Consider the following 57671-nt stretch of genomic DNA (forward strand, 5'->3'; position numbering starts at 1 on the left):
CCCGCGACGAACAGGGCCTCCGAGCCCACCGGCCGGTAGCCCGCCGCCTGGAACGTCCGCACACTGCGGGCGTTCCCCGGCGACTGCTGGGCCCACACCACCGAGTCCGGCACCAGATGCCGGGCTGCCCGCGCCAGCCGTTCGCCCAGCCGCCGGCCGCGCGCCTCCTCGACCACCTCGATCGCCGTCTCCCAGCGTCCCGCGACTCCCCGGCCCAGGATCACCACTCCGCCGGCGGCGGACCAGACCCGCACCTCGTCGCGGTACTTCATCGCCCGCGCCACCCGGGGATGCTCCGGGTCCTCGATCTCCCGCAGCGCGATCTCCGGCTCGCCCGGCAGCGCGTCCGCGACCGTCAGCAGATCGATGGTGTTCATGTGCCGGCCGCTCCGGGCCAGCAGCGCGCCCAGGAAGTACGGATTCATCGTCGCGGCGAGCGCGTCGCCGGGGGTGGCGGCCAGCAGGGCCCGCACCCGGTCGGGATCCTCGTCGGTGAACACCACCGAGTGCGCGGTGAACGCCAGCACCCCCGCGTCCCGGACATTGGGCTGCCCCACCACGGTCGTTGCCCCGTCCGGCGGGGGAAACCTTCCGTGCGCGGCGGCCGTCAGGATCCGTGCCAGTGCGTCATCCATCGGTGTCCCGTCCCCGGTCCGGACCGTGGGCCCGCCGGACGACGGACCCCCACCCATGATCGGCGACCGGCCGCCGCGACCGCCAGCCGTCCCGCCCGTTAGTCCGACCCCCGTCAGTCGGAAACTGACACTGGCCAGGCTCTGATCAGGCAGTGGTGTGGCTCACGGGCGGCCGGTCAAGACGACCTGCCGGGGCGATCTGTCAGGCGGCGAAGTACCGTGACAGCGAGTCCCGTTCGTCGACCTCCACCAGATCGGGGCGGGTGTAGCGCTCCGCGCGGGCGTGGTAGTCGAAGTCGCCCCGCACCAGCCCGCGGTAGTCCTGCACGCATCGCTCCAGTGCGGCCCGGGTACGGCCGTGGATCCCGGCCGCCTCAATCTCCTCGATCAGTTCCTTCTCGGCGCGTTGCACCCGTTCCGCTATATCCGCGAGCTGTGCCCCGGCCTCCTCGACGGCCTCCTGGAGGGTGAATCCGTGGTCGCGCTGAATGAGCCGTACCGCATTGTGCTCGTAACCGAGCAGTGCCTCCTTCTCGAAGGAGCAGATATCGTTGCAGAGCCCCGAGTGATCGGTGACGGCGTTGCGCAGAGCGATGTACGCGGGAAGGCTGCGGGCCGATTCCGGGAGGTCGATTCCGGCGGTGATCTCATGCAGATCCAGGAAGGGCTGCATGGCCACCGATTCCCGGCGGTGCTTCACGAATTCGGCCCTGGTCGGCACCTGCCCGGCGGCCCGCTCCACGGCCTCGGCGTAGTACGTCCACAGCCAGGCGACCGTGTCCCGCCGGAACTGCCGGATCCAGCGCGGCGAGCGGTCCCGGTACGTCCGGGCTCGCAGACCCACGAGCGCGTCCTCCATGGCGCCGCGCGGCTGTTCGCCGTCGAGCACTGCCACCAGCCGTTCGATCGCCGCCTCGCACATGCGGGGATCGCGTCCGGCGGGTCCGTCGTCGAACTCGTCGTCGACGAGGAAGGCCCAGAAGAGCCACTGGCAGAAGAGATCGAGATGCTGCTGCGAAGCAGCGGGAAATATGAGGGATATCCAGAGTTCGGGCCGGGTCCGGATCATCTTCTTCCGCGCCATGGGGGAGAGCGCGAGACCATTGGATTCGGCCCAGTCCCAGGCGGCCTTCCTGGTCTCCTCGATGCCCGGATTGCATCCGGCGCTCTGGAACGGCATATGAAACTCTGGCAGCGCGATCTGGCTCATTGGTGCCCCTCGTCGAGACGATGCGGATGAACGATACGAACGGGGATCTGATCGAATTCACGCGTCGGCGCCGTTACACACAAGGGGACGCGCCGCCCGTTTCCGCCCGACGTCGGCCGAAGGGGAACCGTACGAGGTAACACGGTCACCCCTGCTCACTCTCCTCTGCCGGGCATCGGGGCATCGGGCCGGGCTCGCGGGCCCGCGGTGGCAATCGCCCTTGGCTCAGGACGGCGGCATCACCATGCGTGACCCCCAGTCAACCGCCTGTGGGCGAGGGAGGGAGGTCGCTTGTGGCCGAAATTGTGTGATCGTCAGGAACGAGTGAATATCTCAGGCCGACCGCGTCGTCGGCGCCGCGCGACGCGCAGGCCGTCCTCGCGGGGGCCGATGATGCCGATGTTGCCGACCCGGTCGAGAGGGATGGTGAGCGGGAGCTCGGTGCCGGCACGCTCGCGGACCGGCGCCGCCGGCCCACCGCCGCCCGGAGCCCGACGTACGCGCCGCCGAACCGCGCGTTCCGCCCGGTGGGTGCCCGGCGAAGTGACCGGCCGAGGTCAGCGGCGGGCGGCGGTGTGGTGGTCGGCCACGATGCGGCCCCACTGCTCGGCGAAGCCGCCCCAGAGCGTACGCAGGCGTGTCTCTTCCTGGGCTACCTCGGCGACGACGACGGCGGGGTCGAGACCGAGGGCGTGCAGCGGACCGACGTCCGACGTCCCCCAGGTGGAGATGTCGTCGGCCAGCACCTCGGGGTGGAACTGCACGCCCCAGACAGCTGTGCCGATGCGATACGCCTGGTGGGCGCAGCGCTCACTGGCGAGCAGCGGAACGGCGCCCTCGGGCAGGGTGCCGGTCTCTTCCCAGTGCCACTGCACCGCGCACAACCGCATGCCCGGGTTCGCGAGGAAGCCGAACAACCGGTCTCCGGCGGCCTCTTGAAGCGGTGCCAGGTCACAGAGGCCGACTTCGGGTCGTGCGGCGTGCCGGACCTCGCCGCCGCAGGCTACCGTGAGCAGTTCCATACCCAGGCAGATCCCCAGGGTGGGGAGGTCCCGGTCCACGGCCTGCCGCAGCAGTTCCCGCACCGCCGGCAGCCAGGGCGCCTGCTCCTCGTCGTACGGACCCATGGATCCGCCGAGGACCAGCAGCGCGTCGTGGCCGTCCAGGGTCCGAGGCAGCGCGTCACCCGCCCAGGGGCGGCGCAAGTCGATCGCCAGCTCCAGCCCGGCGAGGCGTTCACCGACCTGAGCCGGGCCCGTACCGTCCTCGTGCTCGACAACGAGCACCCGCGCGCCACTCACAGTCGCCCCGCCTCGACGATGCGGCGCAGGAAGGCACGGGTGCGTTCCTGTTGCGGGTCGCCGAATATCTGCTGCGGCGGCCCTTCCTCCAGCAGTACGCCCTGATGCAGGAAGCACACCTTGTTCGACACCTCCCGGGCAAAGCCCATTTCGTGGGTGGCCAGCAGCATGGTCATGCCGTCTTCGGCCAGTTCTCGGACGATGGCCAGCACTTCGGCGACGAGTTCGGGGTCGAGGGCCGAGGTGATCTCGTCGAGCAGCAGGGCGCGCGGGCCGGTGGCCAGAGCGCGCACGATGGCCACCCGCTGCTGCTGCCCGCCGGAGAGCTGGTCGGGCATGCTGTCGGCCTTGTCGGCGAGGCCGACCCGCTTGAGCAGGATGCGCGCCTTCTCCTCGGCCTCGGCCCGTTCCACCCCGCCCACCCGCATCGGCGCGAGGGCAACGTTGCGCACCACGCTCATGTGCGGGAAGAGATTGAAGTGCTGGAAGACCATGCCGACATCGCGGCGCAGCCGATCCACATCGGTGCCGCGCCCGGAGGCGACATCGCCGCCGACCCGGATCTGCCCCGCGCTGATCCCCTCAAGGCCGTTGATGCATCGCAGCAGAGTGGACTTGCCGCTGCCGGAGGCGCCTATCAGGGTCACCACCTGGTGCTGTTCCACATTCAGGTCGATGCCTCGGAGTACGGGGGTCTCCCCGTAACTCTTGTGCACCGCGTCGATCTCGATGAAGGCCATGTCAGGCTCCCTTGCCGCGGCGCTGCTCACGGGCCACCAGCCGGTCGACCAGCCGGGCCTGCGGGATGGTGATGAGGATGAAGAGCGCCGCGACCACAGTCACCGAGGAGAGGTTGAAGTGGTTGGACGCGAAGATCTTCGATTGGTTGAAGGCGTCGATGGTGCCGATGACATTCACCAGCGCCGTGTCCTTCTGCAGGCTGATGAAGTCATTGAGCAGCGGCGGCAGGACGCGGCGGGTGGCCTGCGGCAGCACCACATCACGCATCGTGGCGCTCTGTGAGAGGCCGAGTGAACGGGCGGCGGCGCTCTGACCGGGCGCGATGGACTCGATGCCGGCCCGGAACACCTCGGCGACGTACGCACCGTAGGTGAGAGTGAGAGCGAGGATCGCGAACCAGACCGGGCTGAGCGAGCTGAGGAACGGCACCCCGGCGAGCGGCAGCCCGAAACCGATCAGATAGATGATGATGATCGCCGGTACGGCGCGGAAGCCGTCGATGTATGTGGTGGCGAGCAGCCGCAGAGGGCGGCCGGCCCGGCCCGGCGCCATCCGGGCGAGGGCGAGCGCCAGTCCCCAGACGAGGATCAGGACCTGGGCGACGACGGCGATGAAGAGATTGGTGCCGAAGGCAGAGACGATCTCCGAGACACTGATCCCGATCACTTCGCCGTCGAAGAAGGTGTGCTGTACGGCACGGTCGTTGGCGAACAGGAACCAGACCGCGCCGAGCAGCACGAGCACGGTCAGGCACCAGCCCAGTGCGGTCCAGGCGTCCTCGCGTGCCTCGGACGCGGCCCGCCGGGCGTCGGCCCGCCGGTCCTCGGCCCAGGCCGCGGCGGCTGTACGGCTCGAACGCACTGCCCGTAGCGCGGGCCTCAGTTGCGTGAGCGCGGCGGCGGCCACCAGGACGGCGCCGACGACCACCAGCAGGCCGGAGTCGCGCAGGGCATCGTTCACGGACAGGGCAGTCACCGCGATGAGCGCCACGGTGACCAGGACGCCCGCCGTCGCGGCGATCGCGAGCGGCAGGGCCCGCCGAGGAGGGGTGGGCGCCTGCGGCTCGGGCCGCGCGGTCGTCAACAGATGGGAATCGGCAGTCACTTGGCGCTCCACGTGGGGATCACGGAGGGGTCTCCGCCGAAGGCCTTGGCCAGATGGACGGAAGAGAGCTTGTCGAGCGTGCCGTCCTTCTTCATTGCCTCGATGGCCCCGTCGAGGGCGGAGGAGTTCTTGCTGCCCTTGGGGTAGAGCGCTCCGTAGGACTCGCCGGTGTTGTACTGGCCGATCACCTGGAGCTTGCCCTTGGACTCCTGGGCCTTGCCGAGCACGATGGCGACGTCGGTGAGCGCGGCGTCGATCTGGCCTGCCTGGAGGGCGGCTTGCAGCTCGACGTCGCCCGCGAAGACCTTCGGCCGGTCCTTCGGGCGGAGGCGGTCGCGGACGAAGTCGGCCCCGGTGGTGCCCTGCTTCACACCGAGCCGCATGCCCGAGATGTTCTCCTCGGTGACCTTGGACCCCGATGTCACCAGGACACCGATGTTGGAGGCGAAGTACGGGGCGGAGAAGTCCACCACCTTGCGGCGGGCGTCCGTGATGGAGATTTCGGCCAGCGCCATGTCGAAGTCCTGGGCCTTGCCCGCGACGAGCGCGTCGAAGGACACGTTGCGCACGGTGAGCTTGGACAGGCCGGCCCGGTAGGCGAGATTTGCGGCCATGCAGTACTCGTAGCCGTCTGCGATCTGCCGCACGGTGTCGCCGTTCCACCAGCCGGGGCTGGGGAGGTCACCGACGACGGTGAGGGTGTCCTTCTCGACCGTCTTGAGGTGGATCGAGCCGCGGGAACCGGTCGCTGTGCACTTGCCGTAGACGCGGGACCCCTTGGAGTCGGTTGTGTGGGTGGTGGAGTCGCCTCCGCCGGCCGCGGAACTGTCACAGGCGGTGAGGGATGCCAGCATCACGGCAGCGAGTGCGGGCACGACAGACATACGGAGGCTGCGCATGGAGCTCCTAGGGAAAATGCCGGGAATCGGTGATGCGCTACAGTGCCCAAAACGTTTTAGGTCCGTCAAGCCCCCCAAGCCCATCGAAACAAAAACGTTTTGGGTTGAGGAGCGGGAGCAGACTGGTCTCTGGCACGCTTGACGCCGCACGGCGGACGACACGGAGGGGCGACCGATCCATGACCAGCCGGAAATCGACACAGGCCGGGGCGGCGGGCCGTCGCATCGGAATCCGTGATGTGGCGCGTGCCACCGGACTGTCCATCACCACCGTGTCCCACGCCCTCAGCGGCAAGGGTCAGATCGCCGCGGCCACCCGTGAGCGGGTGCGTGCCGTCGCCGAGGAGCTCGGCTACCGCCCCGACCCCGTCGCCCAGGGACTGGTGTCCGGGCGTACCGGCATCGTCGGGCTGGCTGTCGGCCATATGTCGGACCGCCCGTGGGCCAGCACGTACCGCCCGTACTACGCGGCGTTCTCGGCCGGCGCCACCATGGCTGCGGTCGAGCGCGACTACGCGCTTGTCGTCGTCCCGGGCAACCCGGCCTCGGGGCTCTGGGCCCGGGTCCCCATGGACGGCCTGATCATCGTCGACCCGGTGCAGGAGGACCCGCTGCTCGCCGACTGCGCGCGCCGCGGGCTGCCGGTGGTCACCGACGGCCGCCCCATCGACCCGGGTTACGAGGACGTGCCCACCGTGGAGAGCGACTTGGAGCGCGGAATGGCGGAGGTCCTCGGCCATCTGCGGGACGCCGGCGCCACCCGGGTCGGTCTGCTCTCGGGACCCGAACCCGATGCGTACACGCAGGATTCCGAGCACCTCTATCGCCAGTGGTGCGCCGCGGCCGGACAGCCGGCGGTCGTCGAGACCCCAATAGCCTCGGAAGACGCGGTGGAGGCAGCGCTGCGACTGCTGTCACGCCCCGGACGCCCGGACGCGGTGCATGGCCTCAACGAGACCTACGGTCAGGCCTTGGTGATCGCGGCGCGGCGGCTGGGGCTCGACATCCCCGGCGATCTGTTGGTCAGCGTCATGCGCGAGGGGGATCAGTCCGGGGGCACCGGGGACTGGGAGGTGCCGCTGACCGCACTGAGCCTGGACGCTCGGCGCCTGGGCGCCGAGTCCGTCGCGATGCTCATCGATGTGCTCGACGGGAAGGCCCCGCGCAAGGTGGTGGTGCCGTGCACCGTGGTGGTACGCGGCTCCACGCGCCGCGGCTGAGCGGCGTCGGTCCGTCACGGCCTGAGCAGGTCAGGGCCAGTTCGCTCAGCACTCGATGATGTTCACCGCGAGACCGCCCCGGGCCGTCTCCTTGTACTTCACGCTCATGTCCGCGCCCGTCTCCTTCATGGTCTTGATGACCTTGTCCAGGGAGACCTTGTGGCTGCCGTCGCCGCGCAGCGCCATCTTCGCCGCGGTGACGGCCTTGACCGCGGCCATGCCGTTGCGCTCGATGCACGGGATCTGGACGAGACCGCCGACCGGGTCGCAGGTCAGGCCGAGGTTGTGCTCCATGCCGATCTCGGCGGCGTTCTCGACCTGCTCGGGGGTGCCGCCGAGGACCTCGGCGAGGGCGCCCGCGGCCATCGAGCAGGCGGAGCCGACCTCGCCCTGGCAGCCGACCTCGGCGCCGGAGATGGAGGCGTTCTCCTTGAAGAGCATGCCGATGGCTCCGGCGGCGAGGAGGAAGCGGACCACGCTGTCCTCCTTCTCCGCCTCGGTGGCGCCGCCGGCCGCGAAGTTCATGTAGTAGTGCAGCACGGCCGGGATGATGCCCGCGGCGCCGTTGGTGGGGGCGGTGACGACCCGGCCGCCCGCCGCGTTCTCCTCGTTGACCGCCATCGCGTAGAGGGTGATCCACTCCATCGCGTGGGTCTGCGGGTCGCCCTCGGCGCGCAGCTGACGGGCGGTGTTCGCGGCGCGACGGCGGACCTTGAGGCCGCCGGGCAGGATGCCCTCGCGGGACATGCCGCGCGAGACGCAGGCCTGCATGACGCGCCAGATGTCCAGCAGACCCGAGCGGATCTCGTCCTCGGTGCGCCAGGCGCGCTCGTTCTCGAGCATCAGCGAGGAGATCGACAGTCCGGTGTCCTTCGCGAGCCGCAGCAGTTCGTCGCCGGTGCGGAAGGGATGCTTCAGCACGGTGTCGTCGAGGACGATCCGGTCCTCTCCCACAGCGTCCTCGTCGACCACGAAGCCGCCGCCGACGGAGTAGTAGGTCTTCTCCAGCAGCGTGGCGCCCACATGATCGAAGGCGAAGATCGTCATGCCGTTGGCGTGGTACGGGAGAGCCTTGCGGCGGTGCAGGACCAGCTGCTCGTCGGCGTCGAAGTCGATCTCGTGCATGCCGAGCAGATTGATCCGGCCGGTGGTACGGATGCGTTCCACCCGGTCGTCGGCGGACTCCACGTCGACCGTACGGGGCGACTCGCCCTCCAGGCCGAGCAGGACCGCCTTGGGGGTGCCGTGGCCGTGACCGGTCGCACCGAGGGAGCCGTACAGCTCCGCGCGTATGGAGACGGTGTGGGCGATCAGGCCCTCGTTCTTGAGCCGGCGCGCGAACATGCGGGCGGCGCGCATCGGGCCGACCGTATGGGAGCTGGACGGGCCGATGCCGATCGAGAACAGGTCGAAGACCGAGATGGCCACGGGTGACTCCTCATAAGGGTTGGTAGACGTCGTTGTCTGCCGGGTGGTGCGGTACGGACCGGTCGGCCCGAAGAACAGCGGGGCAAGGGATGGGGCACCGCGCTCACTGCCCAGTGTGCGTGGTGCCCCGCCCGAAAGATGACGAAGTGTGTCCCGTATTACTCCGGGGACGACCCTCGTTCCGGACTACTACAGGCCGGGGTACAGCGGGAACTTCTCGGCCAGCGCGACGACACGGGCCTTCAGGGCGTCCGCGTCGTAGGACGGCTTGAGGGCCGACGCGATGATGTCCGCGACCTCGGTGAAGTCCTCGGCCTGGAAACCGCGGGTGGCCAGGGCCGGCGTACCGATCCGCAGACCCGAGGTGACCATCGGCGGTCGCGGGTCGTTCGGGATGGCGTTCCGGTTGACCGTGATGCCCAGCTCGTGCAGCCGGTCCTCGGCCTGCTGGCCGTCCAGTTCGGAGTTGCGCAGGTCGACGAGGACCAGGTGGACGTCCGTACCGCCGGACAGTACGGAGACACCGACCTCGGTGACGTCCGGCTGGACCAGGCGCTCGGCGAGGATGCGGGCGCCGTCCAGGGTGCGCTGCTGACGCTCCTTGAACTCCTCGCTCGCCGCGATCTTGAACGAGACCGCCTTGGCCGCGATCACGTGCTCCAGCGGACCACCCTGCTGACCCGGGAAGACCGCCGAGTTGATCTTCTTGGCCAGCTCCTGGGTCGACAGGATGACGCCACCGCGCGGACCGCCGAGGGTCTTGTGCGTGGTGGTCGTGACGACATGGGCGTGCGGCACCGGGTTGGGGTGCAGACCCGCGGCCACCAGGCCCGCGAAGTGCGCCATGTCGACCATCAGGTACGCGCCGACCTCGTCCGCGATGCGGCGGAAGGCGGCGAAGTCCAGCTGACGGGGGTACGCGGACCAGCCGGCGATGATCAGCTGCGGCTTGGACTCCTTGGCCAGGCGCTCGACCTCGGCCATGTCCACGACGCCGGTCTCGTCGACGTGGTACGGGACCACGTTGTAGAGCTTGCCGGAGAAGTTGATCTTCATGCCGTGGGTCAGGTGACCGCCGTGGGCCAGGCTCAGGCCCATGATCGTGTCGCCCGGCTTCAGCAGCGCGAACATCGCGGCGGCGTTGGCCTGCGCACCGGAGTGCGGCTGGACGTTCGCGGCCTCGGCGCCGAACAGCGCCTTGATGCGGTCGATGGCGATCTGCTCGACGACGTCGACGTGCTCACAGCCACCGTAGTAGCGGCGGCCGGGGTAGCCCTCCGCGTACTTGTTGGTGAGGACGGAGCCCTGGGCCTCCATGACCGCGACCGGAGCGAAGTTCTCCGAGGCGATCATTTCGAGGGTGGACTGCTGACGGTGGAGCTCGGCGTCGACAGCGGCGGCGACGTCCGGGTCCAGCTCGTGGAGGGAGGAGTTGAGAAGCGACATCAGGTGGTCCCTTGGGTCTCAGTTGCCGGAGAACTCGGTGTACTCGTCGGCGGAGAGCAAGTCCTTCGGCTCCTCCGCGACGCGTACCTTGAACAGCCAGCCGCCTTCGAACGGAGCGGAGTTCACCAGCGACGGGTCGTCCACGACGTCCTGGTTCGCGGCGGTGACCTCACCGGTCACCGGCGAGTACAGGTCGCTCACCGACTTGGTCGACTCCAGCTCGCCGCAGGTCTCGCCCGCGGTCACCGTGTCACCGACCTCGGGGAGCTGGGCGTAGACGACATCGCCGAGCGCGTTGGCGGCGAATTCGGTGATACCGATCGTGGCCACACCGTCCTCGACGGCCGACAGCCACTCGTGTTCCTTGCTGTACCGCAGCTGCTGGGGGTTGCTCATGACCTGAATTCTCCTGTACGCGGGGGAGTGCTGATGAACGGTGGTCTTACGGTGTGAGACGGGACTACGTCACTTCCGAGGTGCGCGGACGTCACTTCTGACGCTTGTAGAACGGCAGCGCCACGACCTCGTACGGCTCGTGGCTGCCCCGGATGTCCACTCCGACGCCCGCGGTGCCGGGCGTGGCGTGCGCGGCGTCCACGTACGCCATGGCGATCGGCTTGCCCAGGGTGGGCGACGGGGCGCCCGAGGTGACCTCGCCGACGACCTCGCCCCCGGCGACCACGGAAAAACCGGCGCGCGGTACGCGGCGGCCCTCGGCGATCAGGCCGACCAGCTTGCGGGGCGGGGCGGTCTCGGCGCGCTCGGCGGCGGCCCGGAGGGCTTCGCGGCCGACGAAGTCGCCCTCCTTCTCGAACTTCACGACCCGGCCGAGACCGGCGTCGAACGGGGTCAGCCCGGTGTTCAGCTCGTGCCCGTAGAGCGGCATGCCCGCCTCCAGGCGCAGCGTGTCGCGGCAGGACAGCCCGCACGGGATCAGGCCGCGGGAGGCGCCCGCCTCGGTGAGGGCCTTCCACAGCTGTTCGGCGTGCTCGGGGGCGACGAACAGCTCGAAGCCGTCCTCGCCGGTGTAGCCGGTACGGGCGATCAGCGCGGGGACACCGGCGACGGTGCCGGGCAGGCCGGCGTAGTACTTCAGGCCGTCCAGGTCGGCGTCGGTGACGGCGGCCAGGATGGCGGCGGACTCGGGGCCCTGGACGGCGAGCAGCGCGTACGCGTCGCGGTCGTCGCGCACCTCGGTGTCGAAACCGCCGGCCCGCGCGGTCAGCGCGTCCAGCACGATCTGGGCGTTGCCGGCGTTGGCGACCACCAGATATTCGGGGGCCTCGGTCTCGCCCAGCCGGTAGACGATCAGGTCGTCCAGGATGCCGCCGTCCTCGGCGCAGATCATCGTGTAGCGGGCGCGGCCCATGGCGACGGTGGCGATGTTGCCGACCAGCGCGAAGTTCAGGAAGGCCGCGGCCTCGGGGCCGGTGACGGTGATCTCGCCCATGTGCGACAGGTCGAAGAGACCGGCCCTGGTGCGGACCGCGTTGTGCTCGTCGCGCTCGCTGCCGTACCGCAGGGGCATGTCCCAGCCCGCGAAGTCGGTCATGGTCGCGCCCAGCGAACGGTGCAGGGCATCGAGGGCAGTAAGACGGGGGGCGGTGCTCATGGATGTGGCTCCCAGGGCATGACGACAGGACGATCCCTCCCCATCTGTCATCGGAACCTGAGAGGTTCGCCGAGAGCCCCATGAGGGGTTCGGCTTGCACCTTGGGTGGAGCCGCGGAGCGGCCCGCTTTTCAGATCTGCCTCATCCACGCGGTACGGGGCCTGAGAGATTCAAGGGAGGAACTTGCTCCTTCGGCGCCCGGCACATGCAGTGACCGGAGCTCTCCCGCGCGGATTCAAGCGGCCTTTATGCAGTTGGCCCGGTCATCATCGCACGCGTCGCGCCGGAGTGGATCCCCGGTCCCTCGCGGGAATCAACGGCGTGGACGGTTGTGCCGCATTACCTTTTCTTTACACTTCAGGGGCATGCGTGGGGTGACCCGACAAGGGGGAGGGGCGATGACGTTGCAGCGGTACGCGACGACCGCGGGGGGCGCGCACGGAGCGATGTCCGCACAGCCAGGGGCGGCACCTGTCACGGAAGCGCGCGGTCCGCACGCGCCCGTCGTGCGGGACCTGCGGGAGCGGGGCGGGCGCGGCCCGCGCAGCCTGCACTTCGCGGCGGGCGACGTGGTGGTGGTGTCCGGGCTGCCCGGCAGCGGCAAATCCACGCTCATCCGGCGGACGGTGACGACGGCCCACGCCATCGACTCCCAGGACACCCGGGACCGCTGGGCGGAACTCGTGCCCGGGTTATTGCCGTACGCCCTGTACCGGCCCCTCGTCCGCGCCGCCCACTACTGGGGGCTGTGGCGGGTGCTGCGCTCCGGCGAGTCCGTCGTCGTCCACGACTGCGGAACCCAGACGTGGGTACGTGGCTGGCTGGCCCGTGCCGCGCGGCGCCGGGGCCGCGTCCTGCACCTCGTCCTGCTCGACGTGGCACCGCAAACGGCGAGGGACGGCCAGCGCGAACGCGGCCGCGGCGTCTCCGGATACGCCTTCGCCCGGCACCGCAGGGCGGTGGGGAGGCTGTTGCGGGGCGCCGAGACCGGCCTGCTGCCGCCCGGGTGCGCCTCGGCGGTGCTGCTGGACCGGGAGGCGGCCGGGCTGCTGGCCCGGATCGCGTTCGCGGACGTACAGGGCCCGGGAGCCGGACGTTAACCTTCTGCCGGAAGGCTCGGGGAAGAAGGGGAAGCAGTGGACATTCCGGCACAGGGCCAGTCCCATCCGCAGAGCGGATGGCCCGCCAATGAGCTCGAAGAGGTGCTGATGGCCTCGGTGGGCAGCCCGGAGGCGGGCGGACGGCTCGTCGAGGTGCTCGGGCGCAGCCAGGTCTGGGTGCCGTTGCCGGGCGGCGGCGGACCCGACTCCGCCGACCTGGACCTGCCGACGCTGGAGATCGAGGGTGCCGCGTACGTCCCCGTATTCAGCTCCGAACAACAGTTCCTCAGCTGTGTCGGCACCGCCATGTCCTTCGCCGTCGCGCCCGCCCGCGATTTCGCCCGCGGACTGCCCCCGCAGCTCGGCATCGCGGTGAACCCGGGCGGTGCCGTCGGGATGCCGTTGCCGCCGCCCGCCGTGGCCGAGCTCTGCCGCGCCGGACGCAGCCTGCTGGACGGACCGGCCGGCGGCGGCCGGGTCCGGCTGTACGAGCCGGACTGGAAGGAGGAGCCCGTCGACTTCCTCGCCGCGGCGGCCGGTGAATTCGAGGAGAGCGGTGTCGTGCTCACCGCGCGCCGGACACTGGCCAGCGTCGAGGGGGGCGAGCCCGTCCTCTTCATAGGCGTGGAGTTCTCCACCTGGGAGGGCGCCGGGCGCAATGCCCCCATGGACGCCCTCGGCCGTGCACTCGGCCGCGTCGAGGTGCCCTGGCCGGTCAATCTGGTCCTGCTCGATGTGGCGCAGGACCCGGTCGGGGACTGGATGCGGGAGAAGGTCCGGCCGTTCTACCGGCGCGAGACCCAGTAGCACGCCGACGGCTGCGGAGTCGATTGCCGCGTCGGCCCATGGCGTCAAGTCGGTGTCAGGACCGGCGCATAAGCTGGTTTGATGGCTGGTGCCACGGCATCATGCCGCACCTGTGTGCCCCGGGAGCGGCGGGCCGACACAGTGGCACAGAGGATCGAAGAGGGGGCGGGACCAGGTGAGTGCGTCAGGCACCGCGGCGGCCGGGCAGGTCGAGCACATGCTGCGCCAAGTGACGCCCGGGCGCTATGACGCGTACGAGGCACTGCTGCAGGCCCTCGCGAACGACCGGATCTGGATGCTCCTCTGGCACGGTCAGGCGGGCTCGCCCGACGCCCAGTACGGGAACATGGAGGTCGACGGCCTCGGCTACGCCCCCTGTGTGACCTCCGCCCAGGAGCTCTCCGCCAGCGGCTGGAACCGGGCCCATGAGCTCGTCACCGGCCGCGACATCGCCCGCGCCCTCTTCCCCGACCGCTGGGGCATCTGGCTCAACCCGCACGCCCCGGGCGGCGGCGTCGGCATCCCCTGGCTGGACCTGCGCCGGATCGCCACCGGCCTCGACCGGATGCCCGCGGGCCCGCTCCGGCTCACCGAGCCGGCCATCGAGATCCCGCAGTTCTACGCCCTGCTCACGCAGAACGCCCACCACACCCCCGCGATCCGCTCGCTGCGCCGCGCCTGGGTGCAGCCCGCGCTCGGGGTCCCGTATCTCGCCATCGGCCTCGATCTCTACGACATGGGCCAGTCCTCGGTCGATGCCGTGCGCGCGATGATGCAGCAGTCGATCGGCGCGGTCCCGGACGGGCTGCCCGTCTCCACGGTCGCGATGTCCGACGAGTACGACCCGGTCGCGATGTGGCTGCGCGCCAACACCCGCCCGTTCTACGACCGCGAGGCGCACGCCCCGGCGGCCGGCTACGGCTACCCGCCGCCGCAGGGCGCGTACTGAGCCTGCCGGCGGTCCTGTGTACGTACCGGGGCACCCCGGCGCACCCGGAACGGCAGGTGTAGGTGTCGGGCGCGCCGGGAATGCATGCGTATGGTCCCTGATGGCTGGAACGTAACGTACGTATACGGCACCAACTCCCTGAATCCCGGCCCGCGTTCCCGGCCCTTCCGTACGTCCTCGTCCCGTGTGTGCCTCGCGGAACTCTCTGCGAGGTTTCCCGCCCCCATGTCCGAGATCTCCGTGATGGGGATGTCTGATGACGAAAGCGGCGTGAATCTACGCGCGTGCCCCCCTTCCGCCTCAACTGACCTGTGTTCGGCGGGCGTTCACATCCGTCCGGATAACGGAACACCCCTGACCGCATCACGGTTAGGCATCCATTCGCCTGACGGTATGGCTACCGCGCGCAACAGCAATGAAGACTCCCGCAGCAAGGGCGTCCTGCCGCCTCCGTGTACGACTGACTGATCCGTGCCGCCACAGCGGCCAGTTCGGCCCGGCCACCGCCGGTTGAGAGGGGTCCTTGCCACGATGACGGCACCACTGCATGAGCCGACCACGGAAGCGGACCCGATCGCGACCGGTGGTCCCGCAGCCGACTCCGGGGTGAAGAAGGTCGAGGGACGGTCTCTCAAGCAGATCGCCTGGAACCGACTGAAGCAGGACAAGGTCGCGCTGACGGGTGGCATCGTTGTCCTCGTCCTGATCGTGGTGGCGATCTTCGCGCCCTTCATCGTGGGGCTGCTGGGGCACCCGCCGAACGACTTCCACCAGGACAAGCTCGACCCGCTGACCAATCTCCCCACCGGTTCCCTCGGTGGTGTGAGCGGCGACTTCCTCTTCGGCGTCGAGCCCAACAAGGGGCGCGACGTCTTCAGCCGGATCGTCTACGGCGCCCGGATCTCGCTGCTCGTGGCGTTCCTCGCGGCCCTGGTCGCGGTGGCGCTCGGCACGCTCTTCGGGATCATCGCCGGTTACTTCGGCGGCTGGGTCGACGCAGTGATCAGCCGGGTCATGGACGTGCTGCTGTCGTTCCCGCAGCTCCTGTTCATCATCTCCCTCGTCTCCGTCCTCCCCGACGATCTGCTCGGCCTCACCGGCAGCGGGGTGCGCATCGCCGTACTCGTCGCCGTCATCGGCTTCTTCGGCTGGCCGTACGTGGGACGCATCGTCCGGGGCCAGACGCTCTCGCTGCGCGAGCGCGAGTACGTGGAGGCGGCGCGCAGCCTCGGCGGCGGGCGCGGGCACATCCTCTTCCGCGAGCTGCTGCCGAACCTGGTGGCGCCGATCACCGTCTACGCGACGCTCATGATCCCCACCAACATCCTCACCGAAGCGGCCCTCAGCTTCCTCGGCGCCGGTGTCCGGCCGCCCACGGCCTCCTGGGGCGGCATGCTGCGGGATGCCCTGGAGACGTACGAGCACGACCCGATGTTCATGGTCTTCCCCGGCGTGACGATCTTCATCACCGTACTGGCCTTCAACCTCTTCGGGGACGGGCTGCGCGACGCCCTGGACCCCAAGGGGACCCGATAGCCCACGACTTGCCCCTGCTGCACTGTCAGGTGGCTCTTCCCATGGTTCTCCGGCAAGCAATGGCCTGGGACCGCGATCTCGGAGGTTACGAGAAAATGTCCACAGTTACCTCGAAACGACGGCTCACCGCTGGTGCGGCCCTCGTGGTCGCGGCGCTGATGACCACCACGGCGTGCGGCGGCGGCGACGACGGCGGCGGCAGCAGCGACAGCAAGGCGAAGGGCGCCGGCTTCAACGCGGCGTTCAACAAGGTCGCCAACGCGTCCACCAAAACGGGTGGAACCCTGAAGATGGTCGGCAAGCAGGACCTCGACTCCGCCGACCCCCAGCGTGCCTACTACGGCATGGCCTGGGACTTCATGCGCTTCTACACCCGCCAGCTGGTCACGTACGACACCAAGCCGGGCGCCGCCTCCACCAAGCTGGTCGGCGACCTCGCCACCGGCCCCGGTGAGATCACGGACGGTGGCAAGACGTACACGTACAAGCTGCGGTCCGGCCTCACCTGGGAGGACGGCTCCAAGCTGACCTCCAAGGACATCAAGTACGGCATCGAGCGCATCTGGGCGACGGACACCATCACCGGTGGCCCGCAGTACCTGATGCAGACGCTGGACCCCAAGCACGAGTACAAGGGCCCGTACAAGGACACGTCCGCGGACAAGCTCGGTCTGAAGGCGATCGAGACGCCCGACGACAACACCATCATCTTCAAGCTGCCCAAGCCCAACGGTGACTTCGAGCAGTTCCTCGCCATGCCGTCCGGCTCGCCCGTGAAGGCGTCGGAGGACACCAAGGCGAAGTACACCCAGCGGCCGTTCTCCTCGGGCCCGTACAAGTTCGAGACGTACAAGCCGGGCAAGAGCATCGTGCTCGTCCGCAACGACAAGTGGGAGAAGTCCTCGGACCCGCTGCGTCCCGCGCTGCCGGACAAGGTCACGGTGACGATCTCCGCCAACCTGGAGGAGAACGACAAGAAGCTGATGGAGGGCGACTACGACGTCGACCTCAACGGCACCGGCATGACCCAGTCCGGCCGTGTGACCGCCGTCCAGGACCACAAGGACAGCGTCGACAACATGCAGACGTCCTTCGTCCGCTACGTCGCGCTCGTCCACACGGCGAAGCCGCTGGACGACGTCCACTGCCGCAAGGCCGTCTTCTACGCCACGGACTTCGCGGCGCTGCAGCAGACCCGCGGTGGCGAGATCGCCGGTGGCGCGATCGCCAACAGCACCCTGCCGGCCTCCATCAAGGGCCACAGCGACTACGACCCGTACGGCGTCCTCGCCCGCAAGGGCAAGCCGGACGCTGCGAAGGCCAAGGAAGAGCTGAAGGCATGCGGTAAGCCCGCCGGCTTCACCACCAAGCTCAGCGCCCGTAACAACAACCCGGGCGAGGTCGACACCGCCGAGGCGCTCCAGGAGCAGCTCGGCAAGGTCGGCATCAAGATCGAGGTCGACCCGATCGACGGTGCCGAGGCGTCCAGCATCACCGGTTCGCCGTCCGTCGTGAAGAAGCGCGGCTACGGTATGACGATGAGCGGCTGGGGCCCGGACTTCCCGTCCGGCCAGGGCTTCGGCCAGCCGCTGTGGGACAGCCGGTTCCTCTCCGAGACCGGTAACTACAACGAGTCGCAGCTCAAGGACCCGCAGATCGACAAGATCTTCGACGACGCGATCGCGGAGACCGACCCGGTCAAGGCCGGCGAGATCTACAAGAGCCTCGACAAGCGGATCCTGGACCAGGCCGACTGGATGCCCTTCATCTACGAGAAGAACATCACCTGGCGCGGTAAGCGACTGACGAACGCCTACATGTCCGACGCCTACAACGGCCGTTACGACTACGTCTCGCTCGGCGTCGTCAAGTAATCGCTGTAGTCAACAGCATGTGCAGTCAACCCGGTTGACTGCTCCACCGCCGCCGAAACCCGCCAGTCCGAAGGGCAGGTGATGGCCCGGGGCGGTGGCCGGGAGCCCCCACGAGGGGTTCCCGGCCACCGGCGGGCCGCGCACAGTGCTTGCTTATCTCATCCGGCGCCTGTTCGCCGTAGTCATCATGGTGCTCGTCGTACTGCTCGCGACCTTCACCATCTTCTTCATGCTGCCCAAGTGGGCGGGTCAGGACGTCGCAGTCCTCTTCGCCGGCAAGGCTTCCGGTGCCGAGCAGCTCCAGGGCATCCGGATAAAACTGGGTCTCGACGACCCCCTCCTCGTCCAGTTCTGGGACTTCGTCAAGGGCATCCCGATGGGGCGTGACTACGCGAACGGTGACGACATCACCCACTGCGCCGCACCCTGCTTCGGCTACTCCTTCCGCACGGAGGTACCGGTCTGGACCACCCTCAAGGACGCCCTGCCCGTCACCGGTGCGCTTGCCGCCGGTGCCTGCGTCCTGTGGCTCATCGGCGGCGTCGCCACGGGTGTCCTGTCCGCGCTCAGGCGCGGCACCATCTGGGACCGTGCCGCGATGACCACCGCCCTCGGCGGTGTCTCCCTGCCGATCTTCTTCACCGGCATGGTCGCGATGGGCCTCTTCGTGCACAACCTCGGCTGGGTGCACATCGCCGACAACCTCTCCACGGACGACGGCATCGGCACCTGGTTCCAGACCTTGATCCTGCCGTGGATCGTGCTCGCCTTCCTGAACGCCGCGATGTACGCCCGCCTCACCCGAGCCACCATGCTCGACGTGCTCGGTGAGGACTACATCCGCACCGCGCGTGCCAAGGGCCTGGGCGAGGGGACCGTCATCACCCGGCACGCCCTGCGCTCCGCGATGACGCCGATCCTCACCGTCTTCGGCCTCGACATCGGTGTGCTCCTCGGTGGCGCCGTCCTCACCGAGTCCACGTTCAACCTGCCGGGGCTCGGGCTCGCGGCGGTCCAGGCCATCAGCAACAAGGACCTGCCTGTGATCCTCGGCGTCACACTGTTCGCGGCTCTCGCGATCGCCGTCGCCAACCTCGTCGTCGACATTCTGTACGCCGTCATCGACCCGCGAGTGAGGCTGGGATGACCGAACTGCACAAGAGCGGTGCCGCGCTGGGCGAACCCGCCCCGGCGGGCTCGCCCGCTCCCACCGCCTTTCTCGAAGTGCGCGACCTCAAGGTGCACTTCCCGACCGACGACGGTCTGGTCAAGTCCGTCGACGGGCTCAGTTTCACGTTGGAGAAGGGCAAGACCCTCGGTATCGTCGGGGAGTCCGGCTCCGGCAAGTCCGTCACGTCGCTGGCCATCATGGGCCTGCACACCGCGGGCCAGTACGGAAAGCGCAAGGCACAGCTCTCCGGCGAGATCTGGCTGGACGGCAAGGAACTGCTGTCCGCGGACCCCGACGAGGTGCGCAGGCTGCGCGGCCGCGACATGGCCATGATCTTCCAGGACCCGCTGTCCGCGCTGCACCCGTACTACACGATCGGCAAGCAGATCGTGGAGGCGTACCGCGTCCATCACGCCGTCGACAAGAAGACCGCCCGCAAGCGGGCGATCGAGATGCTCGACCGGGTCGGCATCCCGCAGCCCGACAAGCGCGTCGACAGCTACCCGCACGAGTTCTCAGGCGGGATGCGCCAGCGCGCGATGATCGCCATGTCGCTGGTCAACAACCCCGAGCTGTTGATCGCCGACGAGCCGACGACCGCGCTGGACGTCACCGTCCAGGCGCAGATCCTCGACCTGGTCCGGGACCTGCAGAAGGAGTTCGGCTCCGCGGTCATCGTCATCACCCACGACCTGGGCGTCGTGGCCGAGCTCGCCGACGACATCCTGGTGATGTACGGCGGCCGCTGCATCGAGCGCGGACCGGCCGAGCAGGTGTTCTACGAGCCCCGGCACCCCTACACCTGGGGACTGCTCGGCTCGATGCCGCGCCTCGACCGCGACCAGACCGACCGGCTCATCCCGGTCAAGGGTTCCCCGCCGTCGCTCATCAACATCCCGTCGGGCTGCGCCTTCAACCCGCGCTGCCCGTACGCGGACGTGCCCAAGGACGACGTGACCCGCACCGTACGGCCCGAGCTGCAGGAGGTCGGCAGCCGGCACTGGGCGGCCTGCCACATGTCGCAGGAGCAGCGGGAGCGTATCTGGACCGAAGAGATTGCGCCCAAGCTGTGAGCGAGGACAAGGCCGTGACGAGCGAGGACAAGGGCGTGGACGTTCCGGCGCAGAGGTCTGCCGGGGGCAGCGGGACGGTCAAGGACGCAGCCTCCCGCGAGGTGCTGCTCAAGGTGACCGGGCTGCAGAAGCACTTCCCCCTCAAGAAGGGGCTGCTGCAGCGCAGCGCCGGTGCCGTGAAGGCCGTCGACGGGATCGACTTCGAGGTGCACTCGGGCGAGACCCTGGGCGTCGTCGGGGAGTCCGGCTGCGGAAAGTCGACGATGGGCCGGCTGATCACCCGGCTGCTCGAACCCACCGCGGGGAAGATCGAGTTCGAGGGGAGGGACATCACGCACCTCGGCGTCGGCGCCATGCGCCCGATGCGCCGCGACATGCAGATGATCTTCCAGGACCCGTTCTCCTCGCTGAACCCCCGGCACACGATCGGCACGATCGTGTCGGCCCCCTTCAAGCTGCAGGGCGTCACGCCCGAGGGCGGCGTCAAGAAGGAGGTGCAGCGGCTGCTGGAGGTCGTGGGTCTCAACCCCGAGCACTACAACCGCTATCCGCACGAGTTCTCCGGCGGCCAGCGCCAGCGCATCGGAATCGCCCGCGCGCTCGCGCTCAACCCCAGGCTGGTCGTGGCGGACGAGCCGGTGTCGGCGCTGGACGTCTCCATCCAGGCGCAGGTGGTGAACCTGCTCGACGACCTCCAGGCCGAGCTGGGCCTGACGTACGTGATCATCGCCCATGACCTCTCGGTCGTCCGGCACGTCTCGGACCGGATCGCGGTGATGTACCTCGGCAAGATCGTGGAGCTGGCCGACCGCGAGTCGCTCTACAAGGCGCCGATGCACCCGTACACCAAGGCGCTGCTTTCGGCGGTGCCGATCCCGGACCCGAAGCGCCGCTCGGCCAAGAGCGAGCGCATCCTGCTGAAGGGCGACGTGCCGTCGCCGATCTCGCCGCCCAGCGGCTGCCGCTTCCACACCCGGTGCTGGAAGGCGACGCAGGTCTGCAAGACGCAGGAGCCGCCGCTGGTCGCGCTGAAGACCGGGCACCAGGTGGCCTGCCACCACCCGGAGAACGCGCCGGACCAGGTGCCCGGCGAGACCGTGACGGCGGCCGCGCGCGAGGCGATCGAGGTCGTCGAGGTGGGGAAGCCGGAGGCCGACACCGTACGGGAGCCGGAGACCGACACCGTACGGGAGCCGGAGACCGACACCGTACGGGAGCCGGAGACGGACACCGTACGGGAGCCGGAGACGGACACCGTACGGGAGCCGGAGGCGGACACCGTACGGGAGCCGGAGGCCGAGGAGAACGCGCCGGACGAGAACGCGGCCGGGGAGAGCGGGGCCCAGAGCAACGCGGCCGACAAGAACGCGGCCGGCGACGGCGCCGCATCGCCCGGAACGCCGGAGGACAGCCCGAAGGGGTAGTACCGGCACAATTGCCCGGTGCTCAACGAACTGTTCACGTCCTCCGTCCAGCATGCGCTCGACATCGCCGGGATCTTCGTCTTCGCGATCTCCGGCGCACTGCTCGCCGTGCGCAAAAACTTCGATGTCTTCGGCATCGCGGTACTGGCCGAGGTGACCGCGCTGGGCGGGGGGCTGTTCCGTGACATCGTCATCGGAGCGGTCCCGCCCGCGGCCTTCACGGACCTCGGCTACTTCACCACTCCGCTCTTCGCCGCCTTCCTGGTGTTCTTCCTGCACCCGCAGGTCGAACGGATCCAGGTGGGCGTCAACGTCTTCGACGCGGCCGGCCTCGGGCTGTTCTGCGTCACGGGCACGGTCAAGGCGTACGGCTACGGCCTCGGACTCACCGCGTCGGCGGCCCTGGGCCTGGCCACCGCGGTCGGCGGCGGCGTGCTGCGTGACGTCCTGGCCAACGAGGTGCCCTCGCTGCTGCGCTGGGACCGCGACCTGTACGCGGTGCCCGCGATCGTCGGCGCCACGGTGATCGTGCTGTGCATCCGCTTCGAGGTGCTCAACGCGTTCACCAGCGGTGCCGCGGTGATCGCGGCCTTCGCGCTGCGACTGCTCTCGATGCGCTACCACTGGCGGGCCCCGCGCGCCTACAACCGGCGGTCGGCGACGGCCGAGGAGGGATCCGAGGCCTCCTGACACGTCCCGCGCCCGACGAGTCGCGCGGCCGATGAGTCTGCGCCCGACGAGTCCCGCACCCGACAAGCCCCGCCCCTGACGCCGAATGCCGACATCTTTCGGCCATGAAAAAGCTACCGCTCAGTAATACAATCGGTGTACGGTGCGTGGCATGGCACAGGCAGCAGAGCAGGTGGCGCGGACCGCGCAGGCAACCATCGGGGACAGCGAGTTCGACCGCGACACCGCCGTCACCCTTCGCGAAGAAGGCGTCTACGACGCGGAGCTCTCCGCCGGATGGACGATCATCCAGGCGGTCAACGGCGGCTATCTGCTGGCCATGCTCGGCCGTGCGCTCGGCGAGGCCCTGCCGCACCCGGACCCCTTCTCGGTCTCCGCGCACTACCTCACCGCGTCCGTCCCGGGCCCCGCGGTGATCCGCACCCAGACGGTCCGTACCGGCCGCACCCTCTCCACCGGCCAGGCCTCCCTCTTCCAGTACGCGGAGGACGGCACCGAGGTCGAGCGCATTCGGGTCCTCGCCACCTACGGCGATCTGGACGGGCTGTCCGACGAGGTCCGCACATCGGCGAAGCCGCCGGCCATCCCGCCGCAGGCGCACTGTCTCGGCCCGAGCGACGGCCCGGCCCCGATCCCCGGCAGCTCCGCCATCACCGAGCGGCTCGACATCCAGCTCGACCCGGCAACGGTCGGCTGGGCCGTCGGCGCCCCTTCCGGCAAGGGCGAGATGCGCGGCTGGTTCGGTCTCGCGGACGGCCGCGACGCCGACCCGCTCTCGCTGCTGCTCACCGTCGACGCGCTGCCGCCCACCTCGTTCGAGCTGGGCCTCAAGGGCTGGACGCCGACCATCGAACTCACCACCCATATCCGCTGCCGCCCCACCCCCGGCCCCCTGCGCGTCTCCATCACCACCCGCAACCTCGCGGGCGGCTTCCTGGAGGAGGACGCGGACGTCTGGGACAGCGCGGACCGGCTGGTGGCCCAGTCCCGCCAGCTGGCCAGGGCGCCGCGCGCATAGCCGCACGGGGGAGCGAGGCGCGGTGCCCCGCCCGGTGCGGCTACCGGGTCGCGATCCGCCCGGCACACACCCCGCCCCCGGGCGCCGGGCGGCGATCCGCCCGGCACACACACCCCGCCCCCGGGCTCGTAGAATCGAGCCCACCATGGCTTACCTCGACCACGCCGCGACCACGCCGATGCTTCCGGAGGCGATCGCGGCGATGACCGCCCAGCTCGCCGTCACCGGTAACGCGTCCTCATTGCACGCCGCCGGGCGCCGGGCCCGCCGTACCGTCGAGGAGTCGAGAGAGACCCTCGCCGACGCTCTCGGCGCACGCCCGAGCGAGGTGGTCTTCACCTCCGGGGGCACCGAGGCGGACAACCTCGCGGTGAAGGGCCTGTACTGGGCCCGCCGCGACACCGACCCCCGTCGCACCCGGGTGCTGGCCAGTCCGGTCGAGCACCACGCGGTGCTGGACGCCGTCGACTGGCTCGCCGAACACGAGGGCGCGAACGTCGAATACCTCCCCGTCGATCGGCACGGACGCGTCCACCCGGACGTCCTGCGCGAGGCGATCCTCCGTAACCCCGATGATGTCGCGCTGGTCACCGTGATGTGGGCCAACAACGAGATCGGCACGATCATGCCGGTACGTGAACTGGCCGCCGTGGCCCGCGAGTTCGACGTACCGATGCATGCGGACGCGGTGCAGGCCTTCGGGCAGCTGGAAGTCGACTTCGCCCGGTCCGGGCTGGCCGCGATGACGGTCAGCGCGCACAAGATCGGCGGACCGTTCGGCGTCGGCGCGCTGCTGCTCGGCCGTGAGTACACCCCCGTACCCGTGCTCCACGGCGGCGGCCAGGAGCGGCACGTCCGCTCGGGCACCCTCGACGTGCCCGCCATCGCCGCCTTCGCCGTCGCGGGACGGCTGGCCTCCGACGGGCGCGAGGAATTCGCCCGCGAGATCGGCGCACTCCGCGACGACCTCGTCGCGGCGGTGCTGGCGGCCGCGCCGGACGCCGTCCTCGGCGGTGACCCGGCCCCGGGCGGCCGGCTCCCCGCCAACGTCCACTTCACCTTCCCCGGCTGCGAGGGCGACTCCCTGCTCCTGCTGCTCGACGCCCAGGGCATCGAATGCTCCACCGGCTCCGCCTGCACCGCCGGGATCGCCCAGCCCAGCCACGTCCTGCTGGCCACCGGCACCGACCCGGACCTGGCCCGCGGCACCCTGCGCTTCTCGCTCGGCCACACCTCCACCAAGCAGGACATCGACGAGGTGGCCCGCGCGATCGGACCGGCGGTACAGCGGGCTCGGACAGCGGGACTCAGCTAAGGCCTCTCGGCCCCGCCCGGTCACCGGCCCCGTCCAGTCACCAGCCCCGTCCTGCGATCGGCCCTGTCCGGGACCGGGCGGGGCCGCGTGGTCACTGGCGGGGCCACGCGGTCACCGCGTGGCCGCCGCCCGGACCAGCTTCAGATACCGGTCCCAGTCCCAGTGCTTCCCCGGATCGGTGTGGTCCGTGCCCGGCACCTCCACGTGCCCGATGATGTGCTCCCGGTCCACCGGCATCCCGTACCGCCCGCAGATCGCCGCCGTGAGCTGCGCCGAGGCCCCGTACATTGCCGCCGTGAAGTCCTGCGGCCGGTCCACGAAGCCCTCGTGCTCTATGCCGACACTGCGCTCGTTGTACGACCTGTTCCCCGCGTGGAACGCCACATCCAGCTCACGGATCATCTGTGCCACATGGCCGTCCTTGCGCACCACATAGTGCGCCGCCGCCCCGTGCCCCGGGTTCTGGAAGACCTTCACCGCGCTTTGGTAGCTGCCCTGGGTGACATGGATGACGACCCGGTCGATCGGATAGTCGGCGGGACGGTCGGCCCGCCGCCAGTTCGCTGCGGACGCCGATATCCACTCGGCCCGTGCGAAGTCCACCTCGCCCGGCGTGCGGGGCTTGTCCACCCCGGGCAATCGCCACCAGGCGCGCTCCACCTTCTCCCGCGCCAGCGCGGCCGCGCCCACCGCCGTGACGGCAGTGCCGATCAGCAGCCCGCGCCGGCTGATGCCGTGCCCGGACTTCGCCCCCGCGGAGCCCTTGGCGCCGGCCGTCCCCTTGGTCCCCATGTGGTCCACAACGCATATCCGTGAGCGTTCGGTTCCCGGCGCCCCGTACTCTGGTGGAGCTATGACTCAGACTTCCCAGCGTCCCCTCCGCGTACTCGCCGCCATGTCGGGCGGTGTCGACTCCGCCGTCGCCGCGGCCCGCGCCGCCGAGGCGGGGCACGACGTGACCGGTGTGCACCTCGCCCTCTCCGCGAACCCGCAGTCCTTCCGTACCGGAGCGCGCGGCTGTTGCACGATCGAGGACTCCCGCGACGCGCGCCGCGCCGCGGACGTCATCGGCATCCCGTTCTACGTCTGGGACCTGGCGGAACGCTTCCGTGAGGACGTCGTGGACGACTTCATCGCCGAGTACGAGGCCGGGCGTACCCCCAACCCGTGCCTGCGCTGCAACGAGAAGATCAAGTTCGCCGCGCTGCTCGACAAGGCCCTCGCGCTCGGCTTCGACGCCGTATGCACCGGCCACTACGCCACCGTCGTACTGCGTGAGGACGGCAGCCGCGAGCTGCACCGCGCCTCCGACATGGCCAAGGACCAGTCGTACGTCCTCGGCGTCCTGGACGACAAGCAGCTCGCCCACGCGATGTTCCCGCTCGGCGACACCCTCACCACCAAGGACGAGATCCGCGCCGAGGCCGAGCGCCGGGGCCTCGCCGTCGCCAAGAAGCCCGACAGCCATGACATCTGCTTCATCGCCGACGGCGACACCCAGGGTTTTCTGGCGAGCCGCCTCGGCACGGCGGAGGGCGACATCGTCGACGAGTCGGGTACGAAGGTCGGCACCCACGAGGGCGCCTTCGGCTTCACCATCGGCCAGCGCAAGGGCCTGCGCATCGGCCACCCCGCCCCCGACGGCAAGCCCCGCTACGTCCTGGACATCTCCCCGGTGAACAACACGGTGACGGTCGGCCCGGTCGAGTCCCTGGACGTCACCGCCCTCACCGCCATCAGGCCCCGCTGGTGCGGCACGGCCCCCTCCGGCCCCGGCACGTACACCGCCCAGCTCCGCGCCCACGGCGGCGAGACCGAGGTGACGGCGGAACTGGTCGACGGGACGCTGAACGTCACCTTCACCGAGCCGGTACGCGGCGTGGCGCCCGGCCAGGCGGTCGTCCTGTACGACGGCACCCGGGTGCTCGGCTCGGCGACGATCGCGACGACGGTGCGCAGGGAGACCTCGGCGGCGTCCGGCTGATCACAGTGGCCGACGCGTATCGCGGCTCATTTGATGCACGACGCGACAGCTCATCCGACGCACGAGGCGACAGGCCGAAGCCCACGAAGTACTCCGGAGAGGGCTCTACGAACCCGGGAAGTACATACTTCTGGCCTCCGACACCTCCGCGAGAATCTCGCTGACATCGGGGAAATTGGCGTCATGTTCAATGATCACGTTTTTCGGATTGCATAGGCTTGCCGCATGGGCCGCGAGTTCCCATATCTCTTTCACTATCAATTCCGAATGGCTGTCTACGTGCTTTCCTGTAGAATCCAGAGATGATCCCGCGAGGTGTATATGTACTACCCTCTCCATCGGTATCCTCTCCAGGTAATCACTGGCAGAGAACCCGTAGTTCCGTGAATTTACGAAGAGGTTGGTGACGTCGAGCAGAATGAGACTGTCCGTTGCGGTCGTCAGCTCTGCGATGAAGGAGGCTCCGGACAGGTGGTCCGGGGACGGGCTCACGGAGTACGTCACGTTTTCCAGAGCCAATGGGACCCCGAGCTCCTCCTGGGCCTGAATCACATTCCTTTTGCAAGCAGCCAGGCTGGATTCGCTCAGGATCGGCGGGCACAGATGCCCTGAATCCATTCCGGGAATATACGTCATCGCCAGATGTTCGCTGTGATACGAAGCGCCGCACAGCGATATCGCATCCCGCACGAAGGCCAGATACTCTGAGTCGATTGCGCCCGCACCGGCAACAGACATCGAAACACCATGCGTGACGACTTCGTACTTACTCGTCAGTTCACGCAATGCATCGAGATTCTCCGCATGTCGCCACTGGTCGACCAAGATCTCCAGGACGTCGAGGTCCGACTCGTGCCCCTCGAGTGCTTTCGCCAATTCGCTACGGTATCCGATGCCGGCCCCGTAGGACGGGATGTCCGACGCCGAGAAAGGATGCATCACTCCGAGGTACCCCTCTCGGATGTGTGGGTCGATCTCCTCAGGGACCACAACGCACACGCGCGGCAGGCATCACACCCCTCCAGCGGTGCTGCGAGGGGAAAGTCAATTGATTCTGATATATCCTCGAACATCGGCTCTCACCTTAGGTCCGAATCCGCATGGGCTAGGAATCTTCGCGGCCGGCATGCCAGGCCACGACACCAATATTCACAAAGTCATGGATGAGTGTCTGCAGGTCCGATTCTGATACCCCCATAGCTTCGCGCAACTCTTTCCCGCATATTTCCGATCCGGTATGCGGGACGGCCAGTTCTTCCAGGACCTTGAACGCCGGCCGGGCGAGCTTCAGGACGGTCGGGCGGTGTTGGTGAGACCTCGGCGGTGCGACCAGTAGATTCGTCATCGAATCCGTCGCGGCTCGGAGGTCTGTCTTCCGCGTCATCACCGGAAGGGGGTCCACCTCGAAGGAGCCTATGTTCGTACCCTTCGGCCGCCAGTACAAATTGCTTCGCGAGAAACGATGCGGCGTGCTCTCGCTGTTCAAGGAGTCTGCTGCCGGGTGTCGCGAGGTGATGAGCATCAGTTCCAGCCGTGCGACCGACGGTAGGGCTTTGGGGATCCCGTAATAAACAGATGCTTCACGGATGTACTGAACAAAGGTCGCCGCTTTGACCTCTTGCGAATCCGAATGCCCGAACTGTCGCATTTCCAGAAAATCCTGGATGACGAACTCGAATTCATCTCCCAGTAAGGAAAATGTCACGGGGAGCATGGATGAAAGTGCCAGTTGCTGCTTCAGTCGCAACGTCGAGGCAAATTCTTGCACTTCTTCATTGGAGATTCCGGCAAGAAAGGATGATCCCTCCTCGTCCAGATCCAGTCTTCGGATGAATTCTTTCTTATTGATGCTGTATGCCAGTTGGTACCCGGGGTTCAGGTAGAGCCTGAAGAGCACCCCCTGGATGCTGTGCATATCCATGTCGCTTGCTCCTTGCAACGCAATGCGAGAATGCGGGCGGGCAGCCGATATCGTCATGCGGATATCGGCTGCCCGTCCGCATCTCAAGCCGTCAGGGCTGACCCGGGCCGCCGCACGGAGTGCAGCACCTCGATCCTCCGGGTATGCAGCACAGAGGCGGGAGGACCACCCCTTCGAAACCCTCGCTGTCGAGTTCGGCGATCGTAATCATCGGAGACTCGATGCTAAACACATCTACTTCGGTCGCGGTCAGTGACATTGGCGCCTTCCAGGGTAGATACGTATTCGGCTTTGCCATATCTGGCGGCTCTTCAATTCTCCGCCGGGATCAGTGTCTCCGTCGCTCTCGATCATGTCCAGGGGATCTATGGTCGTGGCTGGATTTCGACGTAACGAGCAGACTTTCGGCCAGAGTTGGAGTATCGGAGGACGCGGCAAGCTCCGGGAGTTCGGCGTCATCGGCCACGGCCGGCAGTGCGGGCCGGTCGCCGCAGGCGCCACCGAGTTCCGCACCGGGGATGGTGAATGCGGCGGAAAATCGGCCTTGTTGTGGATACGGCGGACAATCAGCCTTGCTCGAGACCCAGTCCCTCGACACACTCGCGCCCGAGTGCCACCCCGGTCTCTTCGCGCTCAGCACCCCGCCAACTGGCGGTTGCACCCGCGTCCTGGGGACGGTCCTCGTCGACCGCGCGCTGACGTGTACCGTCGTCTTCCCGCTTCTCCAATTACCGCCACCTGGAAGGTTCATGAACCCGCACGGTCACATAGCTCAGCGTTTCCCGCTCGTCGCCCGCTTCCGGCCCGCATGCCTGCCTCTGCCCAAGCGCGTGCACACGCTCGTCGCCGTGGCCGACAGGGCAGTGCGCACGGCTGATCAAGGGCTCGCGTCGGTGGTCTACAACCAGGCCGCACTCATCGCCTCCGACCTCGGCCTTCCAGAACTGGCCCGCGAGATGTGCCACCAGCAGGCCGTCGCCTACCTCCATGCCTGCCCCTTACCCGGCACTGCGGCGATCAGCGCGCTTACGCCCGTCGTCAACCTCGCCCGCTTGCGCATCCGCGCCGGTCACTCGGACGAAGGCCGCCATCGCCTCCTTGCCCTGTACGAAGCCGTCGGAGCCGGTAGCGCTGCCCGGTTCGAGGGCGTCACCGTCCCGGACGGCCTGGTCTCGACTCCCGAAGAGCGCCAAGAGGTCCGTACCTGGCTGTGGCGGGTCCTGATCGACGACGGCACCCGTACCCTCACCACCGCCGGCCGCTGGACCGAGGCCCTCGCGCACATCGAGTCCCACCGTGGTATCGGGAAGCACATGCTCGATGGCCGCCAAGTCGCCGTCCTCGCCGCACTCACCTCGGGGAAGGCGCCCGCCGCCGATGCCCTGTTGGCGGCCACGACATCCGGAGAACCTTGGGAACAGGACGTCACCGCCTCTCTGGCCGTCCTGTGCCGACGAGCCCTCGGCCGCCCCGTCGACGAACACCTCACGGCCCTGGTCGACGCCTACACACAACGGGAGACCGATCAGCGCCTCACGGTCTTCCATACCCGACTCGGGCTGGTCATCCTCGATCTCGTCGAATGGTCGGAGCACCCGGCCGCGCGCCTGGTGGTTGACGCTCTGTATCGCCGGACCGTCAGCACTGCGGACGGATACGCGGCCCGGGAATGCCTGGCACACCCTCAGTTCCAGACGCTCGCCACCGAGCAGCAAACGCGGGACTGTGCCGATCTCCTGCGCACCTGTGCACTGGGTGCAGGAGCCCTTCCCGGCTCTCTGCGAGCGGCGTTGACCGATGCTCTGCAGGTAAGCGACCGGGTTATCCGCGACAGCGTGGCACCCCGATCGAAATCGAAGGCGTAGCGGGCCGGGGACGTACACGGGCTGCCGCCCTATGCGCCCGTCCTTCTGATCGCCGCACCAGCCCCGAACTGAGGCGAGGTCACGACCGACCTCGGCCAGGACCTCAGCGCGCAGACTGCAAAGCGGCGCCCGGTGCGGCAGGGGGCGCAGCCCGCTTAGGGAGCTGTCGAGGCTCTGCTCAGCGGTGAGGAGGAGGCGCTGGCCCAGTGACTGGTTTGCAGGTCAGTCGATTTCGCCGTTGCCGCTCTTCATGCCCAGCACAAGCGCACGCAGCGCGACCCGGCTTGTCACCAGAACGGCATCGGGGCTCTCGCTCTCGCGGATTGCAACGCCGTCGGCTCGCGACGCGGCGACCTCGACGCAGTTATTGCCGCCGCCTGCGCAGAACGACGAGCGCTGCCAGTCACGTTCGGGCATTTCTTGACCTCTCACAGCTCGCGGGCGATGGACCGGATGAGCTCTCGCGATTCTTCAGGAGGGAGCGCAGAGCGTTCCATCAGGTCCAGAAGGGAACGATAGTTCCCCAGTGGCGTCGGGGCATCAACGAATTGGCCGCCGAACGAGGTGTCGAGTTGGACCGTGTCCAGTTGCGGGACGGGGCCCTCGGCGTAGAGGATCGATTGTCCGGCGCCGTGGAAGGGGCCCGCGCTGAATGGGATGACCAGTAGAGTCACGTGACCCAGCTCGGATGCGTTCGCGAGGTGGTCCAGCTGTCGGCGGGACACATCCCGACCACCGAACTCCAGGCGCAGCGCGGCCTCATGGATGATGCCGAGGTACGGAGTCGGGCTCTCTCCGGCGATGATGGCCTGGCGGCCCATGCGGTGAGCCACCCGGAGTTCCACCTCCAGTCGGGGCAATTGCGGTACCGCGAAGTCGAAGATTGCTCGCGCGTGTTCCTCGATTTGGAACAGGCCAGGCAGGTGGACGGTCTGGGCCGTCCGGATGCGCGCCGCGAAGTGCTCGATCTCGGAGACGTCGAGGTGCCCGTCGGGGAGTTTGCCCCGGTACTCGTCCCACCAGTGTCGTGTCCGTCGACCGCCTGCCATCGAGGCGAGCGCATCGACCAACGACGAGTCCGGGCATCCGTAATGGCAGGCGATCTGCCGAACGCGTTCCTCGCTGAGCCCGGTACGGCCCGCCTCGATGTTGGAGATCATCGTGCGGTCGGCGCCGAGCATTGCGGCCGCCTCCAGGATTGAGATGCCGGCCTGCTCGCGCATGCGGCGGACTTCAACGGCCAAGCGGCGCTGGCGGCCTGTGGGTGCATTTCGTGGAGCCATGGGTCCTCTCTCGTGCGCGCACAGTCTTGCAGGGGCCCTGCGAAGCGGTCCAGTGAGCAAAGTAGGGACTCACTCATTCGTGGAAATTTACTCACATGTGAGTGGTGATGCTTTAGCTTATGAGTCGCGTCGCTGGCATGACCGTAGGCGGCGGAAGCGCACCGGTCCCCCTGCCCGCCCGGGAACGCGGGAAGCCGGACCGGCATTGCCACCGCCCACAGCAACCGACCGTGGCGCACGTCCACTTGAGGCCACTCGCACGCGCCCCAGGAGGTGCCCGTGAGGAACGAACCCACCACCTACGCCCCGTACGCCCACCACCCCGTCCCCATTCCCTTCGCCGAACCCTGGAGTTACGAACTCGCCTTCCCCTGCGACCCGCGCAGCCCCAGCATCGCCCGCACCACTCTGCGCGCCATCCTCGGCGCCCACGAACTGGTCGAACTCAGCTACCGGGCCGAGCTGTTGACGTCCGAGCTCACCACCAACTCCGTACGGCACACCAAGGGCCCGGCCGCCGTTCGGCTCCAGTGGCGGCACCCGGTGCTCCGGATCAGCGTCCGGGACATGAGCCCGGACCTGCCGAAGCCGTACGCGCCGCCCGCCGACCCTTACGCCGAGGCCGGGCGGGGCATGGCGATCCTCGAACTCGTCGCCGACCGCTGGGGAGGGTGCGCCATAGGGGAGGGGGCGGACGGGCCGGGCCGCAAGACCGTCTGGTTCGAACTCGGGCTCGGCATCTGACCGCAGAGACGGCGGCGCCCGGCCCGGTCACGTCCGACCTCCGTACGGGCGTCACCGGGCAGGGCGTGGGTTCAGGAGGCCTGGCGCGCGTACATGTCGCTGCCGAAGAACTCCGCCAGGACCGGGGCCACCGCCTGCGGTGCCAGTTCGCGGGTCTGGCCCGTCAGGGTGCGGTGGCGGGCGCGCGGGAGTGCGTCGGCGAGGGCACGGGCCGAGAGCCGGGCGTGGGAGCCTCGGTCGCCGCCGTGCTCAATGCTCCGCCGACCAGGATCACCGGCGGTCCTTCGCCCCGGCGCCGATACGCGATCAAGGTGCCGTCGCGGGAGAGAGTCTTGTCCATGTGAGAGAGGACTGCGATTCCGTCACAAAGTCATCGCTGCGGACGTGAATTTTCTGAGCATTTTCAACTCCGCAGGTCACAGGGGTCCCTGTTGATCAGTCGGAGGCGGTCTCGGTGTCGTAGAAGCAGAAGTGGTCCTTGATCGCGGCGACTTCGGGCTTCGGCTCGGGATAGGCCCAGACGAGATCGGCCGCGTCCGGCAGCGACCAATAGGAGGCGTCGCCCTTGAACGGGCAGTGGGTGTGCGTGTTCGAAGCCGTCAGCAGTTCTGTGCGGACGTCCTCGGGCGGCAGGTAGTAGCGGGGCGGGCAGCCCGTCTCACGCAGTACGAGCGGGCGCCGGCTCTCGGCGAGCACCTGCCCGTCGCGCACCACACGTACATGCTCGGTGCCGGGTTCGACGGTGATGATGTGTCCTCGTGTGGAAGTCATGTCTGGTTCAGCAGCGTCGCGGGCCGGTTTCTTCCCTTTCCCTCGCCGGTGTCTGCCGGATTTCCACCCGGCCCCCTGGTGTGTCAGTGGTGGCCTTTACGGTGGCTGCATGAACATCTGCGTTTTCCTCTCCGCCGCCGATCTCGACGACCGCTACACCCAGCCCGCCCGCGAATTCGCCGAGCTGCTGGGCCGGGGCGGGCACAGCCTGGTCTGGGGCGGTTCGGAGAGCGGGCTGATGAAGGTCGTCGCCGACGGGGTGCAGGAAGCGGGCGGACGGCTGGTCGGGGTGTCGGTCGACTTCCTGGCCGCGAAGGCGCGTACCAGCGCGGACGAGATGGTGATCGCGCGCGATCTCGCCGAGCGCAAGGCACTGCTCCTGGAGAAGGCCGACGCGATCGTGATCATGGTGGGCGGTACGGGGACGCTCGACGAGGCGACCGAGATCCTGGAGTTGAAGAAGCACGGCAAGCACGACAAGCCGGTGGTTCTGCTCAACACGGCGGGCTTCTACGACGGGCTGCGCCAGCAGTTCCAGCGCATGGAGGACGAAGGCTTCCTACCCGTCCCGCTGAGCGACCTGGTGTTCTTCGCGAAGGACGGCGTGGGCGCCCTGGCCTACCTGGAGGAGTGGTCCGGCCTGCGGTGACGCGGCGGCGGGGTGCGATCAGTGGAGTGCGATCATGGGGGCATGTCCACTCATGTCATCACCGGCGCAGGCTCCGGCATCGGCGCAGCTGTCACCCGTCGTCTTCTGGAGCGCGGTGACGAGACCGTGCTGCTGGCCCGTGACGCGGGCCGCGCGAAGGAGCTGGCCGCGCTCCACCCCGGCGCTCGCACGCTCGTCGGTGACCTCTCCAACCCGGACCGGCTCTCCTGGGCGCTCGCCCAGCAGGCGATGCCGGAGCGGGTCGACTCGCTGCTGCACATCGCGGGCGTCGTCGAGCTCGGCAAGGTCGGTGACCTCACGCCCAAGGCGTGGCACTTCCAGCTCAACGCCAACCTGGTCGCGCCCGCCGAGCTGACCCGGCTCTTCCTGCCGCAACTGCGGGTCGCCCAGGGCCATGTGCTCTTCGTCAACTCGGGCGCCGGCCTCTCCGCGAGCGCCGAGTGGAGCGCGTACGCCGCGAGCAAGCACGGCCTGAAGGCGCTCGCCGACGCGCTGCGCCAGGAGGAGCACGCGAACGGGGTTCGTGTGACCTCCGTCTATCCAGGGCGCACCGCCAGTCCCATGCAGGCCAAGGTCCACCAGCAGGAGGGCAAGGAGTACGACGCCTCCTGCTGGATCGACCCCGAGTCGGTGGCCACCACGATCGTGATGGCCATCGACCTGCCGCGCGATGCCGAGGTCAACGACCTCACGGTGCGACCCGGGCGCTGAGCCGCCCCGGCCCCGACCGCCGCCGGTCGACGGGGCCGGGCACGGCCGTAGGCTTCCCGTGTGAGCGAGAAGAGCAAGTTCAGGGGTTGCCCGGCCACCGGAATCGGTTCCATGCCCGGGTCAGACGCACGGGAGGCGGCGAAGACCGTCACCGGTTCCTTCGGGGACGGCCAGGGCCTGCCGTACCTGGCCGAACTGCCGGCCCGCGGACCCGGCGCGGACATGATCGGGCGGACCATCGGGCTGCTCGTCGACCTGTACGGCCATGTCGAGCCCAGCGGCTGGCGGATCAGCGACCGGCCCGGACGGGACACCCGCCGGGCCAGGTCCTGGCTCGGCGAGGACCTCGACGCGCTGGAGGAGTTCACCCAGGGGTACGAGGGACCGCTCAAGGTCCAGGCCGTGGGCCCCTGGACGCTCGCCGCCGCCCTGGAACGGCGCGGCGGCGAGGCCGCGCTCGGCGACCCGGGAGCCTGCCGCGACCTGGCGGGCTCGCTGGCGGAGGGGCTCCGCGCCCACCTCGCGGAGGTACGGCGCAGGATGCCCGGCGCCGAAGTGATCCTCCAACTCGACGAACCGTCGCTGACCGGTGTACTGCACGGCCGGATCCGGACGGCCAGCGGCTACCGCACCTACCGGGCCGTGGACCGCCAGGTCGTCGAGGGCACCCTGCGCGATGTGCTGGCGGCGGGCGGCGACGGCGCGACGGTCGTTCACACCTGTGCGCCCGAGGTGCCGTTCGCGCTGCTGCGCCGGGCCGGGGCCGACGGAATCTCGTTCGACTTCTCGTTGCTCACCGAGCGTGAGGAGGAGGCGATCGGGGAAGCGGTCGAGGGTGGCACGCAGCTCTTCCTCGGGGTGGTGCCGGGCACCGACCCGGCCTCGGGCGGATTGTCGGACCCGGGCGGTAGCGTCATGGGTGTCAGGACGCTGTGGCGCAGGCTGGGGCTGAATCCGGGGACTCTGACGGAGTCCGTGGTGATCACCCCGTCGTGCGGGCTCGCGGGTGCCTCGCCCGCGTATGCGCGCGCCGCGCTCGCCCACTGCGCCCGGGCCGCGAGATCGCTCGCAGACAACCCTGAGTAACGGGGCAACGGGTAACGGGAGGACGAGACGATGGCCGGCGAACAGCAGATGGCAGTGCCCGCACAGGCTCGGGAGCAGCATGCACTCCTTGCCGAGCAGATCGAGGAGCACCGCTTCCGGTATTACGTGAAGGACCAGCCGGTCGTGAGCGACGCCGAGTTCGACCGGCTGATGCGCGAGCTGGAGGCCCTGGAGGAGACGTATCGGCAGCTGCGCACGCCGGATTCGCCGACGCAGAAGGTCGCTGGGCCGTACCAGACGGAATTCACCTCCGTCGAGCACCGCGAGCGGATGCTCTCGCTGGACAATGCCTTCGACGACCTGGAGTTGGCGGCCTGGGGCGAGCGGATCGCCAAGGAGGTCGGCACCTCGGACCACCACTTCCTGTGCGAGCTGAAGGTCGACGGTCTCGCGGTCAACCTCACCTACGAGCACGGCCGGCTGACCCGGGCCGCGACCCGCGGCGACGGCCGCACCGGCGAGGACATCACCCCCAACGTCCGGACGATCTCCGAGATCCCGCACCGGCTGAAGGGGGACCGGATTCCGGCGCTGGTCGAGATCCGCGGCGAGGTCTTCTTCCCGATGGAGGCCTTCGAGGAGCTCAATGCCCGGCTCGTCGAGGCCGACGACAAACCGTTCGCCAACCCGCGTAACGCGGCGGCCGGTTCACTGCGGCAGAAGGACCCGAAGGTCACCGCCACCCGCCCGCTGCACATGGTGGTGCACGGCATCGGCGCCCGCGAGGGCTTCGACATCGACCGCCTCTCGCACGCCTACGAGCTGCTGCACGAATGGGGTCTGCCCACCGCCAGGCACAACAAGGTGGTGGACTCCCTCGACGGGGTACGGGAGTTCATCGCGTACTTCGGCGAGAACCGGCACTCCGTGGAGCACGAGATCGACGGCGTCGTCGTCAAGCTCGACGAGGTGCCGCTCCAGGGCCGGCTGGGCTCCACCTCGCGCGCTCCGCGCTGGGCGATCGCCTGGAAGTACCCGCCGGAGGAGGTCAACACCAAGTTGGTGAACATCCGCGTCGGCGTCGGACGCACCGGCCGGGTCACCCCGTACGCCCAGGTCGAGCCCGTTGAGGTGGCGGGCTCCGAGGTCGAGTTCGCCACCCTGCACAACCAGAACGTGGTGAAGGCGAAGGGCGTCCTCATCGGGGACACGGTGGTGCTCCGCAAGGCGGGCGACGTGATCCCGGAGATTCTCGGCCCGGTCGTCGATCTGCGCGACGGCACCGAGCGGGCGTTCGTGATGCCGACGCACTGCCCCGAGTGCGGTACGGAACTGAAGCCCATGAAGGAGGCCGATGTCGATGTCCGCTGTCCCAACGCGCGTTCCTGTCCCGCGCAGTTGAGGGAGCGGCTCGCTTACCTTGCGGGCCGCAAATGCCTCGACATCGACCACTTCGGCTATGTCGCGGCCGCGGCCCTGACCAAGCCGCTGGAGCCCGCCGAGCCGCCGTTGCGCGACGAGGGCGATCTCTTCGGGCTGACCGTCGAGCAGCTGCTGCCGATCCGGGCGTATGTCCTGGACCCGGACAGCGGACTGCCCAAGCGCGATCCGAAGACCGGTGAGGAGAAGACGGCCTGGGTCTTCGCCAACCAGCAGGGCGAGCCGAAGAAGAACGCCCTCGCCATGCTCGACGCAGTCGCCGCGGCCAAGGAGGCCCCGCTCGCCCGGATCCTGACCGGGCTCTCGATCCGTCACGTGGGCCCGATCGCGGCCCAGGAACTGGCCCGTCAGTTCCGCTCCATCGACCGGATCGACGAGGCGACCGAACAGGAGCTGGCCGAGGCCGACGGGGTCGGTCCCATCATCGCCGCGTCGGTGAAGCAATGGTTCGCCGAGGACTGGCACCGGGAGATCCTGCGCAAGTGGCGGGAGGCCGGGGTCCGGATGGAGGACCAGGGAGCGGGGGAAGAGGTCGGGCCGCGCCCGCTCGAAGGACTCACCGTCGTCGTCACCGGCACGCTGTCCGGCCACACCAGGGATGGCGCGAAAGAGGCGCTGCAGAGCCGGGGGGCCAAGGTGACGGGTTCCGTCTCGAAGAAGACCTCCTTCGTGGTCGTGGGCGACAACCCGGGCTCGAAATACGACAGGGCGATGCAGCTGAAGGTGCCCGTGCTGGACGAGGACGGCTTCACCGTGCTGCTGGAACAGGGTCCGGACGCCGCACGCGAGGCGGCCGTCCCTGTCGGGGAACCAGCGGAATAGGACAAATCTGCTCCGGAATGGACAGACCCCTTTTCGAAGAACGGGCGGAACGGGCGGAAAGGGATAGATCAACAGCTGGAACAGGAAAGAATATTGACCGGGAATCGATGGAACGGGACCGGTCGATGGATGGGCGACGGGTGGGCGACGGGTGAACGGTGAACGGGAAGGCGCAGAAAGGGTGTAGGGGGACGGACGGGGTCAAGAGGTGTTGCCGAGAGGTCGAATTCACCCGATCGGCGCATACCAGATGCTGACGGCCGGTCGGTTCGCATTCGGGCAAGAGCTGTAGAGCGCTGCCCGTAGAGGCCCTCTGCGGCCTACTGTTGAGATGTGCACCTGTCGTGCCGGCCACGGGGTGGGAAACGGGTCGCGGTGGCATGGAGCCGAACCATCGGGTGACATCGGCACCGCCGGCTGTGAGAGGGACGGAATGAAACCGACCGAGAGCGCCGCACCGGTGTCGCGGCTGCAAGGTTTCGTCGGCCTCACGCCCGGAGTGGGTGCCGTCGTCGTGGTGATCGCCGTTGTTCAGCTCGCGATCGGTTTCTACCGGACCGTGAGCGAAGGACACGCACTCTTCCCCGACGGCAGGGCCGGCTGGTCCCTCGCCGTTCTCACCGGCATCGTCGTCGGCCATCTCGTCGCCCTCGGACGCGACCGGTGGTGGGGCGGCACCGGTTCCGGGGCCGCCCTGACCCTTGCCGTGCTGCTGCTCTACGGCTGGGTCCCCGCGGGCCTGGTCAGTCTGGTCGTCGTCGTCCTCGTCGGCATCGCCCGCAGACATCGCTGGCGGCAGGGGCTGCTGCACGGCGCCGTGGACATCCTGGGGATAGGAGCGGCGGCCCTGGTGCTCGCCGCGTTCGGTGACGTGCAGACCGTCGAATCGCCCTGGCAGCCACTCGGCTGGGGCATCGGCGCCGTGCCCGAAGTCCTGCTGGCCGCCTCCACCTATCTTCTGGTCACCCGGGTCCTGCTGTGGTACGCACGGGCACCCCAGGGCGGCGGCGTGCCGACCGTCGCCCGCACCGCCCTGCTGCGCCAGGGTCTCGTCGCGGTCGCCCTGCTCGGTATCGCACCGCTGATCTGCGTCGTCGCGACGACCATGCCCGTACTCCTGCCGCTCTTCGCGGTCCCGCTGATCGCGCTGGACTCCACCCTCTGGATCGCCAGTGCCCGGGCCGAGGAGCAGCTGCGTGACCCGCTGACCGGACTGCCCAACCGGCAGTGGCTGCTGGAACGCACCTGGACGGCCCTGGAGGACGCCGAGTCCATCGGAGCCAGATCCGCTCTCGTCCTGATCGACCTCGACCGTTTCCGTGCGGTCAATGACACTCTCGGTCATCTGGCGGGGGACAGGCTGCTCCTGCAGATAGCGGAACGTCTCAGGCTGGCGCTCCCCCGAGGAGCGGAGGCCGCGCGGCTCGGCGGTGACGAATTCGCCGTGCTCCTGCCGACCGCGGACTCCACCACCAGCGCCCAGCGGGTCGCCCGCCATCTGGTCGCCGAGCTGTCCTCCCCACTGGATCTGGACGGTCTGACCCTGGTCCTGGAGGCGAGCGCCGGAGTCGCCGTCTACCCGGACCACGCGCTGGACGCCGAAGGGCTGCTCAGGCGCGCGGACGTGGCGATGTACCAGGCCAAGCGCGACCGTACGGGCGTGGAGGTGTACGAGTCGAAGCGCGACAGCAACACCCCGGACCGGCTCGGGCTCCTCGGGGATCTGCGGCGCGCGCTGGACGCCGGTGAGGTGGAGCTCCACTACCAGCCGAAGGTCCGCTTCGACGGCCAGGTGGCCGGCCTCGAAGCGCTGGTGCGCTGGGTGCATCCGGAGCGCGGACGGGTCCCCCCGGACGAGTTCATCGCCATCGCCGAGTCGTCCGGTCTGATGCCGCACCTCACGGAGTACGTCCTGGAGACGGCGCTGGCCCAGGTCGCCCGGTGGCGGGCGCAGGGCCTGTTCGTCCCGGTCGCGGTCAACGTCTCCCCGCGCGACGTCCACACCCCCGGATTCGCGGGCGGCGTCGCGGCCCGGCTCGCCCGGCACGGCGTCCCGGCCGGCGCCCTGCAGCTGGAGATAACGGAACACGTGCTGCTGGAGGACCCGCAGCGCGCCGCCGACACCCTCGCCGGGCTCGCCGGGCACGGCGTGAAGATGTCCCTCGACGACTTCGGTACGGGGTACTCCTCGCTGGTCCACCTGCGCCGGCTGCCGGTCAGCGAGCTGAAGATCGACCGCTCGTTCGTGGCTCGGCTGGCCGTCGACAACGAGGACGCGGAGATCGTCCGCTGCACCATCGACCTGGCCCACTCCCTCGGACTGCTGGTCGTCGCGGAAGGCGTCGAGGACGACGAGACCTGGGAGCGGCTGCGGGATCTGCGCTGCGACGCGGTGCAGGGCTGGCTGGTCGCCGCGGCGATGCCGCCGCAGGAGACGACGGCCTGGCTGCGGGCGCGCGGTGAGCACGGATGGCGGCGGCCCGCGGAACTGGCGGCGGCGGCCGCCGCCGCGGCCGGTGCGGCCGCCGGTGCGACCGGGGCCGCGGAGCTGGAGCACCGGCCGACGGGCCGCCCGGTGAAGCCGGGCCCTGCGACGGCCTGAGCGATCGGGTGGGACGGGGCCGATATCAGGGTGTTCGCCCGGGTGGCGGGAGGGGGCGCGGGCGACACCATAGGATTGGTCCAAAACCACACACCAACCCCTGAGGATCGCTGCATGCCTGGCATCACGCGCGAGGAGGTCGCCCACCTCGCCCGGCTGGCGCGTCTGGAGCTGAAGGGCGAAGAGCTCGATCACTTCGCCGGTCAGCTCGACGACATCATCGGCGCGGTCGCCCGCGTCTCCGAGGTCGCCGACCAAGACGTACCGCCGACCTCCCACCCGCTGCCCCTGACGAACGTCATGCGCGCGGACGAGGTCCGTCCGTCGCTCACCCCCGAGCAGGCGCTCTCCGGCGCCCCGGCCCAGGAGCAGCAGCGTTTCAAGGTGCCGCAGATCCTGGGGGAGGACTAAACAGCCATGACGGACAACAGCACCATCATCAAGCTCACCGCGGCCGAGATCGCCGCGAAGATCGCGTCGGGCGAGCTCACGGCCGTCCAGGTCACCGAGGCCCACCTGGCCCGGATCGACGCGGTCGACGAGAAGGTCCACGCCTTCCTGCACGTCGACCGCGAGGGCGCGCTCGCGCAGGCCCGCGCCGTCGACGCGAAGAAGGCGGCCGGCGAGAAGCTGGGTCCGCTGGCGGGTGTCCCGCTCGCACTGAAGGACATCTTCACCACCGAGGGCATGCCGACCACCGTCGGCTCCAAGATCCTCGAAGGCTGGATCCCGCCGTACGACGCGACCCTCACCAAGAGGCTGAAGGCCGCCGACATCGTCATCCTCGGCAAGACCAACATGGATGAGTTCGCCATGGGGTCCTCCACCGAGAACAGCGCCTACGGCCCGACCGGCAACCCGTGGGACCTCACCCGCATCCCCGGCGGCTCCGGCGGCGGCTCCTCGGCCGCGCTCGCGTCGTACGAGGCCCCGCTCGCCATCGGCACGGACACCGGCGGTTCCATCCGCCAGCCCGCCGCCGTCACCGGCACCGTCGGCGTCAAGCCCACCTACGGCGGCGTCTCCCGCTACGGCATGGTGGCGTTCTCCAGCTCCCTGGACCAGGGCGGGCCCTGCGCCCGCACCGTCCTGGACGCGGCCCTGCTGCACGAGGCGATCGCCGGGCACGACCCGATGGACTCGACGTCCATCGACGCCCCGGTCCCGCCGGTCGTCGAGGCCGCCCTGAGCGGCAGCGTCGAGGGCATGCGCGTCGGCGTCGTCAAGCAGTTCGCCGGTGAGGGCTACCAGGCCGGCGTCGTCCAGCGCTTCAACGAGTCGGTCGAGCTGCTGAAGTCGCTCGGTGCCACGATCGTCGAGCTGGACTGCCCGTCCTTCGACCTGGCCCTGTCGGCGTACTACCTGATCGCGCCGTCCGAGTGCTCCTCCAACCTGGCCCGCTTCGACGCCATGCGGTACGGCCTGCGCGTCGGCGACGACGGCACGAGGTCGGCCGAGGACGTCACCGCGCTCACCCGCGAGGCGGGCTTCGGCGACGAGGTCAAGCGCCGCGTCATCCTCGGTACGTACGCCCTCAGCTCCGGCTACTACGACGCGTACTACGGCTCGGCGCAGAAGGTCCGCACCCTCATCACCCAGGACTTCGAGAAGGCCTTCGAGCAGGTGGACGTCATCGTCTCCCCGACGACGCCCACCACCGCCTTCCCGATCGGCGAGCGTGCCGATGACCCGATGGCGATGTACCTCGCGGACCTGTGCACCATTCCGACCAACCTCGCCGGCAACTCCGCCATGTCGCTGCCCTGCGGCCTGGCCCCCGAGGACGGTCTGCCGGTCGGGCTGCAGATCATCGCCCCCGCCATGAAGGACGACCGTCTCTACAAGGTCGGAGCCGCCGTCGAGGCCGCCTTCGTGGAAAAGTGGGGACACCCGCTGCTGGAGGAGGCTCCGTCACTGTGAGCGCACTGACCAAGGCCAAGGGCTTCAAGAAGTCCAAGGCCGGTACGTACCTGTCCATCGGCACCACCGCCTTCGGAGCGCTGGGCGTCATCAAGCAGGCCAAGAAGGCACGCTGTGAACACGACACGCTCCAACTGATCGACGCCGTTGTCTCCGCCGCCGCCATCGCCACCGGTCTCGCCCTGCTGCTGCGCGAACTCAAGCGCCTCGGCGATGACGACGTACTGCTGGGCTGAGAGGGAAGTTTCACCGTGACTGTCACCGACCTGGTGTCGTACGAGGACGCGCTCGCGTCCTACGACCCCGTCATGGGCCTGGAGGTCCATGTCGAGCTCGGCACCAAGACCAAGATGTTTTGCGGCTGCTCGACCGAGCTCAAGCAGGACGCCAACTCCCAGACCTGCCCGGTCTGTCTCGGCATGCCCGGCGCGCTGCCGGTCGTCAACGAGATCGGCGTCGAGTCCGCCATCAAGATCGGTCTCGCGCTGAACTGCGAGATCGCCGAGTGGTGCCGCTTCGCCCGGAAGAACTACTTCTATCCGGACATGCCGAAGAACTTCCAGACCTCCCAGTACGACGAGCCGATCGCCTACAACGGCTATCTGGACGTCCAGCTGGAGGACGGGGAGATCTTCCGGGTGCAGATCGAGCGCGCCCACATGGAGGAGGACACCGGCAAGTCGACCCATGTCGGCGGCGCCACCGGCCGTATCCAGGGCGCGTCCCACTCCCTGCTCGACTACAACCGGGCCGGTATCCCGCTCATCGAGATCGTCACCAAGCCGATCGAGGGAGCGGGTGCACGCGCCCCCGAGGTGGCCAAGGCGTACGTCGCCGAGCTCCGCGAGCTCATCAAGGCGCTCGGTGTGTCGGAGGCCCGGATGGAGATGGGCCAGATGCGCTGCGACGTCAACCTGTCGCTGCGCCCCAACGGCACCGAGACGTTCGGTACGCGCTCCGAGACGAAGAACGTGAACTCGCTGCGTTCCGTCGAGCGCGCCGCCCGCTTCGAGATCCAGCGCCACGCCGCGGTGCTGAGCTCGGGCGGCACGATCGTGCAGGAGACCCGGCACTTCCACGAGGAGGACGGCTCGACCACGGCCGGCCGCATCAAGGACAACGCCGAGGACTACCGCTACTTCCCCGAGCCCGACCTGGTGCCGGTCGCCCCGGCCCGCGAATGGGTCGAGGAGCTCCGGGGCGGCCTTCCCGAGCTGCCGCGGCTGCGCCGCAAGCGGCTGAAGGAGGAGTGGGGTGTCTCCGAGCACGACATGCAGTCCATCCTCAACGCGGGCGCGGTCGATCTGATCGTCGCCACGACCGACGCGGGCGCCCCCTCGGACCAGGCCCGCAAGTGGTGGATGGGCGAGCTGGCCCGTAACGCCAACGAGACCGGCCGCGCCCTCGACGAGCTGCCGATCACCCCGGCGCAGGTCGCCAGGGTGGCCGAGCTCGTCGCCTCGGGCGACCTCAACGACAAGCTGGCACGCCAGGTCATCGAGGGCGTCCTCGCGGGCGAGGGCGACCCGGACACCGTCGTCGAGAAGCGGGGCCTGAAGGTCGTCTCCGACGAGGGCGCGCTGTCCACGGCCGTGGACGAGGCCATCGCCGCCAACGCGGCCGTCGCGGACAAGATCCGCGGCGGCAAGGTCGCGGCGGCGGGCGCGCTCGTCGGCGCGGTCATGAAGGCCACCCGCGGCCAGGCGGACGCGGCCCGGGTCCGCGAGCTGATCCTGGAGAAGCTCGGCGTCGAGGGCTGACCCGGCCCCGTACATTGGGCTGTTGACGCACGTCTCCGAGGGGGCGGTGCACCCCATGACGGGGTGCACCGCCCCCTCCTCGCCTGTCCGGAGAGCCGAAGTCCGCTGAACACCGTCACTGCCGAGATCGTCTCCGTCGTGCTCCTGCTCGGGTTGCCGACCGTACCGGCGACGCTGGTCGTGTCGACGGTGGCGCTGTGGGGTTCGCTCCGGGTGATCGGGGTGTGACCCGGTACGGGCGGCGGTTGGACTTTCCCGGCCGACCTGTTGGACGTTCACCACGGAGCCGTACGAAATCCTTCCCGAGGTCACCTCGCTTGCATAGCTTCCCGGCTGTACGACCGGACTCGGGAGGCTCACTTGACCACGGACATTTCACGGCGAAGGCTCTTCGCGCTCGGCGGCGGTGCGCTCGGTGCCGCGGCGGCGGGGTCGCTGCTGCCGCCGTCGCTGCAGGCCGCGATCGCCGCGCAACCGGCGCCCTCGGCGGGGTCCGGCGGCGGTGACGGGCTCGAAGACATCAAGCACGTGGTGATCCTGATGCAGGAGAATCGTTCCTTCGATCACTACTTCGGCACACTCCGGGGAGTGCGCGGCTTCGGTGACCGCAACGCCGTCGAGCTGCCCTCCGGCAAGCCGGTCTTCGAGCAGCCGGCCCTGCTCGGCAGCTCCGTACTGCCGTTCCCGGTGCGGGACGCCGCCGAGACGCAGAAGAAGGACCTCCAGTACATCGGCGCGCTCGACCACTCCTGGAGCGGCGGCGGCAAGGCGTGGGCCGGCGGGTGGATGAACGGCTGGGTGACCGCGAAGACGGCCGCCACCATGGCGTACTACGACCGCCGGGACATCCCGCTGCACTACGAACTGGCCGACACCTTCACGGTCTGCGACGCCTACCACTCCTCCATCCACACCTCCACCAGCCCCAACCGCAACCACCTGTGGAGCGGGAAGACGGGCAACGAGGCGAACGGCAAGCGGGCTGTCGGAAACGACGCGTACAACGAGGGCACGCACCCGGGGTACGACTGGGGCACGTACGCGGAGCGGCTGGAGAAGGCCGGCCGCAGCTGGCGTACGTACACCGAGTGGGAGAACTTCACCGACAACCAGATCGAGTTCTTCGCCACCTTCAAGGCGATCGCCCGCAAGGCGCTGGCGAAGACCGGCGGCCATACGTACATGGAGTCGTTCTACTCGGCGGTGCGGGACGCGGACGCCACCGAGCGGGAGCGGCTGTTCGGCCTGCTCGAAGAGGGTGTCGCCACCCTGGACAAGACCGAACGCAGTCTCTTCGAGCGCGCGCTGCGCCGGGTGGAGACCGGAACGCTGGCCGATGAGTTCGCCAAGGACGTGGCGGCGGGCACACTGCCCGAGGTCTCCTACCTGGTGCCCTCGGCCGTCGACTCCGAGCACCCGAGCGTGTCCTCGCCGATCCACAGCGCGACGATCGTCTACAAGGTCCTGGACGCGCTGGGCAAGCACCCCGACGTGTGGCGGCACACCGCCGTCCTCATCAATTACGACGAGAACGACGGCTTCTTCGACCACGTGCCGCCGCCCGTCGCGCCGCCCGAGGTGACCGAGGAGCAGTGGGAGGGCAAGCCCACCGGTCTCGGGATGCGGGTGCCGCTGCTCGTCGTGTCGCCGTGGACCGTGGGCGGCTACGTCTGCTCCGAGGTCTTCGACCACACCTCCGTGATCCGCTTCCTGGAGCGCTGGACCGGCGTGGCGGAGCCGAACATCAGCGACTGGCGGCGCACCGTCACCGGCGATCTGACCTCGGCCTTCGACTTCACGCGCGCGCGGCGCCGGCCCGACGTGGAGCAGCCCGGCAGCATCCCGCCTTTCAGCGGACGCTGGGCGCCGAAGCCGCCGCTCGTGCAGCACATGCCGGTACAGGAGCCCGGGGCCCGGCCGGCCCGCGCGCTGCCGTACCAGCCGGACGCGCAGGCGAAGCTGGTGGACGGGGCGGTACAGGTGGCCCTCAGCAATACGGGGCGTTCGTCCGCGCACTTCGCGCTGTATCCGTACGCGGGCGAGTTCCCCGTGCCGCAGCACCGGGATGTAAGGGGCACGGGGCAATGGACGGTGCCCCTTACCGGTACGGCGTACCGGTTCACCGTCACGGGGCCGAACGGCTTCCGGCGCGAGTTCGCCGGACCCGCGCAGGGCGGCGCCTCGGCCGGGGCCGAGGTCGCCTCACGGGTGGACGCGCGTGAGCGGGATCTGCATCTCACGCTGCGCAACACGGGACGCACGACGCTCACCTTCACCGTCCGGCCGCTCGGATACGTCGACGAGGCGGATCTGCGGGACTGGACCCGGACGGTCAAGGTCAAGCCGGGACGGAGCCGTACGGTCGTGCACTCGGCGGCCGACGCGCACGGCTGGTACGACCTGGCCGTCACCGTCGACGGGGACGACGTCTTCCGGCGTCGGCTGATGGGGCACATCGAGAACGGCCGGGCGAGCGTCTCCGGCTGATCCGGGTCCGGGCGGCGGGGCGCCGTACGTCGTGGCGGGGCACGGCGTTCCCGCCGGGACCATTTGTGAGTATGGCCACGAAAGGGGCAAACGATCACCATTGGCTGCCAGAGTGGCAGTTCTCAGGTCATGCGCTTTTTGCGGGTAATTCATGTGTTGTCCCGCTAAGGAGCCGCGAACCGGCAGGGAGCATGTCCGTTGGCTGCAATTGCCCGTTGGTGCATCAAGCACCGTCTCATCGCCGTACTCATCTGGCTGCTGGCCCTCGGGGGCACGGTCACCGCGGCGGGATTCGCGGGCTCTGCGTACTCCAACAACTACGACGTGCCAGGCACCGAGGCGGGCCGGGCCGCCGACCTCCTCAAGAGCGGTTTCGCGAACCTGGGCGGTGACACCGACACCATCGTCTGGCACACCAGCGACTCCACCGTGCGGGCCGCCGACGTCCGTCAGACGATGACCAGCACCCTGCACGCGGTCGAGGAGCTGCCCGGTGTCGGCGCCGTCACCGGGCCGTACGGGGCGTCCGGCGCCGGACAGATCAGCGAGGACGGACGCACCGCCTACGCCACGGTCACCTTCAACCAGCAGACCGAGGACATCCCGGCGCAGCAGGTCCGGGCCGTCGTCGACACCGCGAAGGCGGCCGCCGGCCCCCACCTCCAGGTGGAACTGGGCGGCTCGGCCATAGCCGTCACCGAAGCGCCGTCCGTCCACTTCAGCGAGGCCATCGGGGTCGTCGTCGCAGCGGTCGTCCTCTTCCTCGCTTTCGGCTCGCTCGCCGCCAGCATGCTGCCCATCGCCACTGCCCTCGTCTCCGTCGGCACGGCGTACGCGGGCATCGTGCTGCTCGGCCACGCGATGACCGTCGCCGACTTCGCCCCCATGCTGGGCATGCTGATAGGGCTCGGCGTCGGCATCGACTACGCACTGTTCATCGTCACCCGGCACCGCAGTGGACTACGCAGAGGCATGACGGTCACCGAGGCGGCACAGAACGCCGTCGTGACGACCGGGCGGTCCGTCGTCTTCGCCGGAGCCACCGTCTGTATCGCGCTGCTCGGCATGCTGATCCTGCGGCTCGGATTCCTCAACGGCGTGGCGATCGCCGCCTCGCTCACCGTCGTGCTGACCGTGGCCGCGTCCGTGACCCTGCTGCCCGCCCTGTTGTCCTTCATCGGCATGCGGGCGCTGAGCCGGCGCGAGCGCAGAAGACTTGCCGAGCGCGGGCCGCAGCCCGAACTGCCCACCGGATTCGCCGCCCGCTGGTCCGCCTTCGTCGAACGCCACCCCAAGCTGCTCGGCGCGTTCGCCGCCGTGGTGATGCTGGTGCTCGCGCTGCCCACGTTCTCCCTGCATCTGGGCACCTCCGACCAGGGCAACAATCCCTCCACGTCGACCACCCGGCAGGCGTACGACCTGCTGGCCGACGGATTCGGGCCCGGCGTCAACGGCCCGTTGACGATCGCCGCGCAGATAGGCGGCGCCGGCGACCGGCTCGCGATGGACGGCCTGCCGGCCACCCTGCGGGCCACCCACGGCGTGGCCTCGGTCGGCCCGGTCACGTACAGCAGCGACGGTGGTACGGCCTTCGTCACCGTCATACCGAAGTCGGCACCGCAGTCGCAGGAGACCAGCAAGCTCGTCGAGCATCTGCGTACGGACGTCATCCCGAAGGCCGAGGCGAACACCTCGCTCCAGGCCCATGTGGGCGGGGTGACGGCCGGCTACGACGACTTCGCCCAGGTCATCATCGGCAAGCTCCCGCTCTTCATCGGCGTCGTCATAGGGCTCGGCTGTCTGCTCCTGCTGCTGGCGTTCCGGTCGATCGGCATTCCGCTGAAGGCCGCCGTGATGAACGTGGCCGCCGTTGCCTCCTCGTTCGGAGTCGTCGTCGCGGTCTTCCAGTGGGGATGGGGGAGCGAACTGCTGGGGCTGGGCAGCTCCGGGCCCATCGAACCGTTCCTGCCGGTGATCATGGTGTCCGTGCTCTTCGGGCTCTCCATGGACTACCAGGTGTTCCTGGTGGGGCGGATGTACGAGGAGTGGCTGGAGACCGGGGACAACAGACGGGCGGTGCGGGTCGGTCTCGCCGAGACGAGTCGTGTGATCAACTCCGCGGCCGTGATCATGATTTCGGTCTTCCTGGCGTTCGTCCTCAGCGGGGACCGGGTCATCGCGATGTTCGGCATCGCGCTGGCCGCGGCCGTGGCCCTCGACGCGTTCGTCCTCCGTACGCTGCTGGTGCCCGCCCTCATGCACATGCTGGGCGGCGCGAACTGGTGGCTGCCGGGCTGGCTGGACCGGCGGCTGCCGCGGATCAGCATCGATGCTCCCGAGTGCGACGCGCCCCATGCGAAAATCCCGCAGGCAGCACAACCGGTGGAGCCGGTGGAAGGCGCGCAGACACTGCGCGCGGCGGAAGTGGTTCGAGAAGGAGCATGATGTTCGCGATATCCCTGGGCGACGACGGCGCGGAACTGCGTCCGCTGGAGATCTGGCAGGCGGCGGAATTCCTCGCCCACATGGACCGGGCCCGCGAGCTCGTCGACCCCTGGATCCCGTTCGCCTCCTTCGTCACCGACCTGGAGTCGGCGCGCGCCCTGCTCCAGCGGTACGCGGAGAAGCAGGCGGCGGACACGGGACGCCTCTACGGCATCTGGCTGGAGGGCACGCTCGTCGGCGGCGTCCTGTTCCGGATCTTCGATGCGGAGTCGGGGAACTGCGAGGTCGGCTGCTGGCTGGAACCGGCGGCGCAGGGCCGCGGACTGATCACCCGGGCGGCGGAGAAGCTGATCGACTGGGCGGTCTACGAGCGCGGGATGCACCGCGTGGAGTGGGACGCCTCCGCCGCGAACACCCGCAGCGTCGCCGTGGCCAAGCGGCTCGGCATGACGCGCGACGGGGTGCTGCGCCAGAACTACCTGTACCGCGGTGAGCGGCACGACTCGGAGATCTGGTCCGTGCTGGCTCCGGAGTGGCGGGCGCGGAAGTCCTGAGGCCGGGGCGGGGGACGGGCCGGGACCGGCTGTGGGCACGGGCCGGGACCGGGCGTTAAGAGGGTTCTCATCTGCTCCGCCTAGCGTGCGGAGCATGAACCCCAGGACCCCCACAAAACCCACCGCCCCCACCACTCCCACCGACCCCGCAGCTCCGGCTGACAACGAGGGAACGGGCTCCGCCCCGGACGCCGACGTCAACGACGCCGAAGTGAAGGACGCCGAAGTGAAGGGCGGTGGCTTGAAGGACACCGAAGTGAAGGACGGCGGACCCACGGCCTCCGAATCGGAGGCCTCAGGGTCTGAGGCTTCCGGGTCCGAGGTCTCCGAATCCGAGGCCTCAGGGTCCGAGGCCTCCGAATCCGAGGCCGTCGAGCCCGAGGCCCCCGACTTCGACGACCTCGACTTCGAGGACTCCGGCAAGAAGCCGTCCGGTCTCGGTTCGGCCGCCGCGGCCGTGGCTGCCGCCGCTCTCGGCGTCGTCGCGCTCACCGGGTCCTGGACCGGCAAGGTCGCCGCCGAGCGCGAGACCCTGATCGGTCAGATCAATACCTCGTCCGGTAGTACCGCGGCCCAGCAGATCTCCGAGATCTACGGCGACGCCTGGCACGCCACGGCACTGGTCAACGGCCTCTTCGCGCTGCTCGCCCTGCTGGTCGGCATCTTCGCCCTGGTCCGCCCGGCCTTCGGCGCACCTTCCCCGAATCCGCAGCCCGGCTGGGTGCGGGCCGTCGCGACCGCCGGCATCGCGCTCGGCGTCCTCGGCGTGGTGATCTCCGCAGCCATGTACTTCGACCTCATCGTGCCCCTGCCGGCCGCGGTCGCCACCCAGTGAGTACGCACGGCCCCCGGACAGAACACCTAGGACATCCGCCGGTGCGGCACCGACCCGTATGCGACGGTGTCCGCGCCCGGCTAAGGCTCCTCACACCGCGAAGATGGGGAACTCGCCCGATGTGACGGCACCCTCTGGGAGACGACAGTGGGGTTTACGGCAGCAGCACTGCCGCCCCCCCGGCCCCAACGGGCCGTCGTCCTCCGGGAGAAGCACATGTACACGCTCGAACTCCACAAGATGAACGCGACCGAACTGCGCCGCCGGGCCGACCGGGAGCGGCTCGTCCAGGAGATCCTTCGCGCCCGCCGGGCCGCGCGCCGGGCCGCCCGTGATTCCGGGCGGGCCGCCCGTCGTGATTCCGGGAGCAAGGAGGCCGAGGGGCCGGCGAGTACGGACCGGAACCGGTTCGTCCACGCCGCCCGGTAGCCACATGACGCGGCTGAGCGATACCGACGACCGGACTACGGGGCCCGCGGTGTCGGACCCGTGTGCGATGCTCGGCGACGTGGAGACCAGGTCCGTCAGCCCCGTATTCGTCGGCCGCGCAGGTGAATTCGCCTCGCTGGTCGATGCGCTCACCCGCGCCACGGGCGAGGGCACCGGCCGGGCCGACGGCCCCGGCGGCGAGCCGCAGGCGCTGATCATCGGCGGCGAGGCGGGCGTCGGAAAGACCCGGCTGGTCGAGGAGTTCCTCACGGCGGCGGTGCGCCGCGAGGCCGTCGTCGCCGTCGGCGGCTGCGTCGAGATCGGTGCCGACGGGCTGCCCTACGCCCCGTTCTCCATCGCCCTGCGCGCCCTGCGCCGCACCCTGCCCGACGAGATGGCCGCCGCCTGCGCCGGGCAGGAGGGCGAGCTGGCCCGGCTGCTCCCCGAGCTCGGCGAGGCCCACCGGGACGCCACCGACGAGCACAGCACCGCCCGCCTCTTCGAACTCACCGCGAGACTCCTGGAACGCATCTCCGCGCAGCGCACGGTCGTCCTCGTCCTGGAGGACCTGCACTGGGCCGACGCCTCCACCCGCCATCTCCTCGCCTACCTCTTCCGCACCGTGCGCAGCGGCCGCCTCGTCGTGATCGGCACCTACCGCTCCGACGACATCCACCGCCGCCACCCCCTGCGCCCCCTTCTCGCCGAGCTGGACCGGCTCCGTACCGTCCGCCGGATCGAACTCGCCCGCTTCAACCGCGCCGAGGTCCGCCGCCAGCTCACCGGCATCCTCGCCGCCACCCCCGAGGCCGCCCTCGTCGACGAGATCTTCGAACGGTCCGACGGCAACGCCTTCTTCGTCGAGGAACTCGCCTGCAGCCTGGAGAGCGGCGACCACTCCCGGCTCTCCGACTCGCTGCGCGACCTCCTGCTCGTCCGCGTCGAAGCGCTCCCGGAGACCGCCCAGAAGATCGCCCGGATCGTCGCCGAGGGCGGTTCCGCCGTCGAGTACGAGCTGCTGGCCGCGGTCGCCCGGCTCACCGAGGACGACCTCATCGAGGCACTGCGGGCGGCCGTCGGCGCCAACCTGCTGCTCACCGCCCCGGAGGGCAACGGCTACCGCTTTCGGCACTCCCTGGTCCGCGAGGCCGTCAGCGACGATCTGCTCTCCGGCGAGCGCTCCCGGCTCAACCGGCGCTACGCGGAAGCCCTGGAGGCCGACCCCACCCTCGTCCGCGCCGGGGAACGCGCCACCCGGCTCGCCAGCTACTGGTACGGCGCACACGACGCCGCCAAGGCCCTGCCCGCCGTACTGAAGGCCTCGGTCGAGGCCCGCCGCCGCTACGCGTTCTCCGAACAACTCCGCCTGCTGGAAAGGGCGATGGAGCTGTGGGACGACGCCCCCGAAGACGTACGCGACACCCTGCGCCCCATCGACTACGCCGAGAGCTACCCCATCTGCAGCTGCGACCCCGACGCCACCCCGCTGCGCTATCTCGACCTCATGGCCGAGGCCACCGTCGCCGCCCGGTTCGGCGGCGACCGCGAACGGGCCCTGGCCATCGCCAAGAAGGCCATGCGCGTCCTGGAGGGCGAGGACGACCCGCTGCGCGCCGCCTGGTTCTGGGTCCAGCGCTCCCGCCTCATGCAGGACCTGACCCGGGGCGACGGATGGCAGGAACTGGCCAACGCCCAGGAGCTCGTCCGCGGACTGCCCCCGTCCGTCGTCCACGCCGACGTCCTGATGAGCGTGGCCGGATGGGGCGCCCTGCACCGCCCCGGCGCCGAGACGCTGCTCGCCGTCGACCGGGCCGTGGAGTACGCCCGGCTCGTCGACGACGAGTACACCGAACTGCACGCCCGGCTCACCCGCGGCTGGCTCACTGCCGACGCCGGGAGCGTCGACGAAGGCATCGCCGAGATGTACGCCGTCCGCGACCGCGCCGATGAGCTGCACATGGTCGGCATCATGAGCCGGGCCGGCATCAACCTCCCCTCCACCCTCGAAGCCATGGGCCGTTCGCTGGAGGCAGTGGCCGCCGCGAACCACGGCATCGAGATCAGCCGCAGCCACGGCATCGCCGACATGGAGGCATGGGTCCGCTGCAACCAGGCGGCCTCGCTCTTCTCCCTCGGTCACTGGGACGAGTGCCGGGCGACGGTCGACGCGGCGGCCCGCGCCGCCCAGTCCAGCAAGGCGCAAGGACTCGTCGCCTCACGCCGTACCGAACTGGCCCTCGCGCAAGGCGATCTGGCCGAGGCCGAGACCCAACTGGCCCTGACCCGACGCTGTTTCGGCACCCGGGACCCGCAGCCCCAGCACCTCATCCCCTCCGTACGGCATGCCATGGCCCTCGCCGCGCAACAGGGCAGACTCGCCGAGGCGCGGGCCGCGTTCGAGGCCCAGTCGGAACAGGGCTTCCCACCCGGCACCCAGCGGCACGCCCTGCCTCTGCTCCATGCCGCCGCCGCTGCCGAGGCCGACGCCCGGGGCCTGCCCGCCGCCGACCCCGGCCGGCCGGCGATCCTCGCCGCTGTCCGGACCCACCTGAAGCGGCTGGCGATGCTCGTCCCCCTCTGGGCCGCCTACGGTCTCCTGGTCGACGCCGAACTGGCCCGGGCCGAAGGCCTCGACACCCCCGACCACTGGTCCCGCGCCGCCACCGCCTTCGCCCCGCTCCACCGCCCGTACGAACTGGCGCAGATCCGCCACCGCTGGGCCGAGGCCCTCCTCATCGCCTCCGGCGACCGGCCCGCGGCCACCACCCTGCTGCGTGACGCCCACCGCACCGCCGGGCAGCTCGGCGCGCGCCCGTTGGCCGAGACCATCGAGCTGCTGGCCGGCCGCGCCCGTATCACCCTCGCCGCCCCGGACCGGCCCCCGGCCCATGGCACCGCTCACGGGATACCGGACGCCGTCACCGTCCCCGCCCAGGCGGCCACCGCCGACGAGGCGGCGGACCGGGAGCAGACCGAGGACCACCTGCGCGAGGCGGCCGCGGCGGCGGTGGAGTCCTTCGGGCTGACGCGACGCGAACAGGATGTGCACCGACTGGTCGCCGCCGGTCACACCAACCGCCGGATCGCCGAGCAGCTCTACATCTCACCCAAGACCGCGAGCGTGCACGTCTCCAACATCCTCGCCAAGCTCGGCGTCTCCAGCCGCGGCGAGGCGGCTGCCCTGGCCCACCGGCTCCGCCTCTACCCCGCCACCGCCACCCGGAACACCTCCTGACGGGGCGGGGCCGCAGGCCCCGGCCGCCCCGGGACCTCTTCAAGGCCACCGGGCCCGGTCAGGCTCGCGGCCCGCTCTCCAGAGCCCCCTCGGGTGCGGCGTCGGGTCCGGCCTGCGGACCGTCCGGAACATCCGGCCCGGGAGCCCTTTCGGGGCCGTCGGCACCGGCACCGTCGGCGTGGGCCTCGGCACCGTCGTCGCTGTCGGCACCGACGGCGTCACCGGGCGCCCTGACGATCACCTTCCCGGAGGTCAGGTCTATCGGCCCGCGCCCCGGGTCGCCGACGCCGAGATCCACTCGGGTCAGCTCCAGCCGCTTCTGCTCCTCGGCGGCATGCTTGCGGCCCGGTGCGAAGAGTTCCTCGAAGAAGTTGAACACCGCCCGCACGCCCTTTCACCTGCTGTAGCCGCTACCGCACCGCCAGCACCAGGATCCTGTCGTCTCCCGGCTTCGGGGTGCCACGGGTGTCCGTATTGCTCGTGACGAGCCAGAGCTTGTCGCCGCCCGCGGCGAGCACGGTGCGCAGACGGCCGTACGTACCCTTCAGGAACGCTTGCGGGGCCGCCGCCAGTTCCCCGCCGCCCCTGCCGGACAGCGGAATTCGCCAGAGCCGCTCACCACGCAGGGCCGCCATCCAGATCGAACCCTCGGCGAAGGCGATGCCGCTCGGGGAGGCCTCGGACGGCTTCCACTGTGCCACGGGGTCGATGAAACCCTTCTTCCCGGCCTTGCCCTCGACCACCGGCCAGCCGTAATTCCCACCCGGCACGATCCGGTTCAGCTCGTCCCAGGTGTCCTGTCCGAATTCGGACGCCCACAGCTGCTTCCGGTTGTCCCAGGCCAGTCCCTGCACATTGCGGTGCCCGTACGAATACACCACGGAGTCGGCCGCCGGATTGCCGTGCAGCGGCTGACCGTCCGGGGTCATCCGCAGGATCTTGCCGCCCAGGGACTTCTTGTCCTGTGCGAGCCGGTCGTCCCCGGTGTCACCGGTGCCCGCGTACAGCATGTGGTCCGGGCCGAACGCGATCCGCCCGCCGTTGTGGTTCGAGCCCTTCGGGATGCCCCGCAGAATCGTGTCCGGAGCGCCCAGCAGCCGGCCGGGCGTCGTGCCGTTCTCGTCGTACTGCATGCGCGCGATGCGGTTGTCGGACGCCGTCGTGAAATACGCGTACACCAGATGGTCCGAACCGTACGTGGGGGAGACCGCGATGCCCAGGAGCCCGCCCTCGCCACCGGGCGACACCCCGGGCACGGCGCCCAGCAGGGTCTTCTTGCCGCTCTTCCCGTCGATCCGGGTGATCGTTCCCTTGTCGCGCGAGGACACCAGCAGATCGCCGCCGGGCAGCTCGGCCAGCCCCCACGGCGAGTCGAGGCCCTCGGTGAGCGTGGAGACCACCTTCACCGAGCCCTTCGCCGGCGGCGGGGTGACCGACGGGGACGGGGAGGCCGACGGGTCCGAGACGGCGGGGGCGGGCCGGGACGGCGGGTCGCCGACGCCCGACGCGCTGCCGGAACCGTCCCCGGAGGAACAGCCCGCGGTCAGCAGCAGGCCCGCGGCCAGCGCGGCCACCGACCCGCGGCGCACGCCCGCGCGCCGACGCCGCCCCCGAAACCCCCCACGCCCCGCAGGGCCTCGTACAGATCCGAACCCAACACCGCGCACAGCATCGATCCCTTCGACGGCCACCTGACTACTGTCTCTTACACCGCCGCGCCGCCCAGGGTTTCCCGTACCCGCCGATTCCCCCGATCGCTGATGCCAGGGACGGGACAGTCGACCGTGTGGGTGTCAGTCCCACGACCCCCGCGCGGCGGGCAGCCGGGCGATCTCCAGCAGATCCTGCGCGGTCAGCGTCAGCCCGGCCGCTCCCGCGTTCTCCACCGCCCACCGTTCCCGCTTGGTCCCCGGCACCGGCACCACATGCGGCCCCTGCCGCAGCACCCAGGCCAGCGCCACCTGCGCCGCAGTCGCCCCGTGCCGCTCGCCGATCCGCCGCAATCCGACCACCACCGGCTGGTTCGCCGCCATCATCTCGGCCGTGAACCGCGGATGCCTGGCCCGCAGATCCTCCGGCTCGAAGCCCTGTCCCGGAGTCAGAGTGCCCGTCAGATAGCCGTTTCCCAGAGGCATCGCCGCCAGCAGCCCCACACCCCGCGCCGAGCACCACGGAAGCAGCGACTCCAGCGCCTCCGGTGACCAGACCGAGAGTTCGGCCTGCACCGCGCTCACCGGGAAGACCTGCTGCACCCGGTCCAGCTGACGGATCGTGTCGTCATACTTTCGGGCCCCCGGTCTGCGCGAGGCCCGCGCCCCGACCGCACAGAGCCCGAGCGCCCGCACCTTTCCCGCGGTCACCAGCTCCGCCATCGCGCCCCAGGTCTCCTCGACCGGTACTTCGGGATCGGCCCGGTGCAGCTGGTACAGATCGATCACATCGGTCTGCAGCCGGCGCAGCGAGGCGTCACAGGCCCGCCGCACATAGCCGGGGCGGCCATTGGCCACGATGTGCTGATCGCCCACCAGCAGCCCGCACTTGGTGGAGACGAAGGCATCGGACCTGCGGCCCTTCAATGCCCGGCCCACCAGCAGCTCATTGGTGAAGGGGCCGTACATGTCGGCCGTGTCGAGCAGTTGGACGCCCGCGTCGAGCGCGGCGTGCACCGCACGCAACGCACGGTCACCGCGCTGCTGCGACGCGCTGTACGCCCAGCTCATCGGCATGCAGCCGAGACCGACGGCCCCCACGGCGAGCGCCGCCGCACCGAGACTCCTGCGCTCCAACTCCCCCAACCCTTCCGCCCCCGCCGCGGGACCGCAACGCACCCCAAAGTAACCTCTGCCGATCACCCTCCCTCGCGCAGCCTCCCGGCGACTGGTGCCCCTCCCGGCAAGCTTTGCCCCGTCGCGCCGCCCAGCACGCACGCTCGCCGCGTTGGCCAAAAGCCCTGGTAGCTCCTTCCCCAAGCTCTCAACTTCGTTCGAGCAGGGGAGACCCCATCCAAGGACTTCCGGCCGCCTTGCGATCGCACGCACTGGACGACGCTCCTTCCGGGCAAACATTGCCGGTCACGGCATTAGCCTCCTGACCATGACTTCGACGAAGACTCCCGACGTATGGCTGCCGTTTCCCGCCGACGAGATCGACGGGCTCCCCGAAGGCCTCGCCTACCGCTTCTGGGACGGCGGACCGGAGTACCCCGCCGACCCGGCCGACTGCGCCTTCTACGTCGTGCCCTACATGAAGGGCCCGGAAGTCTCCGTCCGTCCGCTCGCCGGGATGACACAGGTCCAGGTCGTGCAGACGCTCACCGCGGGCATCGACCATGTCGAGCCGGGCCTCGGCCTGTTGCCGGACGGAGTACGGCTGTGCAACGCCAAGGGGGTCCACGAGGCGTCGACGGCGGAGCTCGCCCTCGCCCTGATCCTCGCCTCCCTGCGCGGCTTCCCCGGGTTCGTCCACGGGCAGGACAAGGAGGAATGGCGGTCCGGTTTCTACCCCGCGCTCGCCGACAAGTCCGTACTGATCGTGGGATACGGCTCGATCGGCGCCGCCATCGAGGACCGGCTCTCGCCCTTCGAGTGCGCGCG

General features: G+C 69.5%; 51 protein-coding genes, 1 pseudogene and 1 riboswitch (2 of these 53 only partly in view). Of the genes and pseudogenes, 32 read left to right on the plus strand and 20 right to left on the minus strand.

The window, feature by feature from the left end; genetic code table 11:
* The 6 genes from OG306_RS27095 to OG306_RS27120 all read right to left on the minus strand — a co-directional run.
* Nucleotides 1-635, minus strand: the 5' portion of a protein-coding gene (locus tag OG306_RS27095) for a GNAT family N-acetyltransferase (RefSeq protein ID WP_266748717.1). The gene continues 4 nt to the left of window position 1, outside the view; only the first 635 of its 639 coding nucleotides appear in the window; its start codon is at nucleotides 633-635; its stop codon lies beyond the left edge, outside the window.
* A gap of 202 nt (nucleotides 636-837) precedes the next feature.
* Nucleotides 838-1845 carry a terpene synthase family protein gene (locus tag OG306_RS27100; RefSeq protein WP_432762241.1) on the minus strand — a complete coding sequence of 336 codons (1008 nt, stop codon included), beginning with the start codon at nucleotides 1843-1845 and terminating at the stop codon, nucleotides 838-840.
* Between the two features lie 557 nt (nucleotides 1846-2402).
* The gene (locus OG306_RS27105) at nucleotides 2403-3146 is read right to left on the minus strand and encodes a type 1 glutamine amidotransferase (protein ID WP_266748719.1); all 744 of its coding nucleotides are present in this window, start codon (nucleotides 3144-3146) and stop codon (nucleotides 2403-2405) included.
* Complete coding sequence (locus OG306_RS27110) at nucleotides 3143-3886, minus strand: amino acid ABC transporter ATP-binding protein (RefSeq protein WP_266748720.1); 744 nt, start codon at nucleotides 3884-3886, stop codon at nucleotides 3143-3145. The genes OG306_RS27105 and OG306_RS27110 overlap by 4 nt, the downstream gene beginning before the upstream one ends.
* 1 nt (nucleotide 3887) lies before the next feature.
* Nucleotides 3888-4991 carry an amino acid ABC transporter permease gene (locus OG306_RS27115; protein ID WP_266748722.1) on the minus strand — a complete coding sequence of 368 codons (1104 nt, stop codon included), beginning with the start codon at nucleotides 4989-4991 and terminating at the stop codon, nucleotides 3888-3890.
* Nucleotides 4988-5890, minus strand: coding sequence for an ABC transporter substrate-binding protein (locus OG306_RS27120; protein WP_266748723.1), 903 nt, complete (start codon nucleotides 5888-5890; stop codon nucleotides 4988-4990). Before OG306_RS27120 ends, OG306_RS27115 begins: the two co-directional genes overlap by 4 nt.
* A gap of 179 nt (nucleotides 5891-6069) precedes the next feature.
* On the opposite strand from OG306_RS27120, the gene OG306_RS27125 reads away from it, so the two are divergent.
* Nucleotides 6070-7110 carry a LacI family DNA-binding transcriptional regulator gene (locus OG306_RS27125; protein WP_266748725.1) on the plus strand — a complete coding sequence of 347 codons (1041 nt, stop codon included), beginning with the start codon at nucleotides 6070-6072 and terminating at the stop codon, nucleotides 7108-7110.
* Nucleotides 7111-7155: 45 nt separating this feature from the next.
* Here the strand turns inward: OG306_RS27125 and OG306_RS27130 are convergent, their stop codons facing one another.
* From OG306_RS27130 to gcvT, 4 genes are all read right to left on the minus strand, one after another.
* Nucleotides 7156-8538, minus strand: a complete 1383-nt coding sequence (locus tag OG306_RS27130) for an L-serine ammonia-lyase (RefSeq protein WP_371665683.1) — start codon at nucleotides 8536-8538, stop codon at nucleotides 7156-7158.
* 189 nt (nucleotides 8539-8727) lie between these two features.
* Nucleotides 8728-9984 carry a serine hydroxymethyltransferase gene (glyA, locus tag OG306_RS27135; protein WP_327258739.1) on the minus strand — a complete coding sequence of 419 codons (1257 nt, stop codon included), beginning with the start codon at nucleotides 9982-9984 and terminating at the stop codon, nucleotides 8728-8730.
* 18 nt (nucleotides 9985-10002) lie between these two features.
* Nucleotides 10003-10380, minus strand: coding sequence for a glycine cleavage system protein GcvH (gcvH, locus tag OG306_RS27140; protein ID WP_266748730.1), 378 nt, complete (start codon nucleotides 10378-10380; stop codon nucleotides 10003-10005).
* Between the two features lie 91 nt (nucleotides 10381-10471).
* Nucleotides 10472-11596 (minus strand): glycine cleavage system aminomethyltransferase GcvT, encoded by a 1125-nt coding sequence (gene gcvT, locus OG306_RS27145; protein ID WP_371665684.1) that lies wholly within the window; start codon nucleotides 11594-11596, stop codon nucleotides 10472-10474.
* A gap of 140 nt (nucleotides 11597-11736) precedes the next feature.
* Nucleotides 11737-11834: riboswitch (glycine riboswitch) on the minus strand.
* Between the two features lie 160 nt (nucleotides 11835-11994).
* On the opposite strand from gcvT, the gene OG306_RS27150 reads away from it, so the two are divergent.
* The 11 genes from OG306_RS27150 to OG306_RS27200 all read left to right on the plus strand — a co-directional run bounded on the left by OG306_RS27150 (nucleotide 11995) and on the right by OG306_RS27200 (nucleotide 24553).
* Nucleotides 11995-12696, plus strand: coding sequence for an AAA family ATPase (locus tag OG306_RS27150; protein WP_371665685.1), 702 nt, complete (start codon nucleotides 11995-11997; stop codon nucleotides 12694-12696).
* Nucleotides 12697-12732: 36 nt separating this feature from the next.
* Entirely contained in the window at nucleotides 12733-13503 is a 771-nt protein-coding gene (locus OG306_RS27155) for an enhanced serine sensitivity protein SseB (RefSeq protein WP_266748735.1), read from the plus strand.
* A gap of 175 nt (nucleotides 13504-13678) precedes the next feature.
* Nucleotides 13679-14452: an enhanced serine sensitivity protein SseB C-terminal domain-containing protein gene (locus OG306_RS27160; protein ID WP_266748736.1), complete on the plus strand. Its 774-nt coding sequence runs from the start codon at nucleotides 13679-13681 to the stop codon at nucleotides 14450-14452.
* Nucleotides 14453-14983: 531 nt separating this feature from the next.
* Complete coding sequence (locus OG306_RS27165) at nucleotides 14984-15988, plus strand: ABC transporter permease (protein WP_266748737.1); 1005 nt, start codon at nucleotides 14984-14986, stop codon at nucleotides 15986-15988.
* Between the two features lie 95 nt (nucleotides 15989-16083).
* Complete coding sequence (locus OG306_RS27170; RefSeq protein ID WP_266748738.1) at nucleotides 16084-17862, plus strand: ABC transporter substrate-binding protein; 1779 nt, start codon at nucleotides 16084-16086, stop codon at nucleotides 17860-17862.
* A 145-nt stretch (nucleotides 17863-18007) separates the two neighbouring features.
* Nucleotides 18008-19009 (plus strand): ABC transporter permease, encoded by a 1002-nt coding sequence (locus tag OG306_RS27175; protein ID WP_266748740.1) that lies wholly within the window; start codon nucleotides 18008-18010, stop codon nucleotides 19007-19009.
* Nucleotides 19006-20106: an ABC transporter ATP-binding protein gene (locus OG306_RS27180; protein WP_371665686.1), complete on the plus strand. Its 1101-nt coding sequence runs from the start codon at nucleotides 19006-19008 to the stop codon at nucleotides 20104-20106. The genes OG306_RS27175 and OG306_RS27180 overlap by 4 nt, the downstream gene beginning before the upstream one ends.
* Before the next feature lie 35 nt (nucleotides 20107-20141).
* Nucleotides 20142-21530 (plus strand): ABC transporter ATP-binding protein, encoded by a 1389-nt coding sequence (locus OG306_RS27185; RefSeq protein ID WP_371666275.1) that lies wholly within the window; start codon nucleotides 20142-20144, stop codon nucleotides 21528-21530.
* An 18-nt stretch (nucleotides 21531-21548) separates the two neighbouring features.
* Nucleotides 21549-22220, plus strand: coding sequence for a trimeric intracellular cation channel family protein (locus OG306_RS27190; protein ID WP_266748743.1), 672 nt, complete (start codon nucleotides 21549-21551; stop codon nucleotides 22218-22220).
* A gap of 151 nt (nucleotides 22221-22371) precedes the next feature.
* Nucleotides 22372-23238: a thioesterase family protein gene (locus OG306_RS27195; RefSeq protein ID WP_266748745.1), complete on the plus strand. Its 867-nt coding sequence runs from the start codon at nucleotides 22372-22374 to the stop codon at nucleotides 23236-23238.
* Nucleotides 23239-23383: 145 nt separating this feature from the next.
* Nucleotides 23384-24553 carry a cysteine desulfurase family protein gene (locus OG306_RS27200; RefSeq protein ID WP_371665687.1) on the plus strand — a complete coding sequence of 390 codons (1170 nt, stop codon included), beginning with the start codon at nucleotides 23384-23386 and terminating at the stop codon, nucleotides 24551-24553.
* A 111-nt stretch (nucleotides 24554-24664) separates the two neighbouring features.
* Here the strand turns inward: OG306_RS27200 and OG306_RS27205 are convergent, their stop codons facing one another.
* The gene (locus OG306_RS27205; protein WP_266752474.1) at nucleotides 24665-25345 is read right to left on the minus strand and encodes an N-acetylmuramoyl-L-alanine amidase; all 681 of its coding nucleotides are present in this window, start codon (nucleotides 25343-25345) and stop codon (nucleotides 24665-24667) included.
* Between the two features lie 61 nt (nucleotides 25346-25406).
* Between OG306_RS27205 and mnmA the strand changes: the two genes are divergently transcribed.
* The gene (gene mnmA, locus OG306_RS27210) at nucleotides 25407-26537 is read left to right on the plus strand and encodes a tRNA 2-thiouridine(34) synthase MnmA (protein WP_266748748.1); all 1131 of its coding nucleotides are present in this window, start codon (nucleotides 25407-25409) and stop codon (nucleotides 26535-26537) included.
* 105 nt (nucleotides 26538-26642) lie between these two features.
* On the opposite strand, the gene OG306_RS27215 is transcribed toward mnmA, so the two are convergent.
* Together OG306_RS27215 and OG306_RS27220 are read right to left on the minus strand one after the other, a co-directional pair.
* Nucleotides 26643-27527, minus strand: a complete 885-nt coding sequence (locus tag OG306_RS27215) for a DUF692 domain-containing protein (protein WP_371665688.1) — start codon at nucleotides 27525-27527, stop codon at nucleotides 26643-26645.
* Between the two features lie 115 nt (nucleotides 27528-27642).
* Nucleotides 27643-28458, minus strand: a complete 816-nt coding sequence (locus OG306_RS27220) for a hypothetical protein (protein ID WP_266748750.1) — start codon at nucleotides 28456-28458, stop codon at nucleotides 27643-27645.
* Between the two features lie 749 nt (nucleotides 28459-29207).
* On the opposite strand from OG306_RS27220, the gene OG306_RS27225 reads away from it, so the two are divergent.
* The gene (locus OG306_RS27225; protein WP_266752475.1) at nucleotides 29208-30323 is read left to right on the plus strand and encodes a hypothetical protein; all 1116 of its coding nucleotides are present in this window, start codon (nucleotides 29208-29210) and stop codon (nucleotides 30321-30323) included.
* A 222-nt stretch (nucleotides 30324-30545) separates the two neighbouring features.
* Here the strand turns inward: OG306_RS27225 and OG306_RS27230 are convergent, their stop codons facing one another.
* Together OG306_RS27230 and OG306_RS27235 are read right to left on the minus strand one after the other, a co-directional pair.
* Nucleotides 30546-30740, minus strand: a complete 195-nt coding sequence (locus OG306_RS27230) for a DUF397 domain-containing protein (protein WP_266748751.1) — start codon at nucleotides 30738-30740, stop codon at nucleotides 30546-30548.
* An 11-nt stretch (nucleotides 30741-30751) separates the two neighbouring features.
* Nucleotides 30752-31546, minus strand: coding sequence for a helix-turn-helix domain-containing protein (locus tag OG306_RS27235; protein ID WP_371665689.1), 795 nt, complete (start codon nucleotides 31544-31546; stop codon nucleotides 30752-30754).
* 339 nt (nucleotides 31547-31885) lie between these two features.
* Between OG306_RS27235 and OG306_RS27240 the strand changes: the two genes are divergently transcribed.
* Nucleotides 31886-32350, plus strand: a complete 465-nt coding sequence (locus tag OG306_RS27240) for an ATP-binding protein (RefSeq protein ID WP_371665690.1) — start codon at nucleotides 31886-31888, stop codon at nucleotides 32348-32350.
* 226 nt (nucleotides 32351-32576) lie between these two features.
* Here the strand turns inward: OG306_RS27240 and OG306_RS27245 are convergent.
* Both OG306_RS27245 and OG306_RS27250 read right to left on the minus strand, forming a co-directional pair.
* Nucleotides 32577-32690, minus strand: a pseudogene (locus OG306_RS27245) (alpha/beta fold hydrolase); the annotation flags it as partial.
* Between the two features lie 95 nt (nucleotides 32691-32785).
* A complete protein-coding gene (locus OG306_RS27250) occupies nucleotides 32786-33121 on the minus strand; it encodes a DUF427 domain-containing protein (RefSeq protein ID WP_266748754.1) in 336 nt (111 codons plus the stop codon).
* A 109-nt stretch (nucleotides 33122-33230) separates the two neighbouring features.
* Between OG306_RS27250 and OG306_RS27255 the strand changes: the two genes are divergently transcribed.
* From OG306_RS27255 to OG306_RS27330, 16 genes are all read left to right on the plus strand, one after another.
* Nucleotides 33231-33770: a TIGR00730 family Rossman fold protein gene (locus OG306_RS27255; protein WP_266748755.1), complete on the plus strand. Its 540-nt coding sequence runs from the start codon at nucleotides 33231-33233 to the stop codon at nucleotides 33768-33770.
* Between the two features lie 42 nt (nucleotides 33771-33812).
* Nucleotides 33813-34502: an SDR family oxidoreductase gene (locus OG306_RS27260; protein ID WP_266748756.1), complete on the plus strand. Its 690-nt coding sequence runs from the start codon at nucleotides 33813-33815 to the stop codon at nucleotides 34500-34502.
* Between the two features lie 60 nt (nucleotides 34503-34562).
* On the plus strand, nucleotides 34563-35588 hold the full coding sequence (locus tag OG306_RS27265; protein WP_327258729.1) for a methionine synthase: 1026 nt from the start codon (nucleotides 34563-34565) through the stop codon (nucleotides 35586-35588).
* 30 nt (nucleotides 35589-35618) lie between these two features.
* On the plus strand, nucleotides 35619-37811 hold the full coding sequence (gene ligA, locus OG306_RS27270; protein ID WP_266748758.1) for an NAD-dependent DNA ligase LigA: 2193 nt from the start codon (nucleotides 35619-35621) through the stop codon (nucleotides 37809-37811).
* Between the two features lie 433 nt (nucleotides 37812-38244).
* Nucleotides 38245-40413, plus strand: a complete 2169-nt coding sequence (locus OG306_RS27275; protein ID WP_266748759.1) for a putative bifunctional diguanylate cyclase/phosphodiesterase — start codon at nucleotides 38245-38247, stop codon at nucleotides 40411-40413.
* Nucleotides 40414-40527: 114 nt separating this feature from the next.
* Nucleotides 40528-40824, plus strand: coding sequence for an Asp-tRNA(Asn)/Glu-tRNA(Gln) amidotransferase subunit GatC (gene gatC / locus OG306_RS27280; RefSeq protein ID WP_015036350.1), 297 nt, complete (start codon nucleotides 40528-40530; stop codon nucleotides 40822-40824).
* Between the two features lie 6 nt (nucleotides 40825-40830).
* Nucleotides 40831-42333, plus strand: a complete 1503-nt coding sequence (gene gatA / locus OG306_RS27285) for an Asp-tRNA(Asn)/Glu-tRNA(Gln) amidotransferase subunit GatA (RefSeq protein ID WP_266748760.1) — start codon at nucleotides 40831-40833, stop codon at nucleotides 42331-42333.
* On the plus strand, nucleotides 42330-42569 hold the full coding sequence (locus OG306_RS27290; protein WP_266748761.1) for a hypothetical protein: 240 nt from the start codon (nucleotides 42330-42332) through the stop codon (nucleotides 42567-42569). The genes gatA and OG306_RS27290 overlap by 4 nt, the downstream gene beginning before the upstream one ends.
* A gap of 15 nt (nucleotides 42570-42584) precedes the next feature.
* On the plus strand, nucleotides 42585-44093 hold the full coding sequence (gatB, locus tag OG306_RS27295; protein WP_266748762.1) for an Asp-tRNA(Asn)/Glu-tRNA(Gln) amidotransferase subunit GatB: 1509 nt from the start codon (nucleotides 42585-42587) through the stop codon (nucleotides 44091-44093).
* 63 nt (nucleotides 44094-44156) lie between these two features.
* Nucleotides 44157-44321 carry a hypothetical protein gene (locus OG306_RS27300; RefSeq protein WP_266905331.1) on the plus strand — a complete coding sequence of 55 codons (165 nt, stop codon included), beginning with the start codon at nucleotides 44157-44159 and terminating at the stop codon, nucleotides 44319-44321.
* 132 nt (nucleotides 44322-44453) lie between these two features.
* A complete protein-coding gene (locus tag OG306_RS27305) occupies nucleotides 44454-46580 on the plus strand; it encodes a phosphocholine-specific phospholipase C (RefSeq protein WP_266748764.1) in 2127 nt (708 codons plus the stop codon).
* Between the two features lie 198 nt (nucleotides 46581-46778).
* Entirely contained in the window at nucleotides 46779-49025 is a 2247-nt protein-coding gene (locus tag OG306_RS27310; protein WP_266748765.1) for an MMPL family transporter, read from the plus strand.
* Nucleotides 49025-49579: a GNAT family N-acetyltransferase gene (locus OG306_RS27315; RefSeq protein WP_266748766.1), complete on the plus strand. Its 555-nt coding sequence runs from the start codon at nucleotides 49025-49027 to the stop codon at nucleotides 49577-49579. The genes OG306_RS27310 and OG306_RS27315 overlap by 1 nt, the downstream gene beginning before the upstream one ends.
* Nucleotides 49580-49673: 94 nt before the next feature.
* Complete coding sequence (locus OG306_RS27320; RefSeq protein ID WP_371665691.1) at nucleotides 49674-50414, plus strand: hypothetical protein; 741 nt, start codon at nucleotides 49674-49676, stop codon at nucleotides 50412-50414.
* Nucleotides 50415-50630: 216 nt separating this feature from the next.
* Complete coding sequence (locus tag OG306_RS27325) at nucleotides 50631-50843, plus strand: hypothetical protein (protein ID WP_266748767.1); 213 nt, start codon at nucleotides 50631-50633, stop codon at nucleotides 50841-50843.
* Nucleotides 50844-50910: 67 nt separating this feature from the next.
* Complete coding sequence (locus tag OG306_RS27330) at nucleotides 50911-54078, plus strand: helix-turn-helix transcriptional regulator (RefSeq protein WP_323187878.1); 3168 nt, start codon at nucleotides 50911-50913, stop codon at nucleotides 54076-54078.
* Nucleotides 54079-54136: 58 nt separating this feature from the next.
* Here the strand turns inward: OG306_RS27330 and OG306_RS27335 are convergent, their stop codons facing one another.
* From OG306_RS27335 to OG306_RS27345, 3 genes are all read right to left on the minus strand, one after another.
* Entirely contained in the window at nucleotides 54137-54457 is a 321-nt protein-coding gene (locus OG306_RS27335; protein ID WP_266907596.1) for a DUF6191 domain-containing protein, read from the minus strand.
* A gap of 31 nt (nucleotides 54458-54488) precedes the next feature.
* A complete protein-coding gene (locus OG306_RS27340; RefSeq protein WP_266907594.1) occupies nucleotides 54489-55652 on the minus strand; it encodes a PQQ-dependent sugar dehydrogenase in 1164 nt (387 codons plus the stop codon).
* Nucleotides 55653-55871: 219 nt separating this feature from the next.
* Nucleotides 55872-56828 carry an aldo/keto reductase gene (locus tag OG306_RS27345; RefSeq protein ID WP_266752482.1) on the minus strand — a complete coding sequence of 319 codons (957 nt, stop codon included), beginning with the start codon at nucleotides 56826-56828 and terminating at the stop codon, nucleotides 55872-55874.
* A gap of 343 nt (nucleotides 56829-57171) precedes the next feature.
* Between OG306_RS27345 and OG306_RS27350 the strand changes: the two genes are divergently transcribed.
* Nucleotides 57172-57671 carry the 5' portion of a 2-hydroxyacid dehydrogenase gene (locus tag OG306_RS27350; protein WP_266905325.1) on the plus strand. It continues 451 nt past the right edge of the window, so only the first 500 of its 951 coding nucleotides appear in the window; the start codon lies at nucleotides 57172-57174; its stop codon lies beyond the right edge, outside the window.

Source organism: Streptomyces sp. NBC_01241 (assembly GCF_041435435.1).
GTDB lineage: Bacteria > Actinomycetota > Actinomycetes > Streptomycetales > Streptomycetaceae > Streptomyces.

Bases quoted from the DNA above. Each gene is read 5' to 3' on its own strand.
- OG306_RS27100 (WP_432762241.1), bottom strand. From the start codon at position 1,845: ATGAGCCAGATCGCGCTGCCAGAGTTTCATATGCCGTTCCAGAGCGCC.
- OG306_RS27110 (WP_266748720.1), bottom strand. From the start codon at position 3,886: ATGGCCTTCATCGAGATCGACGCGGTGCACAAGAGTTACGGGGAGACC.
- OG306_RS27120 (WP_266748723.1), bottom strand. From the start codon at position 5,890: ATGCGCAGCCTCCGTATGTCTGTCGTGCCCGCACTCGCTGCCGTGATG.
- OG306_RS27125 (WP_266748725.1), top strand. From the start codon at position 6,070: ATGACCAGCCGGAAATCGACACAGGCCGGGGCGGCGGGCCGTCGCATC.
- glyA (WP_327258739.1), bottom strand. From the start codon at position 9,984: ATGTCGCTTCTCAACTCCTCCCTCCACGAGCTGGACCCGGACGTCGCC.
- gcvH (WP_266748730.1), bottom strand. From the start codon at position 10,380: ATGAGCAACCCCCAGCAGCTGCGGTACAGCAAGGAACACGAGTGGCTG.
- gcvT (WP_371665684.1), bottom strand. From the start codon at position 11,596: ATGAGCACCGCCCCCCGTCTTACTGCCCTCGATGCCCTGCACCGTTCG.
- OG306_RS27150 (WP_371665685.1), top strand. From the start codon at position 11,995: ATGACGTTGCAGCGGTACGCGACGACCGCGGGGGGCGCGCACGGAGCG.
- OG306_RS27165 (WP_266748737.1), top strand. From the start codon at position 14,984: ATGACGGCACCACTGCATGAGCCGACCACGGAAGCGGACCCGATCGCG.
- OG306_RS27170 (WP_266748738.1), top strand. From the start codon at position 16,084: ATGTCCACAGTTACCTCGAAACGACGGCTCACCGCTGGTGCGGCCCTC.
- OG306_RS27180 (WP_371665686.1), top strand. From the start codon at position 19,006: ATGACCGAACTGCACAAGAGCGGTGCCGCGCTGGGCGAACCCGCCCCG.
- OG306_RS27195 (WP_266748745.1), top strand. From the start codon at position 22,372: ATGGCACAGGCAGCAGAGCAGGTGGCGCGGACCGCGCAGGCAACCATC.
- OG306_RS27200 (WP_371665687.1), top strand. From the start codon at position 23,384: ATGGCTTACCTCGACCACGCCGCGACCACGCCGATGCTTCCGGAGGCG.
- OG306_RS27205 (WP_266752474.1), bottom strand. From the start codon at position 25,345: ATGGGGACCAAGGGGACGGCCGGCGCCAAGGGCTCCGCGGGGGCGAAG.
- mnmA (WP_266748748.1), top strand. From the start codon at position 25,407: ATGACTCAGACTTCCCAGCGTCCCCTCCGCGTACTCGCCGCCATGTCG.
- OG306_RS27220 (WP_266748750.1), bottom strand. From the start codon at position 28,458: ATGGATATGCACAGCATCCAGGGGGTGCTCTTCAGGCTCTACCTGAAC.
- OG306_RS27225 (WP_266752475.1), top strand. From the start codon at position 29,208: ATGAACCCGCACGGTCACATAGCTCAGCGTTTCCCGCTCGTCGCCCGC.
- OG306_RS27230 (WP_266748751.1), bottom strand. From the start codon at position 30,740: ATGCCCGAACGTGACTGGCAGCGCTCGTCGTTCTGCGCAGGCGGCGGC.
- OG306_RS27235 (WP_371665689.1), bottom strand. From the start codon at position 31,546: ATGCGCGAGCAGGCCGGCATCTCAATCCTGGAGGCGGCCGCAATGCTC.
- OG306_RS27250 (WP_266748754.1), bottom strand. From the start codon at position 33,121: ATGACTTCCACACGAGGACACATCATCACCGTCGAACCCGGCACCGAG.
- OG306_RS27255 (WP_266748755.1), top strand. From the start codon at position 33,231: ATGAACATCTGCGTTTTCCTCTCCGCCGCCGATCTCGACGACCGCTAC.
- OG306_RS27260 (WP_266748756.1), top strand. From the start codon at position 33,813: ATGTCCACTCATGTCATCACCGGCGCAGGCTCCGGCATCGGCGCAGCT.
- ligA (WP_266748758.1), top strand. From the start codon at position 35,619: ATGGCCGGCGAACAGCAGATGGCAGTGCCCGCACAGGCTCGGGAGCAG.
- OG306_RS27275 (WP_266748759.1), top strand. From the start codon at position 38,245: ATGAAACCGACCGAGAGCGCCGCACCGGTGTCGCGGCTGCAAGGTTTC.
- gatC (WP_015036350.1), top strand. From the start codon at position 40,528: ATGCCTGGCATCACGCGCGAGGAGGTCGCCCACCTCGCCCGGCTGGCG.
- gatA (WP_266748760.1), top strand. From the start codon at position 40,831: ATGACGGACAACAGCACCATCATCAAGCTCACCGCGGCCGAGATCGCC.
- OG306_RS27315 (WP_266748766.1), top strand. From the start codon at position 49,025: ATGTTCGCGATATCCCTGGGCGACGACGGCGCGGAACTGCGTCCGCTG.
- OG306_RS27320 (WP_371665691.1), top strand. From the start codon at position 49,674: ATGAACCCCAGGACCCCCACAAAACCCACCGCCCCCACCACTCCCACC.
- OG306_RS27325 (WP_266748767.1), top strand. From the start codon at position 50,631: ATGTACACGCTCGAACTCCACAAGATGAACGCGACCGAACTGCGCCGC.
- OG306_RS27330 (WP_323187878.1), top strand. From the start codon at position 50,911: ATGCTCGGCGACGTGGAGACCAGGTCCGTCAGCCCCGTATTCGTCGGC.